The 47,139-nt window shown below is 55.5% G+C and carries 42 protein-coding genes (1 of these 42 cut by a window edge); 9 read left to right on the forward strand and 33 right to left on the reverse strand.

Annotated features, from left to right (window positions below; genetic code table 11):
- Positions 1-49 carry the start of an FAD:protein FMN transferase gene (locus tag IIY41_RS11520; RefSeq protein ID WP_009325793.1) on the reverse strand. Its footprint begins 1,001 nt before the window's first position, so only the first 49 of its 1,050 coding nucleotides appear in the window; it begins with the start codon at positions 47-49; the stop codon falls past the left edge of the window.
- Between the two features lie 187 nt (positions 50-236).
- Between IIY41_RS11520 and IIY41_RS11525 the strand changes: the two genes are divergently transcribed.
- The 3 genes from IIY41_RS11525 to IIY41_RS11535 all read left to right on the forward strand — a co-directional run bounded on the left by IIY41_RS11525 (position 237) and on the right by IIY41_RS11535 (position 3,563).
- Positions 237-716 (forward strand): DUF4358 domain-containing protein, encoded by a 480-nt coding sequence (locus IIY41_RS11525; RefSeq protein ID WP_009325794.1) that lies wholly within the window; start codon positions 237-239, stop codon positions 714-716.
- A gap of 102 nt (positions 717-818) precedes the next feature.
- On the forward strand, positions 819-2,234 hold the full coding sequence (locus IIY41_RS11530; protein ID WP_050004238.1) for an MBOAT family O-acyltransferase: 1,416 nt from the start codon (positions 819-821) through the stop codon (positions 2,232-2,234).
- 180 nt (positions 2,235-2,414) lie between these two features.
- Positions 2,415-3,563, forward strand: a complete 1,149-nt coding sequence (locus IIY41_RS11535) for a DHHW family protein (protein WP_287400817.1) — start codon at positions 2,415-2,417, stop codon at positions 3,561-3,563.
- A 78-nt stretch (positions 3,564-3,641) separates the two neighbouring features.
- Here IIY41_RS11535 and gatB read toward each other — a convergent pair whose 3' ends face one another.
- From gatB to hprK, 13 genes are all read right to left on the reverse strand, one after another.
- Positions 3,642-5,087 carry an Asp-tRNA(Asn)/Glu-tRNA(Gln) amidotransferase subunit GatB gene (gatB, locus tag IIY41_RS11540; RefSeq protein ID WP_050004240.1) on the reverse strand — a complete coding sequence of 482 codons (1,446 nt, stop codon included), beginning with the start codon at positions 5,085-5,087 and terminating at the stop codon, positions 3,642-3,644.
- A gap of 4 nt (positions 5,088-5,091) precedes the next feature.
- On the reverse strand, positions 5,092-6,540 hold the full coding sequence (gene gatA / locus IIY41_RS11545; protein ID WP_050004241.1) for an Asp-tRNA(Asn)/Glu-tRNA(Gln) amidotransferase subunit GatA: 1,449 nt from the start codon (positions 6,538-6,540) through the stop codon (positions 5,092-5,094).
- A 12-nt stretch (positions 6,541-6,552) separates the two neighbouring features.
- The gene (gene gatC, locus IIY41_RS11550; RefSeq protein WP_009325799.1) at positions 6,553-6,822 is read right to left on the reverse strand and encodes an Asp-tRNA(Asn)/Glu-tRNA(Gln) amidotransferase subunit GatC; all 270 of its coding nucleotides are present in this window, start codon (positions 6,820-6,822) and stop codon (positions 6,553-6,555) included.
- 62 nt (positions 6,823-6,884) lie between these two features.
- Positions 6,885-8,891, reverse strand: a complete 2,007-nt coding sequence (ligA, locus tag IIY41_RS11555; RefSeq protein ID WP_050004242.1) for an NAD-dependent DNA ligase LigA — start codon at positions 8,889-8,891, stop codon at positions 6,885-6,887.
- Between the two features lie 82 nt (positions 8,892-8,973).
- Positions 8,974-9,591, reverse strand: coding sequence for a sporulation protein YunB (yunB, locus tag IIY41_RS11560; RefSeq protein ID WP_173022169.1), 618 nt, complete (start codon positions 9,589-9,591; stop codon positions 8,974-8,976).
- Positions 9,592-9,743: 152 nt separating this feature from the next.
- Positions 9,744-10,718 (reverse strand): 6-phosphofructokinase, encoded by a 975-nt coding sequence (gene pfkA / locus IIY41_RS11565; protein WP_009325802.1) that lies wholly within the window; start codon positions 10,716-10,718, stop codon positions 9,744-9,746.
- A 92-nt stretch (positions 10,719-10,810) separates the two neighbouring features.
- Positions 10,811-14,293, reverse strand: coding sequence for a DNA polymerase III subunit alpha (locus IIY41_RS11570; protein WP_287400823.1), 3,483 nt, complete (start codon positions 14,291-14,293; stop codon positions 10,811-10,813).
- Positions 14,286-15,203 carry a DNA-binding protein WhiA gene (whiA, locus tag IIY41_RS11575; RefSeq protein ID WP_287400825.1) on the reverse strand — a complete coding sequence of 306 codons (918 nt, stop codon included), beginning with the start codon at positions 15,201-15,203 and terminating at the stop codon, positions 14,286-14,288. Before whiA ends, IIY41_RS11570 begins: the two co-directional genes overlap by 8 nt.
- A gap of 31 nt (positions 15,204-15,234) precedes the next feature.
- The gene (gene rapZ, locus IIY41_RS11580; protein ID WP_009325805.1) at positions 15,235-16,101 is read right to left on the reverse strand and encodes an RNase adapter RapZ; all 867 of its coding nucleotides are present in this window, start codon (positions 16,099-16,101) and stop codon (positions 15,235-15,237) included.
- A 19-nt stretch (positions 16,102-16,120) separates the two neighbouring features.
- The gene (gene murB / locus IIY41_RS11585) at positions 16,121-17,026 is read right to left on the reverse strand and encodes a UDP-N-acetylmuramate dehydrogenase (RefSeq protein WP_009325806.1); all 906 of its coding nucleotides are present in this window, start codon (positions 17,024-17,026) and stop codon (positions 16,121-16,123) included.
- Between the two features lie 17 nt (positions 17,027-17,043).
- The gene (locus IIY41_RS11590) at positions 17,044-18,009 is read right to left on the reverse strand and encodes an ROK family protein (protein WP_287400828.1); all 966 of its coding nucleotides are present in this window, start codon (positions 18,007-18,009) and stop codon (positions 17,044-17,046) included.
- Positions 18,006-18,761: a phosphatase gene (locus IIY41_RS11595; RefSeq protein ID WP_287400830.1), complete on the reverse strand. Its 756-nt coding sequence runs from the start codon at positions 18,759-18,761 to the stop codon at positions 18,006-18,008. Before IIY41_RS11595 ends, IIY41_RS11590 begins: the two co-directional genes overlap by 4 nt.
- A gap of 43 nt (positions 18,762-18,804) precedes the next feature.
- Complete coding sequence (hprK, locus tag IIY41_RS11600; protein ID WP_009325809.1) at positions 18,805-19,743, reverse strand: HPr(Ser) kinase/phosphatase; 939 nt, start codon at positions 19,741-19,743, stop codon at positions 18,805-18,807.
- A 168-nt stretch (positions 19,744-19,911) separates the two neighbouring features.
- On the opposite strand from hprK, the gene IIY41_RS11605 reads away from it, so the two are divergent.
- Positions 19,912-21,126, forward strand: a complete 1,215-nt coding sequence (locus IIY41_RS11605; RefSeq protein WP_287400832.1) for a glycosyltransferase — start codon at positions 19,912-19,914, stop codon at positions 21,124-21,126.
- A 2-nt stretch (positions 21,127-21,128) separates the two neighbouring features.
- Positions 21,129-22,502 (forward strand): NAD(P)/FAD-dependent oxidoreductase, encoded by a 1,374-nt coding sequence (locus IIY41_RS11610; protein WP_287400834.1) that lies wholly within the window; start codon positions 21,129-21,131, stop codon positions 22,500-22,502.
- Between the two features lie 89 nt (positions 22,503-22,591).
- On the opposite strand, the gene IIY41_RS11615 is transcribed toward IIY41_RS11610, so the two are convergent.
- From IIY41_RS11615 to IIY41_RS11625, 3 genes are read right to left on the reverse strand one after another with little or no spacing between them, the layout of a single operon-like run.
- Complete coding sequence (locus tag IIY41_RS11615) at positions 22,592-23,665, reverse strand: Ger(x)C family spore germination protein (protein ID WP_009325812.1); 1,074 nt, start codon at positions 23,663-23,665, stop codon at positions 22,592-22,594.
- Positions 23,646-24,701: a GerAB/ArcD/ProY family transporter gene (locus tag IIY41_RS11620; RefSeq protein ID WP_155202273.1), complete on the reverse strand. Its 1,056-nt coding sequence runs from the start codon at positions 24,699-24,701 to the stop codon at positions 23,646-23,648. Before IIY41_RS11620 ends, IIY41_RS11615 begins: the two co-directional genes overlap by 20 nt.
- The gene (locus IIY41_RS11625) at positions 24,698-26,161 is read right to left on the reverse strand and encodes a spore germination protein (protein WP_009325814.1); all 1,464 of its coding nucleotides are present in this window, start codon (positions 26,159-26,161) and stop codon (positions 24,698-24,700) included. The genes IIY41_RS11620 and IIY41_RS11625 overlap by 4 nt, the downstream gene beginning before the upstream one ends.
- 114 nt (positions 26,162-26,275) lie before the next feature.
- On the opposite strand from IIY41_RS11625, the gene IIY41_RS11630 reads away from it, so the two are divergent.
- Positions 26,276-26,953, forward strand: a complete 678-nt coding sequence (locus IIY41_RS11630; protein WP_055080847.1) for a DUF421 domain-containing protein — start codon at positions 26,276-26,278, stop codon at positions 26,951-26,953.
- A 38-nt stretch (positions 26,954-26,991) separates the two neighbouring features.
- A complete protein-coding gene (locus tag IIY41_RS11635; protein WP_009325816.1) occupies positions 26,992-27,360 on the forward strand; it encodes a DUF4363 family protein in 369 nt (122 codons plus the stop codon).
- Here the strand turns inward: IIY41_RS11635 and nrdR are convergent.
- The 10 genes from nrdR to IIY41_RS11685 all read right to left on the reverse strand — a co-directional run bounded on the left by nrdR (position 27,340) and on the right by IIY41_RS11685 (position 39,429).
- Entirely contained in the window at positions 27,340-27,837 is a 498-nt protein-coding gene (gene nrdR / locus IIY41_RS11640; protein WP_009325817.1) for a transcriptional regulator NrdR, read from the reverse strand. The genes IIY41_RS11635 and nrdR overlap by 21 nt on opposite strands.
- Positions 27,834-28,655, reverse strand: a complete 822-nt coding sequence (locus tag IIY41_RS11645; RefSeq protein ID WP_055080848.1) for a sugar phosphate isomerase/epimerase family protein — start codon at positions 28,653-28,655, stop codon at positions 27,834-27,836. The genes nrdR and IIY41_RS11645 overlap by 4 nt, the downstream gene beginning before the upstream one ends.
- A 103-nt stretch (positions 28,656-28,758) precedes the next feature.
- Positions 28,759-29,697 carry a protein translocase subunit SecF gene (gene secF, locus IIY41_RS11650; protein WP_009325819.1) on the reverse strand — a complete coding sequence of 313 codons (939 nt, stop codon included), beginning with the start codon at positions 29,695-29,697 and terminating at the stop codon, positions 28,759-28,761.
- Positions 29,681-31,120, reverse strand: a complete 1,440-nt coding sequence (locus IIY41_RS11655) for a preprotein translocase subunit SecD (RefSeq protein ID WP_058723541.1) — start codon at positions 31,118-31,120, stop codon at positions 29,681-29,683. The genes secF and IIY41_RS11655 overlap by 17 nt, the downstream gene beginning before the upstream one ends.
- A 69-nt stretch (positions 31,121-31,189) precedes the next feature.
- Positions 31,190-32,464 (reverse strand): aspartate aminotransferase type Ic, encoded by a 1,275-nt coding sequence (locus IIY41_RS11660; protein ID WP_117472029.1) that lies wholly within the window; start codon positions 32,462-32,464, stop codon positions 31,190-31,192.
- A 232-nt stretch (positions 32,465-32,696) separates the two neighbouring features.
- Complete coding sequence (gene ileS, locus IIY41_RS11665) at positions 32,697-35,816, reverse strand: isoleucine--tRNA ligase (RefSeq protein ID WP_287400853.1); 3,120 nt, start codon at positions 35,814-35,816, stop codon at positions 32,697-32,699.
- Positions 35,817-36,236: 420 nt separating this feature from the next.
- Positions 36,237-36,629, reverse strand: coding sequence for a heavy-metal-associated domain-containing protein (locus IIY41_RS11670; protein WP_040910280.1), 393 nt, complete (start codon positions 36,627-36,629; stop codon positions 36,237-36,239).
- Between the two features lie 95 nt (positions 36,630-36,724).
- The gene (feoB, locus tag IIY41_RS11675; RefSeq protein ID WP_155200994.1) at positions 36,725-38,908 is read right to left on the reverse strand and encodes a ferrous iron transport protein B; all 2,184 of its coding nucleotides are present in this window, start codon (positions 38,906-38,908) and stop codon (positions 36,725-36,727) included.
- A 73-nt stretch (positions 38,909-38,981) separates the two neighbouring features.
- Positions 38,982-39,203 (reverse strand): FeoA family protein, encoded by a 222-nt coding sequence (locus IIY41_RS11680; protein ID WP_009325825.1) that lies wholly within the window; start codon positions 39,201-39,203, stop codon positions 38,982-38,984.
- Positions 39,204-39,216: 13 nt separating this feature from the next.
- Positions 39,217-39,429: a FeoA family protein gene (locus tag IIY41_RS11685; protein ID WP_040910281.1), complete on the reverse strand. Its 213-nt coding sequence runs from the start codon at positions 39,427-39,429 to the stop codon at positions 39,217-39,219.
- 203 nt (positions 39,430-39,632) lie between these two features.
- Here IIY41_RS11685 and IIY41_RS11690 point away from each other — a divergent pair, with 203 nt between their 5' ends.
- Positions 39,633-40,019: a metal-dependent transcriptional regulator gene (locus tag IIY41_RS11690; RefSeq protein ID WP_009325827.1), complete on the forward strand. Its 387-nt coding sequence runs from the start codon at positions 39,633-39,635 to the stop codon at positions 40,017-40,019.
- 193 nt (positions 40,020-40,212) lie between these two features.
- Positions 40,213-41,493, forward strand: a complete 1,281-nt coding sequence (eno, locus tag IIY41_RS11695; protein WP_055080851.1) for a phosphopyruvate hydratase — start codon at positions 40,213-40,215, stop codon at positions 41,491-41,493.
- Between the two features lie 99 nt (positions 41,494-41,592).
- On the opposite strand, the gene rd is transcribed toward eno, so the two are convergent.
- The 6 genes from rd to IIY41_RS11725 all read right to left on the reverse strand — a co-directional run bounded on the left by rd (position 41,593) and on the right by IIY41_RS11725 (position 46,883).
- Positions 41,593-41,751 carry a rubredoxin gene (rd, locus tag IIY41_RS11700; protein ID WP_009325829.1) on the reverse strand — a complete coding sequence of 53 codons (159 nt, stop codon included), beginning with the start codon at positions 41,749-41,751 and terminating at the stop codon, positions 41,593-41,595.
- 166 nt (positions 41,752-41,917) lie between these two features.
- On the reverse strand, positions 41,918-42,742 hold the full coding sequence (gene rhaD / locus IIY41_RS11705) for a rhamnulose-1-phosphate aldolase (RefSeq protein ID WP_055080852.1): 825 nt from the start codon (positions 42,740-42,742) through the stop codon (positions 41,918-41,920).
- Between the two features lie 5 nt (positions 42,743-42,747).
- Positions 42,748-43,995 (reverse strand): L-rhamnose isomerase, encoded by a 1,248-nt coding sequence (locus tag IIY41_RS11710; RefSeq protein ID WP_055080853.1) that lies wholly within the window; start codon positions 43,993-43,995, stop codon positions 42,748-42,750.
- Positions 43,992-45,434 carry a rhamnulokinase gene (locus IIY41_RS11715; RefSeq protein ID WP_287400850.1) on the reverse strand — a complete coding sequence of 481 codons (1,443 nt, stop codon included), beginning with the start codon at positions 45,432-45,434 and terminating at the stop codon, positions 43,992-43,994. The genes IIY41_RS11710 and IIY41_RS11715 overlap by 4 nt, the downstream gene beginning before the upstream one ends.
- 136 nt (positions 45,435-45,570) lie before the next feature.
- Positions 45,571-46,551 carry an AraC family transcriptional regulator gene (locus IIY41_RS11720; protein ID WP_055080855.1) on the reverse strand — a complete coding sequence of 327 codons (981 nt, stop codon included), beginning with the start codon at positions 46,549-46,551 and terminating at the stop codon, positions 45,571-45,573.
- 98 nt (positions 46,552-46,649) lie between these two features.
- A complete protein-coding gene (locus tag IIY41_RS11725) occupies positions 46,650-46,883 on the reverse strand; it encodes a hypothetical protein (RefSeq protein WP_287400855.1) in 234 nt (77 codons plus the stop codon).
- Positions 46,884-47,139 lie beyond the last annotated feature (256 nt).

Consider the following 47,139-nt stretch of genomic DNA (forward strand, 5'->3'; position numbering starts at 1 on the left):
CCACTGCTGCAGCACACGCTCCGGCGATCATTTTTATTGCTTTTTTCATACGAATCTCCTTTGGCTGATAGTACGATTGTAGGCAAGTTTGCCCGTTCTGTCAAGCGTCCGCCGCATGCCGGTTTTGCTGTGTATAAAATGTAAAGATTCTGCGCACACTCCCAGAAAGGCCTTGCAAATATTACCAGATTCGTGTAAGATGGTAACAACAATTTTTCTCAGGAAAGGAACCGATTATGAAACGTTTTTTTGCTGGTTTATTGGCAGTTTGCCTTGTGGGCGCCGCGTTTGCCGGCTGCAGCGGCAGCAGCGCAAATTATAATGTGAACGATGTTGCTTCCGCAGTTGAAACGGTGGCTAAGATCGAAAATCCGCTGGACATTACCGAGGATGACCTCACCTATGAGTTCGGCGTAGATATGGACAAGGTCGAGGAGTTTTCCGGCCAAAAAACGGGCGTGGCGAATACGGCGGGTACGGTGCTTGTCGTGAAGGCTTCTGCGGGCAGCGTGGACGACATCAAGGCTGCGCTGGAAAATTACAAAAACGGTCTTGTTTCCGTGAGCGAGAATTATCAAAATGATTTTCCCGAAGCATACCAGCAGGTCTCTGACGGCCGCGTCGTTGCAAAAGGCGATTACGCTGTATTGGCCATCGCGGCTGCGGGCGTCGATTACACCGAGGTCGATGCCGCGATCGACGAGGCTTTGAAATAAGCATTTACAGGCCCCGCAAAGCCGGTACCTCCGGGGTACCGGCTTTGCTTTTTGCCGCGGGAATGTCCGGCGGCGCAATGTTTCCAAACAAGGAGTGAAAGCATGGTCTTCAGCACCGTACTGTTCCTGTTCCGTTTTCTGCCCATCACACTGGCACTTTATTATCTTGCGCCCGCAAGGCTGAAAAACACCGTTCTGTTTTTGTGCAGCCTCGTGTTCTATTCTTGGGGCGAAGTACGCCTGTTTCCGGTAATGGCAGCCGCCATTCTAATCAACTATACTGCAGGCCTTGGCATTGAACGCTTCAAAGACAGCGCCGCTGCGCGACGCGGCTTTTTATTGTTCAGTATCATCGGCAGCCTTGGCATGCTGTTCTTTTTCAAATACACCGACTTTTTCATCAACAACATCAACGCCGTAATAGGAACGTCCATTCCCCTCCTGCGCCTGACTCTGCCGCTCGGCATCAGCTTTTATACATTCCAGACGATGAGCTATTCCATTGATGTATACCGCGGCGATGTGAAAGCCGAGCATAATCTGATCAACTTCGGCGCTTATGTGGTCATGTTCCCGCAGCTCATTGCCGGGCCAATCGTGAAATACAGCGATGTAGCGGAACGGCTCCACATTTTAAAGGGCCGTGTCACGATGGACCGCATCGACGAGGGCATCTCACTGTTCATCTTCGGGCTTGCCAAAAAAGTGTTGCTGGCCGACGGTATCAGCGCGCTTTGGTACGACGTGATCGGCCATGATGTAAACGGCGTATGGGAAGCAGGTGTTGGATTGTCCAACGCGTCTACACCTCTGGTGTGGCTTGGCATCATTTCCTATGCCCTGCAGATCTACTTCGATTTTTCCGGCTATTCTATGATGGGCATCGGCATGGGCAAAATGCTGGGCTTTGATTTCCCGGACAACTTCAATCTGCCTTACATTTCGCGCAGTATCACTGAATTTTGGCGGCGCTGGCACATCACACTGTCCAGCTGGTTCAAGGAATATGTATATATCCCCCTTGGCGGCAACCGCAAGGGTCTGACTCGCCAGCTGTTCAACATTTTTGTAGTATGGTTCCTTACCGGCTTCTGGCACGGAGCAAACTGGAACTTCATCTTCTGGGGCCTCTATTACTGTGTGCTGCTGATGATTGAAAAAATCTGGCTGCTGCCGCACCTGAAAAAGGGCAAGGTCTGGCCGCACATTTACACGATGCTGCTTGTCATTGTGGGCTGGGCGCTGTTCGTCGGCAGCGACAAAGGCGTTTCGCTCGGGCTGCTGCTTCAAAAGCTGTTCGTGCCCTCGGGCGGCGTTTCACCGCTGTACTTCCTGCGCAACTACGGCGCTCTGCTCATTGTCGGCATTTTGTGCGCTACGCCTCTTCCGCAGAAGCTGTATGAAAAATTCAAAACGAACACGCTGATGCGCGGGCTGGTTCTTGCGCTGATTTTTGTTGTGACCATCGCCTATATGGTGGACGCCACGAACAGTCCGTTCTTATATTTCCGCTTCTGACAAGCGGTCACTGAAAAAAGAGGGAGCGCCGCAGCCAATAACCATATGGAAACGGCGTTGGCCGGTTTTGCACAGCAAAACCGAGATGAAATCGAGGAGGCGCCGCGACCAATACCCTATGGGAGCGGCGTTGGCCGGTTTTGCACAGCAAAACCGAGATGAAATCGAGGAGGCCCCGGAATGATCCGCAATTTATGGCAGGAGCTGAAAAAGTTCCCCATCGTTCTGCTTTTTCTCGCCTTTTTGTTCTGCTTTTCCATCCTGGACGCACTCTGGCCCAAGCGGGAATTTTCCGAGTTGGAGAACCGGAAGCTGATGCAGCTGCCCAAGCTCACTCTTGCGGGGGTTCTTTCCAAAGACGATCCCTGGATGGCCAAATATACTGAATACACCAAAGACCAGTTCATTTTCCGTGACGGATGGATCGACCTGAAAAGCCGCGCGGAGGCAATGCTTCTCAAAACGGAAAACAACGGCATCTGGTTCGGCAAAGACAATTATCTCTTCCCGAAATTTCTTGCCGTCGGCGAGCGCTTTGAAAAAAATCTCGACGCTGTTGAGCGCATGGCGCAGCGCCATCCCGGCAAGGTGAGCGTTATGATCGCGCCCTCATCCAGCCTTGTGCTTTCTGAAAAGCTGCCCTGGCAGGCACCTGTTGCGGATGAGGATATCTATCACGACAGCATCGTCGAACGGCTGTCCGGCCAGGCGGCGGTGTATGACCTGCGAAAAACACTGCGCGCCCATGGTGATGAATACATTTTCTACCGTACCGATCATCACTGGACAAGTGAAGGCGCTTACCTTGCATATGAACAGTTTGCAGGCAGCAAAGGCCTTCCGCTGTTTGACCGCTCGGCCGCGAATGAAAAAAAGGTCGAAAACTTTTACGGAACAAGCTATTCCAAAGCCCGCAACTACGACGTGGTGCCTGATACCATCACGTATTACGATCTGCCCAACCAGCTGACTGTCTACACGGCCAACGCAGACGGCAGCGAAAGCGGCGAAACCGGCCCGCTGTACAACACCGCCGATTTTGAAACACGGGACAAATATAAGGCATTCCTGCGCGGCAACAACGGTTATTCTGTTCTGGAGGGCAACGGCACAGGCAGTATCCTCATCATCAAAGACAGTTATGCCAATGCTTTCATTCCCTATCTCGTCGAGGATTACGCCTCTATCGGGATTGTGGACTTCCGCTATCTCAATAAAAAAGTGGACAGTCTGATCGAACGCGGCGGCTACGATGAGATCCTTGTGCTGTTCAGCTTCCAAGGCTTTATGGACGACATGACGCTGGCGGCGAAAATTGCCACGCCCTGAGGAAATAGCGCCTAACCAAAAACGCCCTGCGCGGTTTTATCCGTGCAGGGCGTTTTTTACTGTTCTTAATTCTGAAAATCACAGTTTTTCAATGGCCGAAAGCAGCATTTCGCGCAGAACGCCGGGATTCCCCTGCCCTCTGCTGGCCTTCATACACTGGCCCACAAGGAAGCCCGCAACATTGGTCTTGCCGCCCTTATAATCCGCCACAGCCTTGGGGTTGTTCGCCAGAACATCGTCTACGATCTTACCCAGCGCTCCCGAATCGCTGATTTGAGCAAGCCCCTTTTCTTCCACGACCTTGGCCGGAGGAACATCCGTCTCAATAATCACGTCAAGCACTGTTTTTGCAGCTGTGTTGGAGATGGTGCCTTTTTCGATCAGAGCGATCATCTCCGTCAGATTTTCTTTTGTCAGGGCTGTATCCGTGATCTCAATGCGGCGCTCGTTCAAAATCTTTGCAATATCTCCGATCATCCAGTTGCAAATGAGCTTCTTATCACAATTGCCAAGCGCCACACAGGCATCAAAAAACTCCGAACGTGCACGGTTGGAGGCCAAAAGTTCCGCATCCACCGGCAGCAGGCCATACTCTTTCACATAGCGCAGCGCCTTAGCCACTGGCAGTTCAGGGATGGAATCCTTCAATTCCTGAACGTGCGCTTCACTCACTTCAAACGTGAGCAGATCGGGGTCTGGGAAATAGCGGTAGTCCTGCGCATCCTCTTTCGAGCGCATCACATAGCTTTTGCCCTTGGCATCATCCCAGCGGCGGGTCTCCTGTTCGATAACGCCACCCTTCCTGATGACCTCGATCTGCCGCTGCGCCTCATACTGGATGGCGCGGTACACCGCGCCGAAGCTGTTGACGTTTTTCATCTCGGTTCGAGTGCCGAATTCCTTCTGTCCGCGGGGACGCACAGAGACGTTCACGTCTGCGCGCACACTGCCCTCCTGCATCTTGGCGTCTGAGATGCCGAGATAAAGCAGGATGTTTGTAATGGCTTCCATGTACGCCTTTGCTTCCTCCGCACTTCGCAGGTCCGGCTCGGAAACCATCTCAATGAGCGGCACGCCGCAGCGGTTGTAATCCGCCAACGTTCCGTCAAAGGAATCATCGTGAATGAGCTTGCCCGCATCCTCTTCGATGTGGATGCGCGTGATACCGATGCGCCGTACGTCGCCATTCACAAGGATGTCCAAATAACCGTTTTCGCACAACGGAACGTCAAACTGGCTGATCTGATATGCCTTGGGAAGGTCCGGATAAAAATAGTTCTTGCGGTCATTTTTACTCACACGGTTGATAGAGCAGTTCAGCGCATGGCCCATTTTTATGGCGTAATCCACCACCTGCTTGTTCAGCACCGGCAGCGTGCCGGGCATCCCCATGCACACCGGACAGCACAATGTGTTCACCTCTGCGCCGAAAGCATTTTTGCAGCCGCAGAAAATCTTGGTCTCGGTGCACAGCTCGGCATGCACCTCAAGGCCGATCACTACTTCATAATCCCTGTTTATCATCTCGTCACAGCTCCTTTACCGCAAAGCCGCCCCTGGCAGTCTCGTAAGTTTTCGCAACGCCCAGCAATTTTGCCTCGCTGAACTTCGGCCCGATGAGCTGCAGGCCGATGGGCAGGCTGCCCGCGCCGAACCCGCAGGGTACGCTGATGCCCGGCAGGCCCGCGATATTCACGGTAACAGTGCAGATATCCGAGGCATACATCTCCAGCGGGTCGCTCGTCTTTTCACCCAGGCGGAACGCCGTGGTAGGCGTAGTAGGCGTGGCAATGACGTCGCATTTCCGGAATGCATCTTCAAACTCCTGCGCGATCATCCGCTGCAGCATCTTCGCGCGTTTGTAGTACGCGTCATAATAACCGCTGGAAAGCACATAGGTGCCCAGCATGATGCGGCGTTTTACCTCCGCGCCAAAACCTTCGCTGCGCGTAGAAAGATAAAGATCGTTCAAATTGCCCTCGCGATTGCCTGAATAGCCGTATTTTACGCCGTCATAACGCGCCAGATTCGAAGACGCTTCAGCGGAGGAAATGATATAATAGGCCGAAAGAGCATAATCCGTGGAAGGCAAAGAAATTTCGACGATTTCAGCGCCCAGCGCTTTCAGGTCATCCACTGCCTTCCATACAGCGGCCTTATTCTCCGCGCTGACGCCCTTTCCGAAGTACTCTTTCGGCACACCGATGCGCAAGCCCTTAACGCCCGTCGTTATGCCCGGGAAAGCATATTCCTTGCTGGTCGCATCATGCGCCGCGTCTCTGCCGCAGATGGCGCTGAACAGCAGCGCCACATCGTCCACTGTACGGGCGAACGGCCCGATCTGGTCCAGCGAAGAAGCAAACGCTACGAGGCCGAAGCGCGATACCGCGCCGTATGTAGGCTTGAGGCCCACGATACCGCACAAACCGGCTGGGCAGCGGATGGAACCGCCGGTATCGGAGCCGAGGGAAAGCGGCACCTCGCACGCAGCCACACTGGCCGCGCTTCCGCCGGATGAGCCGCCCGGCACACGAGTGGTATCCCAAGGGTTTTTCGTGGGCTTGAAATAAGAATTTTCGCACGAACCGCCCATGGCAAATTCGTCCATGTTCAGCTTGCCGGGGATTACCGCGTCTGCGGCCGCCAGCTTCTCCACTACCGTCGCATTATACGGCGGCACAAAATTCTCCAGCATCCGGGAGGCACAGGTCGTTTTCAGGCCCTTGGTACAGATATTGTCCTTTATCCCCACAGGAATGCCGGCCAGCACGCCCAGCGTCTCCCCTCTGGCGATTTTTTCATCCACTTCCTTTGCCTTCGCACGCGCGGTATCCGCCGTTACGGACAAAAACGCGTCAACCTTCGGCTCTACCGCGTCTATGCGCGCGAGCGTGTCGTCCAGGATCTCGCACGCGGTCACTTCTTTGCTGCGCAGCAGGGCGGAAAGCTCTGCCGCTGATTTTTTATACAGTTCCATTGTATGCCCTCCTCACTCTACGGTCTTCGGCACGACGATGCAGCCCGCAACGGCCTGGGGCACGTTTTGCAGCATTTCATCCCGCGGATACGAGGGCACAACGGCATCCTCGCGCAGCTCCATGACATTGCCCGGCTCCAGCAGCGTGGCCGCACTGGGGATCTCCGGCAGATTCTCCACCATCGCAACGATACCGGAAAGCTCTTTTTCAAACGCTTCCACCTGTTCCTCCGGGATCTTCAGCATCGCAAGCTTCGCGATGTGCCGTACATCGATTTCCATATTCCATTCCTCACTTTTATCAGAATTGTTCGGGCGCCCCGCACAGCGCGGCGCTTAAGGTGTCAGCTTTCAATCGTATCGCGCTGCGCTTGGAGCATCGCAAGAAATTCTTCCTCGCTGATAACAGGGACGCCCAGCGACTGCGCTTTTGTCAGCTTGGAGCCCGCCGCCTCGCCCGCGAGCACATAGCTCGTTTTCTTAGAGACGGACGACGACGCCTTGCCGCCGTTCTGTGTGATGAGCGCTTCTGCCTGCGTGCGGGAAAGCGTGGGCAGCGTGCCGGTAACCACCAGCGTTTTGCCCGCCAGACGGTCTGTCTTTTTCGGCCCGTTGTAGCGCATATTGACGCCAGCCTCCCGCAGACGGCGCACCAGATCCTGCGTACCATCTTTGGCAAAAAAGTCCAGCACGCTCTCGGTCATCACCCCTCCGAAGCCGTCGATCGCGTTGATTTCTTCCTCCGCCGCGGCCTGCACCGCCTCCATCGTAACGAAATGCTCCGCCAGCAGTGCGGCGCCCTTACTGCCGATATTGCGGATGCCCAGAGCAAACAGAAGCTTGTCCAGCCCATTCCGCCGCGAAGCGGCGATAGCCGCCAGAAGATTTGAAACGGATTTTTCCTTGAACTTATCCAGTGTGATAAGCTGTTCCGCTGTAAGGTCGTAAATATCTGCGGCGGTATGCACAAGACCGCGTTCCACAAGCTGCCTGGCTACTGCCGGGCCGAAGCCGTCGATGTCCATTGCAGCCCGGGAGGCAAAATGGATGATGTTGCGCAGCGTCTGGGCCGGACATTCGGGGTTTGTACAGCGCAGGGCCGCCTCATCTTCCATGTGCGACACCGGCGCACCGCACGAGGGGCACGCCTGCGGCATCTCGAACATCTGCGCATCCGGAGCATGCTGTACTACAGCCACCACTTCCGGAATGATATCCCCCGCCTTGCGCACGCGGATCACATCCCCGATGCCGACGCCAAGTTGCCGGATGAAATCCTCGTTGTGCAGGATAGCCCGGGAAACGGTCGTTCCCGCCAGCAGCACCGGTTCAAACACAGCCGTCGGCGTCAGCACGCCTGTGCGCCCGACAGAAACCTCGATATTCAGCAGCTTTGATTCTTTCTCTTCGGGCGGATATTTGAAGGCAACGGCCCAGCGCGGGAACTTATTCGTGCTTCCCAACGCATCGCGCTGTGCAAAATCGTCCACCTTCACCACTGCACCGTCAATGTCATACGGCAGCGTACCGCGCAGCGCGCCGATGGCTTCGATTTCCCGGAGCACGTCATCGATATTACAGAAGCGCGCATGCCGCGGAGATACCGGAAACCCCAGCGAGGCCAGGTAGTCCAGGCTTTCCTTGTGGCTGTGCAGCGTCATTCCCTCGATACGCTGCAGATTGAACACAAATACGGACAACCCACGGCCGGCAGTGACGGCGCTGTCCTTTTGACGCAGCGAACCCGCCGCCGCGTTGCGCGGGTTTTTAAATGGCTGCTTATCGCTGAGCTCCTGCTCCTCCACCAGCTTCAAAAAAGCATCGCGGGGCATATATACTTCTCCCCGCACTTCCAGAAAGTCCGGCGCTCCGTCTGGCAAGCGCTTCGGGATATCCTTTATCGTCGCGAGATTCTGCGTTACGTCTTCCCCCACAATGCCGTCGCCCCGGGTGGAGCCCCGAACAAAAACACCATTCCGGTATTCCAGGCTGATGGAGAGGCCGTCTATCTTTGCCTCCACCACATACTGCGGCGCCAGACCGGCTTCCCGCATTCGCGCGTCGAATTCCCGGACTTCATCCAGTGAAAAAACATCCTGCAGGCTCTCCATTTTTACAATGTGCGTCACTTTTTCAAAGCGGCCGGAGGCAACGCCGCCAACATGCTGCGTGGGGGAGCTTTCGTTCACGAATTCCGGATGTTCCGCCTCCAGCGCTTTCAACTCGCGTGTCAGCGCATCGTACGCATAATCATCCAGCTCCGGCGCATCCAGGTCATAATACAGATGGTTGTGATAATCGATTTTTTCTTTCAGGGCCGCATAGCGCTCCCGCGCCTCTGCAATCTCCAAGATACCACCTCAGTCGCATAGAAATACAGTTAATAGTATAGCATAAAACAGCGCCATTGCATACAGCGCGCACGGATAAAATTTACGACCCGGATGCGTAAAATTGCGGCACTTTGCCTACGATCAGCGTCTGGGCGATGCACACTTCATTTTCCACCGTTACGCTTGTGGAATACCCGGGCAGGATGGCACTCATTTCCACTGTGAAACGGATGAAGATGCGGTGCTGTGTCTGGTTGATGCCCGCCGTCTCCAGTGTGTCCACGATCGTGCTCTGCACAAAGGATGCCGGCACCACCTGCAGCGGGATGTCCGGCCCTCGCCCCGCCATGATCTGCCAGCCCAGAAGCGTGCCCAGCGGGATGCGCACATCCTGTTTTGGGACGGAGAGGAGCCGGTTGGCCACGGCGTCTGTCAGCCGCGTTTTCAGGCGGTTTACTTCTACGGAATTGATTTCGATGGCAGATACCGTGCCATCCGGCGCTTTGTCCACTTCCACCAGTGCCTGTTCAATATCCTGCACCTCATTCAATTCTTCCATCACCGCCTCGTTCATAGCCAGCACGGAAACCACACGGCACTGGTACTGCGCCATTGTGGTGATCACCGGACGCAGACGGTTGTCCAGTACGGAAAACACGGCAAATACCGCGCAAAACGCCAAAAACAGCCGAAACAGTATGACGCGTCTTTTGGACACGGTTACAGCAGACCTCCGAAAACGCCGCATTTCAGCCCCCTCCTTCCCTGTTGCAGTAATACAGTATATTCACGGCGGGGGCAAATCGTGTTTTTGATGCAAAAAAGCAAGGGTGCCGCCCGAAAAGCAGCACCCTTGCCGTTTTTTACAAATTAAATGGAAATCGTGGAGCCGATGTCCAGCAACGTTGTATCAATGGTCTTGTACATGGAAAGAGCCACAGAAATATCGTAGTCAACGATAGACTCGGCCTTTGTTGCGACCACGCGGTTATAGATTCCCTTGCGCAGAAGCTCCACGGCATGGTAGCCCATACGGCTGGCCGTGACACGGTCACGCAGTGTGGGCGAACCGCCGCGCTGCACATGGCCCAACACGGTAGCGCGGGAGTCGATGCCCGTGCGGGACTGGATCTCGTTTGCCAGGTCCTGCGCATGGCCGACGCCCTCGGCGATGATGATGATGAAATGCTGCTTGCCGGTTTTCTGCGTGGCCTTCATCTTGGCGATGACGTCGCGCTCCAGGTCGTACGGAACCTCAGGGATCAACGTTACAAGCGCCCCCACCGCGATGCCCGTGTTCAGCGCGATGTACCCGGCATTGCGCCCCATGACCTCCACAACACTGCAGCGGTCGTGGCTCTGTGTGGTGTCGCGCAGCTTGTCGATCATTTCCACAGCGGTATTCATGGCCGTATCATAGCCGATGGTGTAATCGCTGCAGGCGATATCGTTGTCGATGGTGCCCGGAAGCCCCACACAGGGGATTCCCTGTGCCGCCATATCTTTGCAGCCGCGGAATGAGCCGTCGCCCCCGATGACCACAAGCGCGTCAATGCCGTTGTCACGGCAGGCCTGCGCGGCTCTTTGCTGCCCCTCCAGCGTTTTAAACTCCAGGCAGCGGGCCGTATACAAAATGGTGCCGCCGCGATGGATAATCTCGGAAACGCTGCGCAGGTTCATATCAATGATATCTCCCGTCAACAGACCATTGTAGCCGTGACGAATGCCCTTTACACTATATCCGCGCATAATCGCCGTACGCACGACGGCGCGGATGGCGGCGTTCATGCCCGGGGCGTCGCCGCCGCTGGTCAGCACGCCGATGGTTTTGATTTCGGTTGCCATGGAAAAACCTCCTTCAAATATTCAAACACTCTAGTTACCCATTATAAACAGATGTTGCATCAAATTCAAGCCGCTTCGTTAAAAAAATCACCTTATTTTACTTTTACATTACCGGCTCCCAGTACCCGCTCCAACTCGGAGACCAACAGGTCGCTCTGTGTGCACCAAAGGCTTTTAGGCGCAAGCATGCGCTGTTTTGTATCCTCGAAGTACATATAAACAGGGAAATTGCCCTCGAATATCTGGAGCAGGTTCTTCGTCTCCTCAAAGCTCTCACTGCGCATGGACGAAAGTTTCAGCCATAGTCCGTTTTTTGTACTTTTGATGTCAGTTTTTATCTTATCGGGCTCATAGCGCTCTACGTCCACAATGGAATCCGCAATCAGCTTGCTGGGTTCATCTTCTTTATATGATACGCGCCCTTTGATCACCACTACGGCATTGTCATGCACAGCTTCAGAAGCAGCCAGAAGGACCTTCGGAAACGCAAGCACTTCCATGGAGCCGCTCAGGTCCTCCACCGTGATGAACGCCATCATGCCGCCCGCTTTGGTATTGATCGTCTTGGTGCGCACCACCGTGCAGACAAGCGTCACATTCTGCTCATCATAGGCATGCGCATTCTCTCCCACAAGCTCGCTGATGCGGCATGTGGACACCTTTTCGATCACCGGACGGTAATGGTCCAGGGGATGCCCGGACAAGTACAGGCCGCTCACTTCTTTCTCCATCTGGAGCAGGATGTCATAAGGATATTCTTCCCCGCTGTCCGGCAATTTATAGACGTTCCGTCCAGACTCCTGTTCACCGTCCAGAGCGCCAAACAGATCGATCTGCCCGTCCAGATTCCGCCTCGCTTCACTCTCCACACTTTTGAGGATGCCCTCCACGCCGTCCATCATGGAACGCCGCTTGGCCTCCAGATTGTCGAACGCCCCGCTTTTGATCATACTTTCCACCGCGCGGCGGTTGATCTCGGTGCCATGCAGACGCTTGCAGAAATCATACAGGCTGCGGTACGGCGTGCCGCTGCGCTCACGCACAACGGTAGCGATCAGGTTCCTCCCCACATTTTTCAGCGCCAGCAGGCCGAAACGGATGTCCTTTCCCTCCACCGTGAAGCCCGCATCGCTGGCGTTGATGTCCGGCGGCAGCACGCGGATGCCCATACGCTGGCATTCAGCGGTATACTCGATCACCTTTCCCGTGTTGTCCAGCACGCTCGTCAGCAGGGCCGCCATGAATTCACGTGGATAATGCCTTTTCAGATAAGCGGTTTGGTATGCCACCACCGCATAGGCCGCCGCATGCGCTTTATTGAAAGCATAGGATGCAAAGCTGGACATATCGTCAAAAATGGCATTGGCCACTGTTTCGGAGATCCCGTTTGCCACACAACCGGCGCATTCGTGCCCCGGCTCGGTGTTGCCGTGCACGAAATGCTGGCGCTCCTTTTCCATGACATCGTGCTTTTTTTTGCTCATGGCGCGGCGCACAAGGTCGGCCTGCCCGTAAGAAAAGCCCGCCAGTTCACGGCAGATCTGCATCACCTGCTCCTGATAAACGATGCATCCGTTGGTAACGTCCAGAATATGCTCCAGCTGCGGCGTTTTATATTTTACATTGCCCGGATTGTGCCGGTTCGCAATATACGTTGGAATAGACTCCATCGGGCCCGGACGGTACAGTGAGATAATGGCGATGATGTCCTCCAGGCTTTTGGACTGCAGGCCCATCACCGCCTGCGTCATGCCGCCGGATTCCATCTGAAACACGCCCTCTGTCTCGCCCGCGTTGAGCATGGCGTAAACGCGCTGGTCATCATAAGGAACCGCGTCCATGGAAAAGCCCGGCTCGCGCTTTCGGATCATTTTCTCCGCATCGTCAATGACAGTGAGCGTACGCAGGCCAAGAAAGTCCATTTTCATCAGGCCCAGCTCCTCAATTGTGGTCATCGTAAACTGAGTGACAGGGTTGCCGTCGTTGGTTGCGAGAGGTACGTATTCATCCGCTGCCTCACGGGTGATGACTACGCCCGCCGCATGCGTGGATGCATGGCGCGGCATGCCTTCAAGCTTGAGGGACATATCGATGAGCTCTTTCACCTGCGGGTCCGCATCGTAGCGCGCCTTCAGCTCCCTGGAGATGGAAAGCGCCTTGGTCAACGTCATTTTCGGCTCCATCGGCACCAGCTTGGCAATACCGTCCACCGTGCCGTAGGGCATGTCCAAAACGCGGCCTACGTCGCGGATGGCAGCGCGCGCCGCCATCGTACCGAAGGTCACGATCTGCGCCACATGGTCGGCGCCGTACTTGCGGATCACATAGTCGATGACCTCCTGACGGCGCTCGTAACAGAAATCGATGTCAAAGTCCGGCATCGAGACGCGCTCCGGGTTCAGGAAGCGTTCAAACAGCAGATTGTACTTGATGGGGTCGATATTGGTGATACCTACACAGTAGGCCGCAAGGCTTCCCGCACCGGAGCCGCGTCCCGGGCCCACAGGGATCCCCTGGCTTTTCGCATAGTTGATGAAATCGAACACAATCAGATAATAGTTGATATACCCCATGCGGTCAATAATGGATATCTCGTAGTCCAGCCGGGCGCGTATATCCTCCGGCACGTCCGCACCGTACCGCCGCAGCAGACCGTCCCGGCACAGCTTTACAAAATACTCTTTGTTGTCCATGCCGTCCGGCGCCACAAAATACGGCAGCTTTGTCACGCCGAATTCAAAATCAAAGCTGCACATCTCTGCGATTCGGTTCGTGTTTTCACAGGCTTCGGGCCATGCGCTGAACAGCTCGTACATCTCGTCGGTGCTTTTGACGTAGAACTCATCCGTGCCGAATTCCAGTACGTCATCGTCATTCACCGTCTTGTTTGTCTGGATGCAAATGAGAATGTGCTGCATCCTGGAATCTTCTTTTTCAAGATAGTGGGCGTCGTTGGTGGCGACCAGAGGAATGCCTGTTTCCCGGGAAAGCCGCACAAGCAGGGGCAGCACCGTGCGCTGCTCGTCCAGCCCATGGTCCTGTATCTCAATATAATAGTTTCCTTTGCCGAACAGATCTTCATAGTACCGCGCAAGATTCTTGGCTTTTTCATAATCCCCTGCCAATAAAGCCTGAGGGATTTCGCCCGCAAGGCAGGCGGAGAGACATATCAGCCCCTCATGGTACTCTTCCAGCAGCTCGTGGTCCACACGCGGCTTGTTGTAAAAGCCTTCCGTAAAGCCCGCCGACACCATCTTGATAAGATTTTTATAGCCCGTCTCGTTTTTGCACAGCAGCACCAGATGGTTGGAGCCGTCGATGCGGTTCACCTTGTCGAACCGTGTGCGTGTGGCGACATACACCTCACAGCCGATGATGGGTTTGACCCCCGCCTTTTTGGCGGCTTTGTAAAAATCCACGCAGCCGTACATGACGCCGTGGTCGGTGATGGCAACAGCGGTCTGGCCCAGCGCTTTCACGCGCTGCATCAGCCCCTCAATGCGGCATGCACCGTCCAAAAGGCTGTATTCGGTATGCAGATGCAGATGTGTAAAGTTTCTTGCCTTTTCAGCCATTCCTTGTCCTTTCTTTCAGGCTTTCCGCCGTTTGCTCCAGTTTTTTCATTCGGTGCGAAAGGCCCGATTTGCTCAGCGGAGGGCGGACCAGCCCGGCCAGCTCCTTGAGGGAAAGGTCCGGGTTTTGCTCCCGCAGGGCGGCGGCTTCCCGAAGCGGCGCGGGCAGCGTTTCGAACGCGCCGCGCTTTTTCAGATAAGCGATAGCCTCCAGCGTCTGCCCGCTGGCAGACACGGTTTTATCGATGTTTGCCGTTTCACAATTGGTAATACGATTGGCTTTGTTTCGAAAATCCTTGTACACCTTCAGGTTCATGATCTCCAGAGCCGCGCCGGAAGCTCCCATGAATGTGAGCAGATCCTCGATCTGCTCGCTTGCTTTCAGATAAAGCACATTGGAGCCTTTGCGCCGGGTGTGCTTAGGCGCGAAGCCATGGCCCATCAGCAGTGCTTCGAAATCCAGGATCAGGTTGTAGCGCACCGATAAAAATTCCAGGTTATATTCCCTCTGCGGGTTTGTAATGGTGCCGCAGCACAAAAAGGCCGCGGCAACAAACGCACTCACGCAGTGTTCACAGGTAAAGTTTCTGCTGTTGATGCGCAGGCTCGGCTCTTCGCCTGTATGTCCGAACAGGGCCAGCATCCGCCGCACCTCGCCCGGCTCTTTCACCGCGAATTCATAAACGCAGCTTTCCTCGCTCCCCTTAACATAAATCTTTCCCGCCACGCCCGCGCGGGCAAACATTTTTTTCGCGTACTGCGCTACGGCGATCTGTTCCGTGTGCAGAACAACGCCACGGGTGTCAAAATATTTGCCGAAGCACGCAAAGCCATAGGCAGCTGCAACGGCGCAGCAGCTGCCGCCCGCTTCGCGCGCAATGATCTCTTTTTTTACGTCCTGGGAAAAGCTCACGACGCGTCCTCCTTGCCCGGGCTGCGCCGGGTTATGTATGGGTGCGCTGGACATCCCGGTGTTCCACGACCGGATGGTACCCCAACTTCTTGACAAACGCGGCCAGCATCTCCGCAAAGGCGATGGAACGGTGCTTGCCGCCCGTGCACCCCACAGCGATGGTAAGCTGGCTTTTGCCCTCTTTCACATAGAGCGGCAGTGCGTATCCTACAAGGTCCTCCATGCGCTGCAGCAGGCCGTGCGCCTCCTCAAACTGCATGATATATTCCACAACCTCTTTGTCCAGGCCGGTTTTGTTTTTCAGCTCAGGGATATAAAACGGGTTGGGCAGGCAGCGGACGTCAAATACGATATCCGCCTCTTTGGGCTGGCCGTATTTGAAGCCGAAGGACGTCACCGTGAGCGCCATCGCGTCCGAGGACCGGTTCACAAACAGAGAGACCACGCGGTCCTTGAGCTGAGCCGTGGAAAACAGCGAGGTGTCGATTTTATAATCCGCCATTTCATACAACGGCGCCAGAATCTCCCGTTCCTGCAGAATGGCTTCATCCGTGGATACCTTAGACGCGATGCTGATGGGATGGCGACGGCGCGTTTCCTTGTACCGCCGCTCCAGCACATCGTTGCGCGCGTCCAAAAACAATATTTTATAGTTCACCCGCCCGGCTTTCAGCTGGCCAAGCGCATTTAGAATATCCTCGGAGGATTTTCCGCCCCGGATGTCCAACACAACAGCCACGCGCTCCAGCGTATTTTCACTCTGCTGGGCAAATTCCATCAGCTTCGCCAGAAGATTCGCCGGAATGTTATCGATGCAGAAAAAGCCGATGTCCTCCAGCGCGTGCATTGCCAGCGATTTGCCCGCGCCCGAAAGCCCGGTCACAATCAATAGGTTCATACGTCCCTTTACCCCATTTTTATTTTACGACTCTGACTTCCTTTTCCAGCCGGAAGCCCGTTTCGTCTGTCACGATCTTGCACACTGTATCCGCAAGGCACAGTACATCCGCGCAGGTGGCGTTGCCCGTGTTCACAATAAAACCGCAGTGCTTTTGGCTCACCTGCGCGCCGCCGATGGCGTATCCCCGCAGCCCGCACTGGTCAATGAGCGCTCCGGCATATGCGCCCTCCGGGCGCTTGAACGTGCTGCCCGCACTGGGCATATCCAGCGGCTGTTTCTCCATGCGGCGGCGGGCGTAATCTGCCATCCGCTCCCGGATGGGGCCTGTGTCGTCTTCCCGCAGCGTAAACGTCGCGGACAGGATGCACCACGGCTCGCGCTCAAAAACAGATGTGCGGTATCCAAGCTGCAGCTCGCCGGCCTGAAGTGTCCGCTCCGCGCCGGTTTCATCCAGAAACGTTGCGCAGGCAAGCACATCCTTTATCTCGCCGCCGTAAGCGCCCGCATTCATATATACGGCGCCGCCCACACACCCTGGGATGCCGTAGGCGAATTCCAGGCCGGACAACCCTTCGTTTGCGGCCGCGATGCACACCTTTGAGAGAGCGGCCCCCGCCTGCGCCGTCACAGAGAGCCCGTTGCATTCGATGTTCCCCAGCACCTCGCCGATGTGGATGACCACGCCGTCGAACCCCTCGTCCGCGAACAGGATGTTCGTGCCCTTGCCCAACAAATAATACCGCACGCCCGCCTGGCGGCAGACGGCAATGGCCCGCGCGAGCTGCCGCTTATTCTGCGGCTCACAGAACAAAGCCGCCGGGCCTCCGATCTGGAAGCTGGTATGGCGCGAAAGCGGTTCGCGGGCAGCGCATGGGATGGATGCCTGGCGGAAAGCCGCAGCGATCTCGTTCAAGTGCTCCATGGGGAATCCCTCCAAAATCATTGATGCTGCGTGGCAAGCCCGGCCGCACCGATAATGCCCGCGTCATTGCGCAGCTTTGCAGTGACGATTTTCGTACGCCGCATGCCCTCTCGGGCGTAATCTTCCTGGTCCACTACCGCCTGCACGGGCGCAAGAAGCGTATCGCCTTCCTTGGATACGCCGCCGCCGATGCAGATGATCTCCGGCTGAAAGATATTGATCAGGTTCGTCAGGCCGCAGGCAACGTATTCCACAAAGTTCTGCACCACCTGCGTGCCCAGTGCATCGCCCGCACGCATCGCGTCAAAAGCCGTCTTGGCATTCACGCGCGCAGGGTCGCCGTGCACATAGCTCCACATGATGTTATCCTTATGCTGTTCCATCGCGGCCAGTGTATCCTCAGCCAGCGCACGGGCGGAAGCATATTTTTCCCAGCAGCCGCGCCGCCCGCACATACAGGGGCGCCCGCCCTTGACGATAACCGTATGCCCGATCTCCGCGCCCGCGGAGTTGAAGCCGGAAAATATCTTTCCGTCGATGATGATGCCGCCGCCGATGCCCGTGCCCAGCGTAACGGCAATGGCGTACTTTGCTCCCTGCGCCGCACCTGCGATGTATTCGCCGTAGGCTGCGGCATTTGCATCGTTCTCAATGTACACGCGGCACGGCAGCAGCTTTTCCATTGCCGATACCAGCGGCCAGTTACGGTAGCCGAAGTTGGCGTTGAACTCCACGACGCCTGTATGCGGGTTCACACTGCCCGGCGTGCCGATGCCCACGGATTCGATCTGCGCGGCCATGTCCAGTCCTGCCCGCTGTGCGAGCTGGCTGCACAACGCGGCGATCTCCGCTTCCACCTCATGCTCAGGCCGCGGCAGATTTGTCTTGCAGGAAACGCTGTCCACGATATGATGTGCTTCATCTACAAGGCCCGCCTTGATATTTGTGCCGCCCAGGTCGACACCGATGGTATATATTTTCATTCTTCTTTACTTCCTTCCAGCAGGTCTGCGACCGGCTTTTGATGTTCTTTCAGCACAGTGATCAGGTTTTCCCGGCTTGCGTTCACCACAAGCTCCTCCGGAAAGTGGATCTCGCGCAGCATGGGCAGCACCGTATCGAACTGGCCCAAATGATAAATGGAATGCGCGTCGGAATTCACGGCGATCTTTGTGCCGTTGCGTTTGCAGGCAAGCGCAAGCTCACGCATGTTTTCCTCGTTGCCCGGACGGACAACAGCGGAATTCGCGTTGATCTCGACCACCTTGCGGCAGCGGGCAAAAGCCCTTGTCACGGCGTCGTAATCATAGCGGTGCCTGCGGCTTTCCGAATGGCCGATGCAATCCACATAAGGGCTTTGCGCAACGTTCAGCCACAGCTGCGTGGCTTCGTCCTCAGAAAGCGAAGGGCATAATGTATCGCTATGGATAGACGCGATCACCCAGTCGAGCTGCATCCGCTCAAATTCCTGCGGCTCGATGTCAAGACTGCCGTCTGTGCCGCGCACATTCGCTTCCACTCCCTTGAGCAACCAGATGCCCTCGATGCGGCTGGGAAGCGTTGTCAGATTGTAAAAATACCAAGGGTGCGGCGCGTCCGGCATAGACGGGCCGTGGTCGGTGAGCGCCGCGGCAAACATCCCAAGCTCACAGGCGCGCCGCGCCATCTCCGTGACGGTATTGAACGCATGGTTCGATACCATTGTATGCATATGAAGGTCTGCAATGATATTCATGAAGGAATTTGCTTCTCTTTCTCGTTAAATTCATGTAAGCAGCTCAGCGCAGGGACGGATCATCCTCGTCCAGCCCCAGGCGGGCAAGCAGCTCGCGCGCCGCATTGTAGCCCATTTTTTTCTGGCGGTTGTTGATGGCCGCCGCCTCCAGGATCACGGCCAGATTGCGGCCGGGCATTACGGGTATCACCGTGCAGGGCAGTTGGATGCCCATAATATCCGTCGTATCTGTCTCAAGGCCTGTGCGACTGTAATTCTTGGTCTTGTCCCACGGCTCCAGCTCCACCACAAGATCCACTTTTTCGCTCATCTTTACCGCGCCGCTGCCGAATACGCGCGCCACATTGATGATGCCCACTCCGCGCAGCTCGATAAAATGGCGGATGTTTTCCGGCGCTGTACCCAAGATCGTGCGGTCAGACACACGGCGCAGCTCCACCGCGTCGTCCGCAATCAGCCGGTGCCCGCGCTTCACGAGCTCCACGGCTGTTTCGCTCTTGCCGACGCCGCTCTCGCCCAGGATGAGAATGCCCTCGCCGTAAATCTCTACAAATACGCCGTGCCGCGTGATGCGCGGCGCCACCTCGACGCTCAGGTTCGAAATCAGCGCGCTCATCAGACTGGATGTATTTTCTGTGGATCGCAGCACGGGTACTTCATACTGGGAAGCGAACTCCAGCACCTCGTCGAACACGGAAAGGTTGCGCGTTACGATAAGCGCAGGCGGCTTTGCCGCGAACAGCGTGTGGATATGGCTGCGGCGTTCGCTTTCCGGCAGCGTGGTAAGATAACCCACTTCGGCGTTGCCGAATATCTGGATGCGGGTGGGGTCAAAGTATTCGTCATAGCCTGTCAGCAGCAGGCCCGGGCGGTTCACATCCGCCGTATAGATAGGGATATTTTTCAGCTCCGTGGGAGTGTAGACCACTTCCAGGCGCAGCTTTTCCACGACCTTGTCCAAAGAAACACTGAACTGCGGCATAGGAACGTCCTCCTTTATCCTATAGGATTCCATTGATAATTCTATTATATATGATTGGAAGAGAGATATCAATTTTGTTTTTGTACAGCCATACGCTTTCTTTCCGAACGATTTTTTGTTATACTGATAATTGTATGGGAACAGCACACCCAAAAGGAGTAATCATTTATGAAGGTAGCTATTTTTACAGAGACCTACTTCCCCTTCATCAGCGGCGTCGTGACGCATATCAAGACGTTGAAGGAGAGCCTGGAGCACGCAGGGCATGAGGTGCTCATCGTCACCACCAGCCCCAAGGCCGTATGCCATTATGTTAAGGATGGTGTTTTGTACTGCCCCGCCATCCCCCTCAAACGCATTTACGGGTATGGACTGTCCAACCCTGTCAACATCCAGCGCCTGCGCATCATTCAGGATTTTGACCCGGACATCATTCATATCCACACCGAGTTCAGCATGGGTATCTTTGCGCAGTTTGCCGCGCGCAAGCTGAAAAAGCCCATCGTCTACACACTGCACACGATGTATGACGATTACATGTTCTATGTCGCGCCTGAACGGTTCCAGAACATGGTCAAGCCGGCCGCTCATGTTTATTTCCGCAAAGTGGCCAACAAGGCCACTGAGATCATCGGCCCGTCTCTGAAGGTAGTGGAGTTCCTGCGCCGGTGCGGCGTAGAGCGGCACATCAATATTATCCCAAATACAGTGGATCTTTCCGACTTTATGCCCGAAAACGTCTCGCGCGACGACGTTGCCGCCATCCGGACAAAACTGGGCATCCGTGACGGGGATACGGCCATGTGTTTTGTGGGCCGTCTGGGCAAGGAAAAAAGCATCGACGTGCTGGTGGAGTTTTTTGCCGCGCATTTCCGCGGGGACGACGCTTACAAGCTGTTCATCATAGGAGACGGCCCGGAAAAGGAAAATCTGGAACGGCAGATCGCCCGTCTGGGCGTAGGTGCTCAGGTTCGTTTGCTTGGCCGCATTGAGCACCAGTTCCTGCCGCCCTATTACCATGCATGCGACCTTTTCATCACCGCTTCATTGTCCGAAATGAATTCCATTTCCATGCTGGAGGCTATGGCCAGTGGACTGTACGTGATCCAGCGGCTGGACATCTACAACAAAAACCAGATCACCCCCGGCGAAAACGGCAACGTCTTTAACACGGCGGAGGAAATGGCTGCGCTGCTGCGCGAGGAAGCCGCTCTTACGCCTGAGCAGCGCGCACTGCGCCGCCAAAAGGTAACAGCGTTTACGCAGCGCTACGGCGAAAAAGAGTTCATCCGTGCGGTGCTCAACGTATATGAGCGCGCAATGGCCGAATATAAGGCCAAGATGAAGATAAAAGCAAAAGCAAAAAGCAAAGGAGTCAGATAATCATGCAGCATTATGACGTTGCGATCATCGGAGGCGGCATCGGCGGACTGATGAGCGCTTACGAGCTTGCCACAAAAGCGCCTGGGGCAAAGGTCGTTCTGTTCGAGAAAGGACACGACATCGAAAGGCGGGCATGCCCCATCGTCACCGGAAAAGCCCCTACCTGTATCAAATGCCCCTCCTGCGCCATTATGGAGGGCCTTGCCGGAGCAGGTGCTTTTTCCGACGGCAAATACGTCATTTCCACAGAATACGGCGGCTGGCTGCCGGATTTTCTGCCTCCCGAACAGGTTTTGGATTACATCGAGCAGGCAGACGGTATTTTGCAGCACTTCGGCGCGCCTGCAGAGCGCTTCATGCCCAACAACGAGCTGAAGAAAAAATGCCTGGAGTATGACCTGCATATGGCGCAGGCCCAGCTCAAGCATCTGGGAACGGACGCCAATTTCGAGACCATGCGAAAAATGGCGGCTTTTCTGAAGGAACATGTAACCATTCTGACGGATACCGACGTGACCGATGTGGACAAAGCCGCTCATACTGTGCATTATGAAGGCAAAGGCGTACAGGACAGCGTCACGGCGGAGCATATCATTTTTGCCGTCGGCCGTGTGGGCAGCCGCTTTTTTGCCAAATGGTGTTCTCAAAACGGTATTCCGCTGAAAAACAACCAGGTGGATATCGGTGTTCGCGTCGAGCTTCCCAGCATGGTATGGGATGATTTTTCCCATAAGATCTACGAGCCAAAAATCTGGTACCGTTCCAAGCAGTACGGAGACGTCACGCGCATGTTCTGCTTCAACGAGCGCGGGCAGGTGGTTATGGAAAACACCTCCGGAGTTCTCACGGTCAATGGCCACGCCTATGTGGATGAAGCCAAAAAGAGCCAGAATTCCAACTTCGCGCTGCTTTCTACCATCCGGTTTACCGAGCCGTTCAAGGAACCTATCGAATATGCCCGCAGCGTCGCAGGGCTTGCAAACCTCATCAGCGGCGGCAGCGTGCTGGTGCAGCGCCTCGGCGACCTGATGGCCGGACGCCGCACAGATGAAAAAAGGCTGGCCCAGAGCACCGTGCGTCCTACACTGAATGCAGTCGCCGGAGATCTGAGCCTTTGCCTGCCCAAACGTCAGTTGGACAACATTGTGGAAACGCTGGCCGCGCTGGACAAGATCGCGCCGGGTACGATGAATTACGACACGCTGCTTTACGGTGTGGAATGCAAATACTATTCCGCCCGTCCCGACTGCACCGATTTTGAACTGGATGGCTGCGAAAAGATCTATGCTGTGGGCGACGGCACCGGCTTCACCCGCTCGCTCAGCCAGGCGGCCGCCCACGGCCTGTATGTGGCAGATAAGATCCTGCGGGATTAAGCCTTTCCCGGCCCCTAAAAGAAAAGCGGCCGCCCCGGAGTATTCCGGGGCGGTTTTTTGTTTTTAGCACAGACGCATGCGCAGGGCCTTTACACGGGTTTCAGCTCTGATGAAAAGTCCACCGTTGCAATGTCGTACAGTGTCCCCGCACGAAGCAGCGCTTCGCAGGCTGCGGTATCATACAGCTTCAGCCACCATGCATAATGGAACGTATCGTTTCCTCTGGCAAATGTCGCTTGGTTGAGCATCTCGGCTTCCCGGTTCAGGTAAGCGTTGATCTCCCGTGTCATTTCCGCTTCTTCTTTGTCCGCAACGGGGGCTCCGTCTACCGTTACATCGTCCAGCTTTCCGGTCAGACACACTTCAAGATGCGGTGCGCCGCCTGCAGTGGAAGCTGTATGCGTAAGCTGCAGCTGCTGTGTCCGGAATGATACGACCCGTCCCTCGATCTGTGTGTTCACTGTAAGCTGCCGTGCCTTCCCATTCAGCAGAAGAAACATCTGCATTGCAGCGTCCTCCAAAACAGCATAGGGTGCGCCGCTGCGAAACAGCACCATTTGCCGGACCCCGCGAAACTCCTTCTCTTCTTTGGAAAATGAAAACACGGGAAGATATCCGTCCAGACCGCCTGTTCCCGAAAGATTGATCTCAAAAATGCTTTGCGTACGATCCTGCTCATCGGCTCCCATTCCGATCAGCCGTTCGCCTTCTCTCACTACATCGCTGATCACGTCCTCGCATTCAGACAGCTCTTCCGCCGTCAGCGGCGTTAAAAACGCAGCAAGATTTGGACGCGCGGCGTTTTCGTCTGCAAAATAAGAAAGGTACGGCGTTACATTGCGCGCGGCGCCGGGCCCCAAAAGCAAAATCTCATTCTGGGCATAAAACGGTTTTTTGTTTTGCTGCTGTTCCGCCTTGTACAGAGCTTCTTCAATGCTCTTTCCCTGCGCCGTATAAATTTTAGCCTGCCCTTCCACCGAGGCCGTATCAGAATTCGGCGCACAGGTGAACACCACCAGTCCAGCCTGCACCTGCCCGCCGGACTCGTCCAGGTACACCATCTTCACAATGGCGCGTTCCCCCAGACTGCGGCTTTGCTTACAGCCGCACAGCAGCATCAAAAGCAGTGTCAACGCAATTATTTTATACGCGTTTTTTTGCATAGAAGCCCTCCATTACACAGCCGTACACCACCGTACATGCCAGCAGCACGGCCGTACCTGCCGTGAGTACCGCGCGCAGCGTCTCAGGCGGCGCGCCCGCACATACGGCCAGCAGCACGGCAAGCAATCCCACAGCATATCCGCAGGTTTTGCCTCCGCGCTGGCTATGGGGCAGCAGCGGTGTAAGGGCGCTCTGCACGCCGTAGGCGAGCGCTGCTACCTTACACAGCTCCGCCAGCATCCACGCAGCAATGTGCAGAGCATCCAGACGGCGGAATACAGAAATGCTGCCCAGACGTGAAAGCGTATGGATGGTCTGCTGCTGCAGCTGCGCTTTCATACCCAAAACCGCCTCGGAGCAGAACGTCAGTCCGATATAAAATACGCACAGCAGCGCCAGCGTTTTGAGCAGCGGCCGGCGCTTCTCCCGGTTTGCATGCAGGCTCAGCAGACAGAACAACGGCAATTCCGGCGGCAGCGTAAAACCGCGCGCGGCCGTCCGCAAAACCTCTGGAAAATCAAATGGCTGAAAGGTAAGGTTCGACAGATGCACGCCGCCCAGGTTGGAGACCAGCATCAGTGCCATAGAGAGTAAAAAGAGGCCTGCGGCCAGACCGAGCACACGTACGATGCTTTCCAGCCCGCACCGCAGCGCATAAAACACCACAAGAAGAAACAGCCCGTATACCAACAGCTGCGGCATCGGCTCGTCGCTCACATAGCGAAAAAATGCCTCGGAACGCACCATCGCTGCCGCTCCCCCGGCGGCGAACAGCACCGCCGAAAGCGTGAGCAGCGCCTTGGACCCAAACGTAACGCCGCCCTTCAGCGTGGTGAAGGCTTCGCGCCGCAGCAACCCCAGCACGGGCAGAAGCAGTATGCTGACTACAGCCGTGTTGAGGACAGCGGCCAAAATCGCAATCTGCGCGCCCGCCGAGCCTCCGGAGGTAAATGGGCGCACAGCCATATCCACCGCCAATGAGAGGAACACCAGTGTACAGAGCTGTTTTGCGCTCACTGTTGTATGCTCGTTCATTGCGTCTCCCCCGTTTCCTTTCCGGGCAGCTGGTCAATGGAAAAATCTGCCCGCGCCAGCGTATGCCAGTTGCGCCGCAGCAGGCCGTCCCTCCAAAATGCACTGCTGCCCGGCGCGATGGGCGCTGTATACGGGATACCGAAAGAATTCATACCGCACATCCCCAGCAGCATACAAAACAGCAGCGTAACGATACCCAAAGGCCCCAGGAGGCCGCCGGCCAATATATACAGGATGCGCAGCACTGTGATCGGCTCGTACAGCGATGGCACTACAAAGGTGCAGATCGCTGTCATTGCGGCCACGATGACCACAGGTGTGCCCACAATGCCTGCGCTGACGGCAGCATCCCCTACGATGAGCGCCGCCACAAGGCTCACCGAATGGCCGATGGGCTTGGGCAGACGCAGCCCTGCCTCCCGCACGATCTCCAGCAGAAAATTGACAAACAGTGCTTCCATAAACAGCGGCAGCGGCGTGGCAAGCTCCGCAGACGCAACTTTGTACAGCAGTTCCGGCGGCAGCAGCTCCGGCGTGAAATTCGCAACGGACACGAACACGCCCGGCAGCATCACCGCGATGAGGAACGCAGAGTATTTCAGAATGCGGATAAGCGATGCAAAGTATGCTTTTTCGGAATAGTCGTCCATGCTCTGAAAATTCTCATTGAAAAAATAAGGCACGATCATAGCGAAAGGGCTTCCATTCGCCATGATAATGATTTTCCCCTCGCAGATTTTTGCGCAGGCAGTATCCGGCCGTTCCGTGTATCCTACCGATTGAAAAAATGAAAATCGGCTTTTCTGCAAAAACGCCGCCAGATAACCGGTATCGAACAAAAACGGCAGCTTAACCGATTCCAGCCTGCGCTTCACAGTGGAAAGCATCTGCTTCGGGACAAGCTGTGTGTTGTATAAAAGCGCAATTTCCGTTTTGGTATGTTCCCCCACTGTCATCGTTTCCACCATCAGCTCACCGCTGCGTATCAGACGCCGCATCAAGCTGATGTTCACACGAAGCGGTTCTGTAAAGCCTTCCCGCGAGCCACGGACATTCCCTTCCCCGCTTGGCTCCTGCACCGAGCGGAACTGCATGCTCTGTGTAGAAAGAACCAGCCCCCGTGCTACGCCGTCGATCAGAATGACACTGGTGCCCGCCGTCAGCTGCGCACGCGCATCTTCCACACAGACAACGCTTTTGCTCTCCAGCGGAATGGCCGTCTGCTTGAGGATATAGTCAAACAGCTCTTCCGGAGTCTCCGGCTGAACGTCCGGCTTACTCAAAACGTCGAGCATCATGATCCAGAGCCGCTCTATACTGGAAAGCCCCTCAAACATGCAAATACAGGCCGGATATCCCATCAGTGTGATATCCTTTGTATAAAAATCCGTCGCTGTGCCGAACAGTCCCTTGAGCGCGAGCTTGTTGTCCAAAAGGCTTGTCGTTAATGTCTGTTCCAAATGCATCCCCTCCCGTGCCCTTAGTATGGCGGGAGCAGGATAAATTTAGTCAAACCGGGCAACATTCAATAACAGCGGCCCGCTGTGGGCCAATACATTGAAAAGGAGTCCGCCATGGCAATCCTGCTGTTCCGCACCTTGCTCGTTTATGTGCTCATTATCGGCGCAATGCGCCTGATGGGCAAAAAACAGCTCGGCGAGCTGCAGCCCTCCGAGCTTGTTTCCACAATTTTGATTTCCAATCTTGCTTCTATCTCAATTGAATCGCCGGAGCTCCCGCTCATCGGAAGCGTGGTTCCCGTGTTCATCATTGTCGCAACGGAAATACTCCTGTCCGCGCTGTGTGTGCGGTCCCGACGCGCTGCAAAGCTGGTCTCCGGCAGCCCGCGCGTCATCATCCGGAACGGCGTGATCGACCAAGCCACTTTGTTCGATCTGCGCTTTACCGTGGACGACCTGCTGGAAGCGCTGCGTGGCAAGGACGTATTTGAGCTTTCAGATGTCGCTTTCGCCATTGTGGAAACCAATGGAAGCGTGAGCGTGCTGAAAAAGTTTCCGCGCGATACGCCCTGCAACAAAGACCTTCACATTGAACCGCCCACGGCAAAGCAACCGTCACTTCCTTTGCTGGTGGACGGCGTGCTGAATCCCGTCAATATGCGGCTTTACTCTGTGGATGCGGACTGGATAGACGCTCAGTGCCGCAATGCGGGGCTCGCACGGAAGGACGTGCTTTTATTTTTGTGCAACGACGCCAAAGAGACGAGTATCGTAAAAAAAGAAAGCCGGTAAAAACCGGCTTTCCGCATCGTTTTTAAGGAGATGTTTTCATGCGCAGGATACGCATTGCGATCTTTATTCTGCTGCTTGCCGCAGCGCTTTCGGCCGCCAGCCACTTTGCAGTTTTTCGTGTAACACAATCTGTCCAGGCCCAGCTTTCCGGGATACGCGAAGCCGCAGGCGCGCAGAATTACGAAAACGCCGCACACCAAATCGACGCATTGCTGGAATACTATGAAACACGCCAGCATCTGCTGGAATTCTTCATCCGGCGTGAAACCGTCACATCCGCTTCAGTCAGCCTGCATGGCCTGTCAGCCTATGCGAACGGCGAAACCATACAGGACCTGTTCAGCGAGATCGACAAAGCAAGCGAGCAGATCCATGCCATGGAGCATTTATTTTTCAGCATCTTCTGACGCGGTGTCACGTCCCTGTGTGGCACGCTTATTCAGCAGGTCCTTCAATTCGTCCATAAAGGTGTTGATATCTCCGAACTGGCGATATACCGACGCAAAGCGCACATAAGCTACTTCGTCGATATTTTTCAGCTCCTGCATGGCAAGTTCGCCCACATGAATGGACGTGATCTCCCGCTCGTAGGAATTGAGCAGCGCCTGTTCGATATTGTCCACGGCGTCCTCCAGCATCTGATACGACACCGGCCGCTTTTCGCAGGCCCGCATCATCCCGTTCAGCAGCTTCTGACGGTTGAACGCTTCACGCGACTTATCCTTTTTCACCACCATAAGAGGCACGGTCTCCACGATCTCGTAGGTGGTGAACCTTTTTTGACATACAAGACACTCCCGGCGGCGGCGGATGCGTTCTCCGTCGTCAGCCGGCCGGGAATCGATCACTTTGGAGTCTATCTCACCGCAATAAGGACATTTCATGGGCACTGCTCCTTTTCCGAGCCGGATGCTACGGAGCATCCGGCATAAATTTTGTTCACCATCGCCGCAGAAGCCAGCAGCTCATCCATTGAGGAAAAACCGCTTCGGTACAGCTCGATGATGATGTCTCCCGCAAAACCGCCGCGCCTGAGTTCCCTGAAAAACGGTTCAAGTGCCAAGCCGCCCGTACCCGGCGCTGTACAGTCGTTTTGCTGTGTATAATCGCTCAAATGGACATGCGCGATTTTTCCGCGCATCGCATCCAGCATTTCCTCCAGCTGCACTCCGGCACGCCGCTGCTGCTTTACATCCAGAACAAATGAGACATCGTCCCCCGTATATTCCCGCATTTGACGCACATATTCCGGCAGGCCGCATTTGCAGCGCACCACGTTTTCCTGACAGAAATCAACGCCATATTCCCGCGCTGTCCTGCGCAGCAGCAGATAATTTTCGCAATGCCTTTGAAACGGAAACGGCGTCTGCCTGTAATCGCCGTGGAACACCACGCGTGGGATTCCCAGCACACGGCATACCTCAAAATAACGCCGATAGATACGCAGGCCGTCCTCCAACCTGCCGCCGTATTCAGAAGCGAAGAAAAATGTTTCCATCCCCGACGTAAAGGGGTGCAGAGCGGCGGCGCGCATGCCCGCATCCTGAAGGACCGACCGCAGGCGCTCTGTATAAGAAAGCTCCAGTTCACTGAATGTGTTGAGAAAGATCTCCACCGTTTCCACGCCTGCGCCGCGCAGTGCGGACAGCGCCTCTGCTGTTTCCTGCGGGTAAAAGCAGGAAGTGGATATTCCGCACTGCATGGTCAAAACACCTCGCTTGATTGCTCTTATTATGGCACAGTCCCGGCCTTTTTGCAAGCAAAAAGCGGACGCATCCAAGATACGTCCGCTTGGTATTCCCTATTCAGGCCTTTTTCTTGCGGGGCTTCGCTTTTTTGTGCAATTCCCATTCCACCCACAGCGGGCCGGCAATACAGATTGTGCTGTAAACACCGGAGATCATGCCAATGATGAGCGGGAACGCAAATGTAAAGATACTGTCCAACCCGAACACCACAGACACGACGCATACAGTACCCAACGCCAGCAGCGTGGAAATGGTCGTATTGATGGAGCGGCGCAGGCTCTGATTGATGCTGTTGTTCACAAGCGTGGCAAAATCCATCGAATTACCGTACAACTGGCGGTTCTCACGCACACGGTCATAAATAACGACTGTATCATTGATGGAATAACCCAAGATCGTGAGCAGTGCCGCAATAAAGTTCCCGTTGAGGGGGATGCGCATGACGACGAACACGCCATATACCACGATCAGGTCATGCACCAGAGCCACAACAGCCATGCTGCCCGCAGGCCAGCCGCCGATTTTCTTAAAGCGGACGGCGATGTAGACCAAGATCAACAGCGAAGCCGCCACAACGGCCACGATGCTCTTGGCAAAGAACTCCTTACCGATGGTCGGGTCCACATTATTCAGCGAAAGCTGGCGAAAGCTGTTATCCGAATAGTTTTCTTCCAGCCTGACACTCAAGGCTTCCACTGTGGCGGTTTCCACCGTCTGTGTGCCCGGCATGGAAATCGTCAGCGTCTGTGCGTCGGACGCAATGCTGCTGCCGGTCTGCAGCGTTACGTTGCTGCCCAGCGTACTTTCAATATCCTTTTGCACCGCAGAGATATCCAGCTCACCCGTATAGCTGTAGGTAAGCATCGCGCCGCCTTTGAACTGGATATCCATTTCAACGCCGAAAATCACGCTGAACAGAAGAATGAATACGATCAGCACGGCGGAAAAGATGAAGAACTTTTTGCGGTTCCCAACGATGTCATACTGTTTTTTCATTCTTTACCCCTCCATACAAAACCGGGTTGCGCATGCATTTCAGCTTGGAGATGCCCTTCAGCATCACGCGCGTGCAGATAACGCCGAACACAAAGTTCAGCAGCACGCCCACCAGCAGCGTATACCCGAAGGAATAGATCGTGCCCGCCGTAGAGGGGCCGAAGGCAAAGAAGATCGGCTTGAGCATCCTGGCGAAAAAGCCGTCTGTGGGGCCAAACGCACCCATCAGCATCACCGCGACGATGATGACCGTGACGTTGCCGTCGATGACCGGCGCAAGGCCGCGGTCGAAGCCGGCGCGGATGGCGCCGTCGATGCTCTTGCCGGAGCGGATCTCCTCCTTGATACGCTCGGCGGCGATGACGTTGGCGTCAACACCCATACCGATGGCAAGGATGATGCCCGCGATGCCCGGCAGCGTCAGCGTGAAGCTGTTGAGCACAGAGAAATAGCCGGATACGAATGCCAGCGTCATGGCCGTCTGCCCCAACAGCGCAATAACCGCCACCGCGCCGGGCAGACGGTAATTCGCAATCATGAACAGCGCCACCAGCACGAACGCGACCACGCCTGCGATCACCATGGCCTGCAGCGAGTTTGCTCCCAGGCTGGGGCTGATCGTGCTGTAATTCTCGGCCGTAAGCGCAAACGGCAGCGCGCCGGAATTGATCTTGTTTGCCAGAGAGATGGCTTCGTCGCGCGTCTTGTCATCCGAACCGTTCAGTGTGATCATGGCGTTTCCGTCCGTGATTGCAGAGTTAACGGTGGGATAAGAGATCATCGTGTCGTCCATCCAGATAGAGATGGTTCCCTTGGACTCCGAAAGGCGCGTGGTGGCCTCGGCAAAGCTCTCTTTGCCGGAATCGTTGAGTTCCAGCGAAACATAATACTGGCCGTATGTAGCGCTGTTCGCATTGTTGTCCACGGCAGCGGTCGCGCTTTTGATGTCCTTGCCCTCAAGGATGATGTTCTCCGCCGTCACACCTGTGGGCTTGCCCTCGCTGTCCACTTCTTTACCCTCGCGGAATGTGAGCACCGCAGTGGCGCCGATCTCCTGGATCGCGGACTCGGGGTTGAAATCCGTCTCACCTTCCTTCCACGGAAAACGAACGATGATACGGTCCTTATTGTAATCCGTATACACTTCGTTGTCCGTGATGTTCAGGTTCACAAGGCGCTGCTGGATGACGGACTCCGCCGCGGCCATCTGCTCGTCCGTTGCGTCGTAGTCGTCGGCCGGCATGAACGTCACGTCCACGCCGCCTCGGATGTCGATGCCGAAGCGGATGTCCTGCGCGCCCTTCACCCAAATTTTTGTTGTGTCGCCATACTGCGTGCTGATGCCCAGGAACGCGGTAAACGCGAACACGACGATCAGGACCGCAACAACAAAAAATTGCCAGGGTTTCCCTTTTGTCTTCATGGTGTTCCTCCAGAAATGAAATTATCTATCCTACCGCGGCGCGGGGCCCAGGCGCAAAGCGCCGGGACATCACTGCCGCTGCAATAGCTTTTCCAGCGTGGCGATACGCACACACACGCACAACAGCCGGGAAGCGGTCTCCAGTTCATCCAGCGGCGGGAACGTGGGCGCGATACGGATGTTGCTGTCCTGCGGGTCCACGCCGTAAGGATAAGCGGCCCCGGCATCCGTCAGCACAACGCCTGCTTCCCTGCACAGCTGGACCGTACGTTTGGCACATCCGCCGAGCGTATACAGGCTGAGGAAATAACCTCCGTTGGGCTTTGTCCAGCGGGCAATACTTCCACAGCCGGAGAGGCCCTCGTCCAATATCGCGAGCACGGCCCTGAACTTCGGCTCCAGAAGCGCACGGTGCTTTTCCATATGGGCGGCCAAACCATCCATATCCTTCAGAAAACGTATATGACGAACTTGGTTCAGCTTATCAAAGCTGATGATCATCGGGAACATGTTTTTAAGGATATAGTCGATGTTGCGGCGGCTGGCGGCCATTGCAGCTACGCCTGCGCCCGGGAATGTCACCTTGCTCAGTGAACAGAACATCAAGGCACGGTCCTCATGGCCGGCCTTGCGGCATTCTTCCAGCATGTTCAAGATCACGTCATGGGTATCGGTCAAATGATGCACGCAGTATGCATTGTCCCACATGATCTTGAAATCAGGCGCGGCGGTTTCCATCGCGGCCAGCCGGCGCACGGTTTCATCACTGTAACTGTATCCGTCCGGATTGGAATACAGCGGCACGCACCAGATTCCCTTTACCGCCTCATCCTTCACAAGCGCTTCCACACAGTCCATATCCGGCCCTGTGGGAAGCATGGGAACGGTGATAAGCTCAAATCCGAAATATTCCGTCACACGGAAGTGACGGTCGTAGCCCGGCGCAGGGCACAAAAATTTAGGCCTGCCGCACGCATTCCACGCGGCAGGGCTATCGGCAAAGCCCAGGCGCCATCCCAGGTCGATCAGGTAATACATCATATTCAGGCTGGAGTTTCCGCCCACGATCACCTCATCCGGCTGTGCGCCCAGAATATCGGCAAAAAAGCGGCGTGCCTCCGGCATGCCTTCCAGGTTGCCGTAATTGCGCGAATCGATCCCCGTCTCACCTTTGTAATCCGTGATGGTAAGCAGGTCCATCGAAAGATCCAACTGGTCCGGCGCGGGTTTCCCGCGTGACATATCAAGCTTCAAACCTTTCGCCGCATACTCCTCATAAATCTTGCGCAGGCTGTCCAGTTCCTGCGCGCACTGCCGGCTGTCCATAGCAAAATAATCTGCCATGTTTCTTTTCCCCTCTCTCGTCCATTTCCCTCATGCGATACTTCCCGGAGCGTCCCCAAAGCCGGAACGCTTCAACTGTGCGGCACGTCAAAAAAGCAGGCCGGCACAAGATATTATTATAATATAAACGGCGCGATTGTACAAGTTGAAACGCAATTTTCCCTCCATTTTACGCAAAAAAGTTACAGCGCGCAACGCGCGCTGTAACTTTTCGGGGTGTTTTCTTTTAAAATCAGATGCGCTCCACGCCGAGTGTGACCGATTCTCCGTTGACGTCCCACTCCTTGGTGTAGCCTGCGAGGCTTCCTGTGCACACCGCATCCGCCAGAATATCGCCGCCTACCTGCGCGCTGTTTGCTGCGAGCAGCGCCTCGATCTTTCGGTTGCCGGAGGCATAGGCCCGGATATGGTCTTCCACATGAAAGCCCGCTTCCTTGCGCATGGTTTGGAATTTGCTCACAAGCTCACGCACAAAGCCCTCTTCGATGAGCGCTTCCGTCAGCTCCGTATCAATGGCCACCGTCACGCCGCCGTCCTCAACGGTGAAGTACCGGTCAGACTGCGTCATCTCGATGAGCAGGTCCTCCGGCGCCAGTTCAACGGCTCCCCCCTGCAGTTCCAGACGGAGCACGCCGTTTGCATCCAGTTCTTTTTTTGCTGCACTGCCGTCAAGCTCCATCAGCGCGGTGCGGATCTCGCCCAGGCGCTTGCCGTATTTGGGGCCCAGCGTCTTGAGCTGGGGCTTGAAGCTGTACGAGGTAAACGCGGAAACGTCCTGCGTGAAGGTCACGGCCTTGATGTTCAGCTCATCCTCGATGATCTCTTTGTAGAAATCTCCCAGCTCCTCCTCCGCTTTCACAAACATCTGCGCCAGAGGCTGGCGGTTCTTACGGTTTGAACCGTTGCGCGCCGCCCGGCCCAGCACCACGATTTTGAGCACAAGGTCCATATCCCGCTCCAGCTGCGCGTCGATGCGGCGCTCGTCCGCTTCGGGGAAACCGCACAAGTGAACGCTCTCCGGCGCGCCCTTATCCAGGCTGCGCAACAGATTTTGGTAGATGCTCTCCGCCATGAAAGGGATCATGGGCGCGGCAGCCTTGCTTGTGGTCACAAGAGCGGTGTACAGCGTCATATAGGCGTTGATCTTATCCTGCGGCATGTCTTTGCCCCAGAACCGTTCGCGGCTGCGGCGCACGTACCAGTTGCTCAGATCATCCACAAACTCCTGCAAGCTGCGCGCCGCCTCGGGAATGGCGTAAGCTGCCAGATTTTCATCCACGGATTTTACCATAGAGTTCATTTTGGACAAGATCCATTTGTCCATCACAGACAATTTGTCGTATTCCAGCGCATATTTCGTAGCGTCGAATGCATCGATGTTGGCATACAGCACATAGAATGCATAGGTGTTCCACAGCGTACCCATCAGCTTGCGCTGGCCTTCCTGCACGCCTTTGTCTGAAAAGCGTTTGGGCAGCCAAGGCGCCCCGTTCGTATAAAAATACCAGCGAATGGCGTCCGCGCCGTACTTCGCCAGCGCCTCGAACGGATCGACCGCGTTGCCCTTGGACTTAGACATCTTCTGGCCGTTTTCGTCCTGTACCAGCCCCGTGACAACAACATTCTTATAGGGCGCCTTGTTGAAAATCAGCGTGGAGATAGCCAGCAGCGAATAGAACCAGCCTCGGGTCTGATCCACGGATTCAGAAATAAAATCCGCCGGAAACTGCTGCTCGAACAACTCCTTGTTTTCAAAGGGATAATGGTGCTGTGCAAAAGGCATGGCGCCCGAATCGAACCAGCAGTCGATGACCTCGGGAACACGTTTCATCTGCTTGCCGCAGTGCGGGCACTTAATGGTGACCGCATCGATATACGGCCGGTGCAGCTCGATTTCGTCCGGGCAGTTATCGGACATGGATCTCAGTTCTTCGATGCTGCCGACAGAATGGCGGTGACCGCACTCGCATTCCCAAATATTCAGCGGCGTGCCCCAATAACGGTTGCGGCTGATACCCCAATCCTGCACGTTTTCCAGCCAGTCTCCAAAGCGACCCTTGCCGATGCTCTCCGGCACCCAGTTGACGGTATTATTGTTGCGGATGAGATCCTGCTTTACCTCCGTCATTTTGATGAACCAGGAATCGCGGGCATAGTAGATGAGCGGTGTGCCGCAGCGCCAGCAGTGCGGATAGCTATGCTCAAATACCGGCGCGCTGAACAGCAGGCCGCGCGTTTCCAGATCCCTGAGCACTTCCTTGTCCGCTTTTTTGCAGAACATACCCGCCCAAGGGGTTTCTTTGGTCATCTCGCCCTTTGCGTCCACAAGCTGCACCAGCGGCAGGCCGTATTTACGTCCCACATTCGCATCGTCCTCACCGAAAGCCGGCGCGATATGCACGATGCCCGTGCCGTCCGTCAGCGTGACGTAACCGTCACATACCACATACCAGCACTTTTCCTTCGGCTGTACGAATGCGAACAGCGGCTCGTATTCTTTATATTCCAGATCGCGTCCTGTATAGGCCTCCAACACCGTATAAGCGCCCTCGCCCAGTACGGTATCCGCCAGAGCCTCCGCCAGATAATAGACGGTGCCGTCCCCGTTCATGCGCACCTTGACATAACGCTCATCCGGGTGTACGCACAGTGCAACATTGGAAGGCAGCGTCCAGGGCGTGGTCGTCCACGCAAGGATGTAAGCGTCTTCATCCTTCACCTTGAATTTGGCGATGGCGGAGCGCTCCTTCACGTCCTTGTACCCTTGTGCCACTTCATGGCTGGACAGCGGCGTCCCGCATCGCGGGCAATAGGGCACGATTTTAAATCCCTTGTAAAGCAGGCCCTTTTCCCAAATGTTTTTCAGCGCCCACCACTCGGATTCAATGTAGGCGTTATCATAAGTGACATAAGGGTGCTCCATATCCGCCCAAAAACCAACCGTGTGAGAAAAATCCTCCCACATGCCCTTGTATTTCCAAACGCTCTCCTTACACCTCTGGATGAACGGCTCCAGGCCGTATTCCTCGATTTGTTCCTTGCCGTCCAGCCCCAGGAGCTTTTCCACCTCCAGCTCCACAGGCAGGCCGTGCGTGTCCCATCCTGCCTTACGGGGCACCATGCAGCCTTTCATCGCGTGATAACGCGGGATCATATCCTTAAAGGCGCGTGTTTCCACATGGCCGATATGGGGTTTTCCGTTGGCTGTCGGCGGGCCGTCATAAAATGTATATGTCCGGCCGTTTCTGCGCGAGTCGATGCTCTTTTCGAAGATCTGGTTGTCCTCCCAGAACTTCTCCACAGCCTTTTCCCGCTCGATAAAATTCAGATTTGCGGATACCTTGTCATACAACACGTCAAAATCCTCCTGCAGCAAGTTTGCTTTTTTATGAAACCACACACGACGGCGCTTACCGCATGCGTTCCTGCTTTTGAAACGTCTTTCACTGTCAAATACAAAAAAATGCCTCCGTCCTGCGAACAGGACGAAGACATTGCTTCGCGAACCACCTATTGCAGCGTACCAGCATACGCGCTTTCGATAACGGTGAAAAACCGGCATGGCTTACTAGCGGTTCAGCCTGCAGCTCCGGAGGGATATTCGGCAGAGTACTACTTGCACCGGGCTTCCACTCTCCCCGGTTCGCTTTGGCTTTTGCACGGTGCTTACTGTCTCCATCAGCGCCTTTTTCCTTGTACCTTTTATATATAGCACAAGCCCGCGAAAAAGTCAAACAAAACACACCGAAAATCTTTTGCGTGCAGCACCATGCTAGCCGGCGTGACGCGCGTCTTCGGCGCATTCCGCAGACAGCACCGTATAGCCGCCCGCCCGGACAGCTTCTTTCAACTGTCCCAGATCCGGCTTTTCCTTGCAGTGCACGTTTGCCCGCGCGCCGGCCACGTCCGCCTCAGCCCAGTATCCGTCCATGCGGTTGATGGCATTTTCCACACGGCGCGCGCAATTTGCACACACCATGCCGTCTATTTTCAGAACAGCATGATAGGGATAATGGCTCCTGTTCCGGTCCGCCACGCGCACCTTTTTTTCTGCCGGCTCCCGTTCGCCGCAGCAGCCGCCGCCCTGCCGCAGTTTCTTTGCATAGGAGCGGATACCGAAGCACACGCACAATGTCAGCAGAACCAAAACGACCGCAGTCATCATAACGAACCTCCTTTTCCAAAGCAAAGGCCGCCGCAGCGCACGTGCAGCGGCCTTTACGGGCACCCCGGAAGAACCGGAATCAAAACACGGCATCATCAAACATTGATCTTGCCGTTCAGCTTGCCGGAGGCTGCCCCACCGCGCTTATAATCCGCGTTGTATTGATTGGGGCGTACCAGCATGTAGATCAGGAATGCAAGAACCAACAGAGCGGCAACAGTGCCGGCCCCGAACGCAGTCTCGCCTGTGATAAGACCTCCCAACTGATAGGTGATGAGCGAAACAGCATAGGCAAACACACACATGTATCCGATGGCCGCGAGCGTCCATTTCCCGTTGTTCATTTCGCGCTTGATGGCGCCCATAGCGGCGAAGCACGGCGCACACAGCAAATTGAACAGCATAAAGCTGTATGCGGACAGCTGCGTATAATGCAGCGCGACGGCAGACCAGAGATTCGCGTCATCTTCCGCAACTTCTTCGCCCACATGAAACAGCACGCCGAAAGTCGACACCACGTTTTCCTTGGCAATCAGGCCTGTGACGGTAGCCACGGTGGACTGCCAATCACCAAAGCCAAGCGGCGCAAAGATGAAGGACACAGCGCTGCCGACAACAGCAAGCAGGCTGCTGTTGTTGTCCTCCACCATGCCAAAGGAGCCGTCCGTAAAGCCAAAGCCCTGCAGAAACCACAATACAACGGAGGAAGCAAGAATGATGGTGCCTGCGCGTTTAATGAAGCTCCAGCCACGCTCCCATGTGGCATGCAGCACGTTTTTCGCACTTGGCACATGATAAGCGGGCAGTTCCATGACAAAGGGCGCCGGTTCGCCCGCGAAAGGCTTTGTTTTCTTCAGCATAATGCCGCTGATAACAATAGCTGCCACACCAATGAAGTATGCACTTACAGCCACAAGGCCGCTGCCGCCGAACAACGCTCCCGCAAACAGGCCGATGATGGGCATTTTCGCACCGCACGGGATAAAGCAGGTGGTCATAATGGTCATCTTGCGGTCGCGGTCATTTTCAATGGTGCGGGACGCCATAACACCCGGCACGCCGCAGCCGGAGCCGATGAGCATTGGGATGAAACTCTTTCCCGAGAGGCCGAATTTGCGGAAAACACGGTCCAGAATAAATGCAATGCGGGCCATGTAACCGATGTCCTCCAGAACGGAGAGCATCAGGAACAGTACAAGCATCTGAGGCACAAAGCCCAGCACCGCGCCCACACCGCCGATGATGCCGTCGACGATAAGGCCCGTGAGCCAGCCGGCCACGCCCCAGCCCTCCAACAGCGCGGCCGCTCCGCCCTGCAGCCATTCAGCGGCAAATACATCGTTTGTCCAGTCCGTCAAAAAGCTGCCGAACGGTCCCATGGCGATCCAATAGACCAGATACATGACTACGGCAAAAATCGGTAGCGCCAGAACGCGGTTTGTTACGATACGGTCGATCTTGTCGGAAGCCGTCATGCTGTGTCTGGCCGCCTTCTTTTTCACACAGTGGTCTACAACCTTGCTGATGTATGCATAACGCTGGTTTGTGATGATGCTTTCCGCATCGTCGTCCAGCTCTTTTTCGCAGTCTTTGATATGTGTCTCCAAATGCGTCATCAGACGGCTGCCGAGGTCCAGCTCCGCAGCCACTTTTTCATCGCGCTCAAAAAGCTTGATAGCGTACCAGCGCAGGTTCTGCGCATCCACTTTGTCGGAGATGGATTCTTCGATGTGGGCAATGGCATGCTCCACACTTCCCGTAAACACATGGGGCTGCTCATTGGCCGCGCGGCCCGAGGCGATGGCGATGGCTTTTTCCGCAACCGCCATACTGCCCTCGCCCTTCAAGGCGCTCGTTTCCATCACCGCGCATCCAAGCTCTGCGCCCAGCTTCGCGAGGTCGATTTTGTCTCCGTTTTTGCGCACGATATCAATCATATTCACCGCGATGACCACAGGGATACCCAGCTCCAGCAGCTGTGTGGTAAGGTAAAGATTGCGCTCCACGTTGGTGCCGTCCACAATGTTGATGATCGCATCCGGTTTTTCTTTCACCAGAAATCCGCGAGCGACCACTTCCTCCAGAGTATAGGGGCTGAGGGAATAAATGCCGGGCAGATCCTGGATGACGACATCCTTATGCCCTTTCAACCGGCCTTCCTTTTTTTCCACGGTAACGCCAGGCCAGTTGCCAACGTACTGATTTGACCCTGTCAGGTCATTGAACATGGTTGTCTTGCCGCAGTTCGGGTTTCCGGCAAGCGCAATGGTGATACTCATTTCTCTGCCTCCTCTTATTCATGAGCCGCCAGCAGTTGTTAGCTTACACTAACCCCTTTGCAGAAACGGACACTCATTCAACCTCGATCATTTCCGCATCAGCCTTGCGTACGCTCAGTTCATATCCGCGCACGTTTAGCTCCATCGGATCACCCAGCGGGGCTACCTTGCGCACATGCAGGTCAACGCCTCTGGTGATTCCCATGTCCATGATACGCCGCTTTACCGGGCCCTCGCCGTACAGTTTTTTCACCCTTACGGTCTCTCCCACCTTTGCGTCCTTCAGTGTTTTCATTTCGGTTCCTCCTTTAAATCATCACACGGTTCGCCAATGTTCTGTCCAGCGCGATACGGCTTTCCTTCACCTGAAGAATCAGATTTCCCGCAATCTCGCTCACCACCGTGACAGAACCGTCTACTACGAATCCCAACTCCGCCAGATGCTGACGCACTTCGTCCTTGCCGGTAATTTTTCGAATCGTCACCGTTTCGCCCGGTTTTGCCATCGTCAAAGGCATCACTCCCCTTGCCTCCTTCCCAAACGCTGTTCAAGCGCAAAAGTTAGTTTTAACTAACCTCTTTCAACAGCATGAAGTTTACCACGACTAACCAAAGTTGTCAATAGCTAACCCCATAATTTTGCTCCATTTTTCCCGAACTTGCTAAAAGTTCGGGATTATGCTACTCTTTAATTATCAATAATGTGTCAAAGGGAGGCACACGCATGCAGATCCATGAATCATCCGAGGATTATTTGGAAAGCATTTTAATGTTAAAAGAGCGCAAAGGCTTCGTGCGCTCCATTGATATTGCGAACGAGCTGGATTATACCAAAGCGAGTGTCAGCATCGCCATGAAAAAGCTCCGGGAAAACGGCTATATCGAAGTGGATGCTGAAGGTTTTATCACCCTCACACCCGCGGGCCACAAAATTGCAGCCCGAATTTACGGCCGCCACAAGCTGCTGACGGAATTCTTTGTCCGCCTGGGCGTGAGCCAGGAGACCGCTGCGGCAGACGCCTGCAAAGTTGAGCATGACCTGAGCGAGGAAACTTTTGAAAAACTGCTGCTCCATGCACAGAAAAACTCCGAGGACCCAGGTACACGCTGAACAGACTGTGTATATCCTGTTGGGCAGCGGCAGATACCTGCCGCCGCCTTTTCTGCTCCCTGCCGGAATATTGCCCCAATTTTTTTGATATGCGCCAAATTCCCCTTGAATCATTCATACTTATCAGGTATACTTAAAATAGTTAGCATATGCTAATCGTTTTATTGAGACATTATGGAAAGGGAGCGCTTTTATGAGCTTAATGATTCAAAGCATTCACGGACGCGAAATTATTGATTCCCGGGGAAACCCCACGGTTGAGGCGGTCGTCCTTTTGCAAAACGGCGTCAGCGGCACAGCTGCCGTCCCCAGCGGCGCTTCGACCGGACAATTTGAAGCTTTGGAGCTGCGCGATGCAGACCCCGCCCGTTTCGGCGGAAAGGGCGTGCTGCGCGCTGTGAAAAATATCAACACTGAAATATGCGCCGCACTGACTGGCATGGACGCTTCCCATACCGGGGCGATCGACACGGCCATGCTTCGCCTGGACGGTACGCCGGACAAATCCCGGCTTGGCGCAAACGCGATTTTGGCGGTTTCTCTCGCCAGTGCCCGGGCCGCGGCAAACGCGCTGGGCCTTCCCCTGTACCGGTTTTTGGGCGGCGTCAGCGCCGATGTACTTCCTGTACCGATGATGAACATTCTCAACGGCGGCGCGCACGCAGCCAATAATATCGATGTACAGGAATTCATGATCATGCCGGTAGGCGCGCCCAGTTTTCACGAGGGGCTTCGTTGGTGCACCGAGGTGTTCCACAAACTGGCCGCGATTCTGAAAGCGGAAGGGCACTCCACCGCTGTCGGCGACGAAGGCGGCTACGCGCCGAATCTTGAGAGCGACGAAGAAGCCATCCAATATCTGCTGCGCGCCATTGAGGCTGCTGGTTACCGCCCCGGCGAGGATTTTGTACTGGCTATGGACGCAGCCTCCAGCGAATGGAAAGATGAAAACGGCTATTTCCTGCCAAAGAAAAAAACGCACTTCACCACAGATGAACTGATCGATCACTGGAAAGCTCTGTGCGAAAAATATCCCATCCGGTCGATTGAGGACGCGTTGGATGAAGAGGACTGGGACGGGTGGAAAAAGCTCACGGAGGTGCTGGGGAGCCAGGTGCAGTTGGTGGGAGACGACTTTTTTGTCACCAACACGCAGCGTCTTCAGAAAGGCATCGACCGGAAATGCGGGAATTCTATCCTTATTAAACTGAATCAGATCGGTACTCTGACAGAGACCATGCAGGCTGTCAAGCTGGCGAAACGCGCCGGCTATACAGCCATCGTCTCTCATCGCTCCGGCGAGACAGAGGATACCACCATCGCGGACCTTTCCGTAGCATTGAATGCCGGCCAGATCAAAACAGGCGCACCCAGCCGCACCGAACGCGTGGCCAAATACAACCAGCTGCTGCGCATCGAAGAAGAACTTGGCTCCGGCGCCAGATATTTGGGACGGGGCTGCTTTGCAAAATAGTTCCCGATCACAGCAGCGCGTTTCCCTGTATGTAAGTATGTAAAAATGCCCTCCGGCGGACTACTCTGCCGGAGGGCATTTATTCAGTTGCTTCAAAAATCAGGCTTCTTCAAACTGATCTTTGCCCACGCCGCAAACAGGGCAGACCCAGTCTTCGGGAACATCCTCCCACTTGGTGCCCGGCTCCACGCCGTTATCGGGGTCGCCAGCCGCCTCATCGTAGATGTACCCGCAAACAGTGCAGACATATTTCTTCATTGCAGCAAAACCTCCATTTATTTCTTCTTTCTGTCCGGCATTCCAAGGCACAAAAGCAAAATTGGAAATATATGCCTTTTCAGCCTGATGTCATTATAGCACGCAGGCTTGCAGGACGCAAGCGAATTTTTTGCGCAGCACAGACAGCCGTTTTTTACGCACAGGCTCAGTCAAGAAACGCCTCGTTAAGCGTAACACCGAATTCTCCTGCGATGGCGCGCAGATTGTCGTCCGAGATGGTCTGACATATTTTCCCCTGCCCTGCGCTTTGTGCCAGAACCCATATCTGTGCCGCCTTTTCAATGGTATGCATCAAGCCGAAGGTGGTATCAAAATCCGGGCCGGAACAAAACAAACCGTGATGCGCCCATACCGCTGCGTCGTACTGTTTCATTAATTCCGACGTAGCTATGGCGATGTCTGCGCCGCCCGGCACCATCCAGGGTACGACGCCCACACCGCCCGGGAAAACCACCGGGCATTCTGTAGCGCTCTGCCACAAGGCACGGGTGAAATCCCGCGCCGTCAGCGGCAGGACATATGTCATAGCGATCAGGTTCGGCGTGTGGGCATGATAAATAACACGGTATACCCCCTCCGTCGCGGCCGCACGCACGCTGTGGTTCATAAAGTGGCTCGGGAATTCGCTGGTCGGCTTTGCGCCGTCTTCCAGGCCCCATACGATACGCCAGGCTCCGCCTGCGCTGTCGATCTCTACGATACCGATATTATGTGCCGGGTCCAACGCGACGTTGCGGAAATACTTGCCGCTGCCCGTGGTGAGAAAGTATTCCCCCGCCAGGTTCTTCCCCGTTACACCCATGCTCACCCATTCTCCCGCCGTTCGGAAGTAAGGACGGCACTGCTCTACCTCCTCCGGCCGCATGCGGTAGGTCAGATTTCCGCCGTTACGCTCGTGCCAGCCCTGCTCCCAACCGTCCGTGCACATGCGGATATAGTCCTGCACGATTTTTACATCCAAAATTCCCATTGCTGTTACCCTCTTCTGCTTAAAACTTCTTTTTCGTACTGTGTCACCGCGGCATACCAATCTCCGTCTGCGGGCACGCCCTGCCGGCGGCAGTATTCTGCCCAGACGTCACCGAAGGGAAGCGTCTTCGCTTCTTCCATCAGCACCATTTTCTCTGTGAAGTTCGCCCCGTCCTGCAGCTGCCTGAGCTTTTCATCCGGCTGCAGCAGAGCAAACAACAGCGCCTTCTGCGCGCTGCGCGTGCCCACCACCCAGGCTGCCACACGGTTGATGGAGGCATCGAAGAAATCAAGACCGATAAGCACCCGGTCCAGCGCGTCGTTGCGCACGACCTCTTTCATGATTTCCCGTGTTTCATCGTCGAACAGCACCACATGGTCCGAATCCCAGCGAACCGGGCGCGTAACATGCAGCGGCACCTTGTCAAAGAAGCACAGCATGGCCGGGATCTTGTCGCTTATGAGTTCCGTGGGATGGTAATGGCCCGCATCCAGCAGATTATACACACCCGGGTGTGTGGCTGCATACGCCGTGTAAAACTCATTGGAGCCTACGGTCATGCTTTCCAGCCCGATGCCGAACACCTTGCTCTCTACACAGTCTATGACGTTGGGGCACGGCTCTGCAAACACCTCGTCCAGCGCCGCCTTCAGGCGCAGCCGCGGGCCCATGCGGTCCGCCGGAATATCCTTGAAGCCGTCCGGCACCCATACATTGTTGAGCACCTGATCCCCCAGCTCTTCGCCGATACGCTGTGCAATGCGCCGGCTGGCCTTGCAGTGGTCGATCCAGAAACGGCGCACCGCCTCGTCCGGATGAGACAGCGTCAGCCCGTCCTTCACCATGGGGTGCGAAAAGCAGGTCGGGTTAAAATCGATCCCCAAGCTGTTTTCTTTCGCAAAATCCACCCACGGAACAAAGTATTTGTATTCCAGCCTGTCGCGGTCCACCCACTCCCCTTCCGGGAACACGGCATAGCTCGCATGCAGGTTGATGCGTTTTTTGCCCGGGATAAGGCCGGCAGCTTTCAGGAAATCGGCTTTCAGCTCTTCAAAATTACGGGCTTTGCCGGGGTAGTTGCCTGTTGTCTGGATGCCATCGCCAGCCTTACCATCCTTCTGGTCGAAGCCCGCCACGTCGTCTCCCTGCCAGCAGTGGATGGAAATGGCTTTCTCCGCCAGCCGTGCCAGCGCGCGTTCCACATCAACGCCGAAGCGCCTGTAACAGGCTTTTGCGTTCTCATAATCATTCATGGTGTTACCTCCTTGATATCAAAGCTTTGTCGGATCGCCGCCCTGGCAGCCTCCAAGTCATCAAACTCACCCGCTGCGATGAACTGTGCCATCAGGTTTCCCAACGCCGTCCCCTCCGTGGGCCCGGCGAACACCGGAAGACCTGTGGTCCGTGCCGTCAGCTCATTCAGATAACCGTCCTTGCTGCCGCCGCCCACAATGTTGATACTGGTATATACTTTTCCCGTCAGCGCGGACAGCTCCCGAACAGCGCCCGCATATCCGGCGGCCAGGCTGACATATACACATTGCATCAGCTCGCCGACGGTTTGCGGCACCGACTGTCCGGTCTGTACGCAAAATTGCTTCACCGCATCGGTCATACTCTCCGGTGCAAGGAAGCTGCTGTCATTGACGTCAACCCGGGACGTAAAATCCGCACATCCGCGCGCCTCCGCCTCCAGCTCCGCATAACTCCACTGCCGCTGTGCCGCCGTTTTTTTTGAACCCTCCACATAAGAAACGCCGTTCAACTCGCGCCGGATGGACTGGATCATCCAAAGGCCCATGATATTTTTCAGATAACGGTAGCGGTACCTGTAACCGCCTTCATTCGTAAAATTGGCCAGCATACTCGCCTCGCCGGTAATGGGGGCTTCGTTTTCCACGCCCAGCAGGCTCCAGGTTCCGCTGGAAATATACACCGCGTTTTCATCCCGGGCCGGCACGGCCAGAAATGCACTGCCGGTATCATGCGTAGCAGGCAGCAGCACGTCGCAGTCGAACCCAACTGCGCCCTGCACCTCCCCGGTAAAGCGCCCCACCCGTGCGCCCGGCAAATTCAGCGGACCAAAGATGCGCCGGGGCAGCCCCAGCGCTGCAATGACCGTGTCGTCCCAACCCCTGGTATAAGCGTTCACCAGCGCGGTGGACGTTGCGTTCGTATATTCGTTCAGCATATTGCCTGTGAGCAGATAATTGAAATATTCCGGTATCATCAGCAGACGGCTGGCAGCGGCCAGCTGTTCCGGGTGCTCACGCTGCAAAGCCGTCAGCTGATACGCGGTATTGAACACCTGCTTCTGGATACCCGTGCGGGCGTACAGCTCCGGGAACGGCAGGCCACGTTCCGCCTGTTCCATCGCGCCTTTCGTGCGTTTGTCCCGATACGCCACGGCGTCGCTCACAGGCCTGCCGTCGGCTCCCATCAGCACAAAATCCACGGCCCAGGTGTCTATACCCATGGTTTCGGGAACCTTATTTACAGCCTTGCACGCGCGCAGTCCCTCCAGAATGCTTTGCCACAGCTGTTCCGTATTCCAGCAGTCATGCCCGTTTTTCCGCACCTGAATGTTATCGAAGCGGTAGATCTCCTCCAGCATCATGCAGCCTTTCTCCACATGGCCCAAAATATGGCGCCCGGAGGATGCGCCGATGTCGATGGCAAGATGATATTTCACATGATCCCTCCTGCTCGTTCTGCCCGGTTCGGGTGTTCCGGCACGGCTCTGCCGTGCTCTTCTTTCATTATACTGCACAGGCGAAAACAAAATAAGGACGCGGTTTTCAAAATAACCGCGTCCTTATTTCGCATATTCATGTTGCATTTTCTGTTTTCCACAATTCTGACCGGTATTCCTTGGGGCTTTTGCCATACCGCCGCCGGAACACACGGTGGAAATAGCTGGTGTTGTCATACCCGACCTCAGCGCAGACCTCCTGTATGGTGAGCCGCGTCTCCCGCAGCAGACGCGCCGCTTTGTCCAGCCGCTTGTGCAGCAGAAGCTCCTTGAAGGTGCTTCCCGTGGCACGCTTCACTTCCGCACTCAGATAAGGCAGACCCACATGAAATGCAGCCGCCACATCGGTGAGGCTCGCCGCACGGTAGTTCTCTTCGATTTCCCGCAGCGCGGCCTCCACCATCGGGCTGCGGATGCTGCCGTTCCGGGACATGTCAATGCATTCCGTATAATGCATCAGCTGCAGCAGCAAAAGCCCCATCGTCACCTGATTGATACGCCGGGCACCCGGCTGGCGGTTCACCAACGTCCACACCATATTCTCCACAAGATTCTGCACCGGCAGCACCTCCCGCACCCGAAAATGCAGATAGCTGACGGCAGCCCCTCCGGTGTACAGTTCCCCCAGTAAAAAACGCGAAAGAACATTGTCCATCCCCGCCATATTGAACGCCTCGTCAAAGAACTGGGGCAGCACAATAAAATTGACGGCGATATCGCCCGCGTCCGCCCGCTGGATGGCATGGCTCGCGTGCCGGTTCAGGAACAAAAGCTCCCCGGCCTCCAGCGTCACAAGCGCATCCCCGTCGATGCGGTGCACCGTTTTTCCACGGCACATATACATGATCTCCACATAATTGTGGCTGTGCCTCGGAAACGGTGCGAAGCGCGTATGGGGGCGGATGGACATCAGCTTTCCCTTCCCCAGCATCTTTGCCGCATCCACCTCAAACGCACGGCCCGAGGCGTACAGCGCCCGGTCCACACCACGGCCCTGCAGCAGCTCCCGTTCTTCCTCAGTGATCTGCGCCAGACGCTGCAGCAGGACTGCATCCATTCGTATCACTCCCCGCGCATCCTGAATCGTCAGCTTTTCTTTATCATACAGGGTAAGAACGGCAGATGCAAGACCAGCCTGTGGAAATCTGCCGCGATTCAATCCCTGGTGCCTGCATCAGCCTGCGCTTCTTCATCCTCTTTCTGCGCAGCATTTTCCGCCTTTTCCAGAAAAGCATCCACGAATCTGTCCTCTATCTTTTTGTAGGCCAACACCGTCCCTTGTTCAATTTTCCTGTAAAGGCCAACAACCTTGCGCGCGAGCGCCGGTGTTTTTAATCTGTATTCGGGCATTTCCCATCTTCCTTTCTTACCGCATGGCGCGCAGTTCATCCACAAGCTCCGACAGCTGCTCCGGCGAAAACGTACTGCCGAGCATCATCGAAAGCCCTATCAGGCCCATAAATAAATCTTTCTTTCTGATGTGCATTTTCTTTCCTCTTTTCTTTTCGCAAATTGCAAGTGTAAGTTGGACACCTGCACGGTAGAACTTAGTGAATCAGAGCGTCGGTCAGGATGGAAGCCGCTGGCTTCCGTCCTGGGCGATGCTGCCGCAGCCTTCGGCTGCGTAAACAGAGTCGAGGAACTC

The sequence above is a fragment of the Ruthenibacterium sp. genome (assembly GCF_017421385.1).
Lineage (GTDB): Bacteria > Bacillota > Clostridia > Oscillospirales > Ruminococcaceae > Ruthenibacterium > Ruthenibacterium lactatiformans.

Excerpts from the sequence above, each read along its gene's own strand:
- eno (WP_055080851.1), top strand. The coding sequence starts at position 40,213 with ATGAGCTTAATGATTCAAAGCATTCACGGACGCGAAATTATTGATTCC.
- IIY41_RS11655 (WP_058723541.1), bottom strand. The coding sequence starts at position 31,120 with ATGAAGACAAAAGGGAAACCCTGGCAATTTTTTGTTGTTGCGGTCCTG.
- IIY41_RS11645 (WP_055080848.1), bottom strand. The coding sequence starts at position 28,655 with ATGCAGTGCGGAATATCCACTTCCTGCTTTTACCCGCAGGAAACAGCA.
- IIY41_RS11535 (WP_287400817.1), top strand. The coding sequence starts at position 2,415 with ATGATCCGCAATTTATGGCAGGAGCTGAAAAAGTTCCCCATCGTTCTG.
- IIY41_RS11530 (WP_050004238.1), top strand. The coding sequence starts at position 819 with ATGGTCTTCAGCACCGTACTGTTCCTGTTCCGTTTTCTGCCCATCACA.
- IIY41_RS11710 (WP_055080853.1), bottom strand. The coding sequence starts at position 43,995 with ATGAATGATTATGAGAACGCAAAAGCCTGTTACAGGCGCTTCGGCGTT.
- IIY41_RS11615 (WP_009325812.1), bottom strand. The coding sequence starts at position 23,665 with ATGCAAAAAAACGCGTATAAAATAATTGCGTTGACACTGCTTTTGATG.
- nrdR (WP_009325817.1), bottom strand. The coding sequence starts at position 27,837 with ATGAAATGTCCTTATTGCGGTGAGATAGACTCCAAAGTGATCGATTCC.
- rhaD (WP_055080852.1), bottom strand. The coding sequence starts at position 42,742 with ATGGGAATTTTGGATGTAAAAATCGTGCAGGACTATATCCGCATGTGC.
- IIY41_RS11620 (WP_155202273.1), bottom strand. The coding sequence starts at position 24,701 with ATGAACGAGCATACAACAGTGAGCGCAAAACAGCTCTGTACACTGGTG.
- IIY41_RS11590 (WP_287400828.1), bottom strand. The coding sequence starts at position 18,009 with ATGAAAATATATACCATCGGTGTCGACCTGGGCGGCACAAATATCAAG.
- IIY41_RS11690 (WP_009325827.1), top strand. The coding sequence starts at position 39,633 with ATGCAGATCCATGAATCATCCGAGGATTATTTGGAAAGCATTTTAATG.
- IIY41_RS11680 (WP_009325825.1), bottom strand. The coding sequence starts at position 39,203 with ATGAAAACACTGAAGGACGCAAAGGTGGGAGAGACCGTAAGGGTGAAA.
- IIY41_RS11605 (WP_287400832.1), top strand. The coding sequence starts at position 19,912 with ATGAAGGTAGCTATTTTTACAGAGACCTACTTCCCCTTCATCAGCGGC.
- IIY41_RS11635 (WP_009325816.1), top strand. The coding sequence starts at position 26,992 with ATGCGCAGGATACGCATTGCGATCTTTATTCTGCTGCTTGCCGCAGCG.
- IIY41_RS11610 (WP_287400834.1), top strand. The coding sequence starts at position 21,129 with ATGCAGCATTATGACGTTGCGATCATCGGAGGCGGCATCGGCGGACTG.
- gatC (WP_009325799.1), bottom strand. The coding sequence starts at position 6,822 with ATGGAAATCGATGTACGGCACATCGCGAAGCTTGCGATGCTGAAGATC.
- IIY41_RS11670 (WP_040910280.1), bottom strand. The coding sequence starts at position 36,629 with ATGATGACTGCGGTCGTTTTGGTTCTGCTGACATTGTGCGTGTGCTTC.
- secF (WP_009325819.1), bottom strand. The coding sequence starts at position 29,697 with ATGAAAAAACAGTATGACATCGTTGGGAACCGCAAAAAGTTCTTCATC.
- IIY41_RS11725 (WP_287400855.1), bottom strand. The coding sequence starts at position 46,883 with ATGAACTGCGCGCCATGCGGTAAGAAAGGAAGATGGGAAATGCCCGAA.
- rapZ (WP_009325805.1), bottom strand. The coding sequence starts at position 16,101 with ATGAACCTATTGATTGTGACCGGGCTTTCGGGCGCGGGCAAATCGCTG.
- IIY41_RS11525 (WP_009325794.1), top strand. The coding sequence starts at position 237 with ATGAAACGTTTTTTTGCTGGTTTATTGGCAGTTTGCCTTGTGGGCGCC.
- IIY41_RS11630 (WP_055080847.1), top strand. The coding sequence starts at position 26,276 with ATGGCAATCCTGCTGTTCCGCACCTTGCTCGTTTATGTGCTCATTATC.
- gatB (WP_050004240.1), bottom strand. The coding sequence starts at position 5,087 with ATGATAAACAGGGATTATGAAGTAGTGATCGGCCTTGAGGTGCATGCC.
- pfkA (WP_009325802.1), bottom strand. The coding sequence starts at position 10,718 with ATGGCAACCGAAATCAAAACCATCGGCGTGCTGACCAGCGGCGGCGAC.
- IIY41_RS11720 (WP_055080855.1), bottom strand. The coding sequence starts at position 46,551 with ATGGATGCAGTCCTGCTGCAGCGTCTGGCGCAGATCACTGAGGAAGAA.
- IIY41_RS11660 (WP_117472029.1), bottom strand. The coding sequence starts at position 32,464 with ATGGCAGATTATTTTGCTATGGACAGCCGGCAGTGCGCGCAGGAACTG.
- rd (WP_009325829.1), bottom strand. The coding sequence starts at position 41,751 with ATGAAGAAATATGTCTGCACTGTTTGCGGGTACATCTACGATGAGGCG.
- IIY41_RS11595 (WP_287400830.1), bottom strand. The coding sequence starts at position 18,761 with ATGAATATCATTGCAGACCTTCATATGCATACAATGGTATCGAACCAT.
- hprK (WP_009325809.1), bottom strand. The coding sequence starts at position 19,743 with ATGCCGCAGTTCAGTGTTTCTTTGGACAAGGTCGTGGAAAAGCTGCGC.
- gatA (WP_050004241.1), bottom strand. The coding sequence starts at position 6,540 with ATGGAACTGTATAAAAAATCAGCGGCAGAGCTTTCCGCCCTGCTGCGC.
- IIY41_RS11570 (WP_287400823.1), bottom strand. The coding sequence starts at position 14,293 with ATGGCTGAAAAGGCAAGAAACTTTACACATCTGCATCTGCATACCGAA.
- murB (WP_009325806.1), bottom strand. The coding sequence starts at position 17,026 with ATGGAGCACTTGAACGAGATCGCTGCGGCTTTCCGCCAGGCATCCATC.
- feoB (WP_155200994.1), bottom strand. The coding sequence starts at position 38,908 with ATGAGTATCACCATTGCGCTTGCCGGAAACCCGAACTGCGGCAAGACA.